Consider the following 57,627-nt stretch of genomic DNA (forward strand, 5'->3'; position numbering starts at 1 on the left):
CGTTCCGTTCTCAACTTTCAAGGGGGTCAACATGTGCCGGAATGGCAGGCGATTCCAGCGAATCAGGCTACTTTAACATTCCAAAACATTCCGGCTTTTAGGGGGTCAACATGCTCCGGAATATCCAACAAGTCCATAGTTTAAAAAAACAGACTGAAAGTCAGGCAACGCTCAATCCCCTATGATGAAATTTTCGTTGCCATTTTGGTTTGGATTCCGGTGATGTTCTAAGTATTCATTGACCATTTCGTCAGTAATATTACCCGTGCTCCAACAACCAAAACCAATGGCCCAAAAATGACGGCCCCAATAACGCTTCTTCAATTCTGGAAATTCAAGTTGGAGTTTACCAGAGCTGCGGCCTTTTAGAAGTTTGACAATAGTGCTTATATCCTGTGAGGGACGATATTCAACATGCATATGAACGTGGTCCTTAGATACAACTCCTTTCAATATTTGTATGCCTTCGGCCTCACATATTTGTATCAGAAGACTACGGCAACGAATTTTAATATCTCCTTGCAAAACTGCATAGCGATATTTAGTTGCCCAAACTATATGAACAGATAACCGAGAAACTGTATGACCATTAACTCTTTGAAAATCCATGGCTCAAAGTAACCATTTTTAGAAGCTAAAGCGAAATGCAATAAATTGCATAGTTTTAACTATCCCTGTGACCAATAAAAAATGTTGGCCGAAGTCTCATACGTCATAATCAGCAACGTCAAGCTCATTTGTTTGGAACCGCATCTTGAATCAGCGATACTAAAATTTAGGTAACTTTCTCAGAGATCATATTTTATGATGCCACTCTTTTCAGAAAGTTTAAGAATATCATTTGCCCATTGTCTTGCTTGAATAAGATTGCTAATTTCATTCACATACTGACGTTTTATCTCAATCAACGCTCTTTTACACGACCACCCCGTAAAACTTTTGGGGTCTTCTATCTTTAAAATACTATTTTGATCCGGAAGCTTAGCAAGCGCTTTTTTCAGAGCTTTATGTATGGGGTTATTCACGTCTGCTACTGGGAGTACATTATACCCCGCGCTATAGTAATTAATCAGCTTAGATACCTGGTAACCAGCAACAAGACAATCAAGAGCTTTATGCCTTAGACCGCCGTATGCAGAATCATCAGCTAAATACAAGTTCGGGATGACAAGTCTAGCTCGATCAATAAACGAAGATTGGCTTGTTAGCAAGGAACTATATTTCTTCCAATACTCATCGGGTCCGTATTTAACATGATCCGTTTCACACAACGCTGCTGCGTCTGACAATGTAAAAATAACTTCATTGGAAAAATTAATTATTGGCTCTCTAAACTCCTTCCATGTTAGGGCAGTCTGAATCTTCTTGGTCTTTCTTTCTATTAACAGCCCAAGTGTAAATATTAGCATTGTTAACAGAACACCTATCAGATCAGCGTGATCATCGAGAAAGTTGAAAAAAGCCATTTAACAGTAAGTTTAAGAATTTCCGTAACTTTTCAAGGTTCTCAAATTTACAAATTACTTGCATTATTAGTTTGGCAACTTATTTAACGGATAAAGTTTAAGACAAGGCATATTGAAACGGCTTTTCAATAAAGTGTCCAAAATCGCGGCTCAATTTGCGCAGGAATTAATTCTTGAAAAGCTCGCCAATTTCGACGCCATACTCACTGGAGAGGCAAATCTTAATACCGATTAAAAAATGACTTCTTTTTAGATGAATTGTATGTACGGAGAATGTCTCTATTTTAAAAGACATGCCCCAATCAGAGTACATTTCCGATTTCTGGCAACCAAAAGCAATAATCACCCTATGTATGTTAAGCTAGCGTTTTCTTTCCCATCAGGAGCACCCTGATATTGTTTTGTAAAAAGCAAATGAATAGTCTGAGACGAACTAGTTAGTTTATAACAAGTTAACCCCCTGTTATCCACATTTCCTTGCCGGGTTAAAGATGGCTTTTGGACAATAAATGTAGAATATCCAATATTGATCTGTTGATCATGTACGGGTAAGAATGTTTCTTTTCCTGAAAACATAAATGCATTTTCGCTCGATGACAGATTTTTAACACTCATCATTACTTCAGTGTCTTTCTCATTCACCCAAACATCCATTTCTTTTTTCCATTCTTGTTCTATTTGCTCGCCATCCAGTGCTTTACATACAAATCTTGCATTTTCCCAATTTGCTTGAATGATATCATTAAACTTTAAACCAGAAAACGAAAGTGATTTAAACTTTTCGATTTTTTTTAATAAGATGAAATGCTCTTGATAGCCCTGCCAACTCTTATGTGAAACAGTGTCTTTATTCAAAGCCCCTTCAAAAATCGGCTTATTATCAACAAATAGTTTAAACCGATGACCACCAAATGCGTTACATAAAAACTGGAAATTTTCAATCTCTTCTTTGACAGATCCACAGATTTCTTCATGAACGCATGAATAATCCAAGAAAACCTTGCCGCTTGCCCCCATCGTACTTCGCTTACGATCAATTAAAATCTCAATTTTAGATCTCTTGATTGTGAAGGATACTTTTGTCTTATCTTTTTTGGAGTAGATGCTGAACTCAACTTGCTCGTAGGCTGTATCATCATCGAAACGAATATCTCCAATTATTGTTCTTGTAGGGCTTGGACTTATGAAAAGCTCGGAGATATCCTCCGGCACACGAATTCCTTCCAAAGAAACTGAAAAATTTTTGATCTGATCATTCTTAAGTATCAATTCATCAAATGAATCGCTATTGATGTATTTGCGAATAATTTTTGCAACTTCTAAATCAGTTTTAAACTCCAGCAAAACGTTTACTTCTGGCCCTGCAGGAATGATGGATACAGTCTTATTGGGACCCTTTACCCCTGTTAATTGTAAGTTCAGATTGTAATTGGCAATAAAGTCTTGCAGCGTCTCGGCGTTAATAAAGTCACTTTTGAAATCACTGTAGATATTTTCTTTGATATCTTTCGTTAATTCATCAAAAAATTCCTGTGCCCCACTGTCTACATAGGTAATATTTCTCCTGGCCAAAGCCACTTGATCCGGCATATTCCAACCAGGCGCTACCAAGAAACACTCATGTTTGTGATCACCTAAGGCTTTAAAGATTCTATCCAAAATAATGTTGATATTGTCATCACCAAGGCTGTAACCGATAAACACAACTGGCTTGGATATAATTCTCTCTTTAACGACTGTCCAGTAAAGCGACTGATCAAGATTTTCAACAAAAAAATTGTTGTAGTCATTTCTCGATAAAATGATCCTTTCCGGCCTTGTAACGCAGCCGTGCACTTTAAAAAGCTCAACCTGAAAATTATCTGTATAGGTTAAATCCTGGTCAGTAATCACCGGACTAATTCTGCGTTCATATGCAATTTCAAAAAGTCGATCGTAGTTAGTTGTTATTATTGTTTTGAAATGGGGGATTTTGGCAATGGTATCATGAATTGATGTATCCACAGGTTTTTTGCCAAAAACATCTATCACAAGCTTATTAAGCGTCCTTTTTGTACCGGATTGTGAAACCAAAGCTTCAGAGACATCCAACAAGGAAGATTCTGCATTAAGCCGGTAATCTTCGGGTCGATTAATTTGCGTTAAAATGTTATTTTTAAAAGCACTGGCACTGGGGTAACCAGCGTAGCATGACATACCCGAACCCACAAATAACGCAACCCTTTCCGTACGTATCAATTTAAACAGCCTTTCCTTAGACATTCGATATATTTATGATCTATTTTTTAATAAATTAGGGAATTCTAAAACAATAATTCTAATTAAATTGCAATCGATAAGCTTAGTCCTTAGTTTCGCCTTATTTCTTCTTCAACTTTCCATTCTAATGAAGTAGAACAGCAGTTACTTTAAAACTAATAGTTCCGTAGCTTACCTGTGGATATATTCTACTTGATCCGAAAATTTCCGAAGCCTGAAGGTTGCCATCTATTAAATTAAAAAGAATTTCACCCTAGCTCAGGGATGGCGCTGCATTCTTCACCAATAATTTAATTAGAACGTTTAGGCTTGCTAATATTCGCAGGATTTTGGTGGGAACCAAATTTTGCAAACAGAGGCCGAATCGGACTCGGTATGCTACATAAAAAGAAATGTAAAGAATATCTAGCCACATTACCTATGCCGGGTCATCCATGCGTGGTGTTTCTTCGCCTTCTCCCTTGTGGGCGGCATAAACGTTAAGCTGACAAAACCTTTTTCGGCTAAGTATTTGGCGTAGACAGCTGCATCTTTTTCTTTTACTCCAGCTGCCAAATATGCAACTTAAAGTAGCAGATAAAGGATTTTATCAATCTTGCTTTCGGCCCGGTGATAAAGACTAGCAGCAACTTTAATATTGTTAGACTGAAAGCTAGCTCGTTTTGCTATCTCAGAACTTTTCTGTGTCATTATTGAATTGTAATGATTTTACACAAAATTCCGGCTGAGGGCATCGCTAGCCTTATACATTTCCACTGAATGCCTATAAATTTCTCGGAAATAGTAGGAATAAGATTCAGTCTTCATTGTAATCGCTCGATTGTTGGTTTGCTGGATTGCTGCACCAAGTTCATTTTTACTCGATGACCTACAAAAAACGGGAGTCAGGCAAATGCCTGGCTCCCCGAGAATGTTCGTCAGAAATGTAAGAATGTCATTCCAGGATAATTCTGATCTTGTCAATTTTCAGTCAGAATCTTTTTGTGGCACAACGTGCAGGTAATAAGTACCACGCGGTAAATCCTTCACTTGCATTTCAATAGTGTTACCATTTTTGAACGTTCCTTGCTCAAAAACATCTTTTACTGATATGCTTTTTATGGGTGCCATTGACTGCTCACCATAAAGAATAACTTGCTCAGGCAAAGCTGTTGTCGTCTTGACATCACCAAATGTGATATTTAGATAATCTTTGGCCGGATTCGGATAGACATTGTAAGCTGCCATAAAACAGTTTTTGGTGCAAATAGTCAGCCCAGTATTAGTCGTTCCACAAGAATTAGATGCAACAACGCTGATACCGGAGCAGGCTATACTATTGTTTGAAAACGTTGCGCTCGAACCTGAACCACTCAGGCTTCCGGTTGACCCGGGTTGCAGCGTCCATGTGTAGGAATTCATTGGATCATGACCGACAATGTCGATATAATTTGAGCTACCTACACAAACCTGACCGTTCTGAAAAGGTTGACCATTAACAGTAAAACTGATAGTAGGTTTTCCGACATTGATTGTTTTCGTTAATTGAAAACCGGGGCAACCACTAAAATATGAAATGGTCGCGGTAATTGTCACCTGACCATCTCCTACCCGACTTGCGGCACCAGTCGATGCGTTAATAGTCAGCACACCAGTGTTGCTGCTTGACCATTCTACTGTTGATCCGCTCGGTATGTTCGTCACCGAATATGAACCTGACGGACAGATCTGCGCAGGACCAGTTATAAATGCGCTTGGCAATGCAGACATTACGGCTGCGTACGCATTAACGCGGCCATAACCGAAAGTGTTATCGAAGCCGGCTGAGCCCATATCTGTTGCAGTCTGCTGTAGTTTAGTTCGGACCTGCGCTTCCGTTAATGCAGGATTGACAGACAGCATCAATGCTGCAACACCCGCAACCTGCGGGCAAGCTGCTGATGTACCTCCAAATCTGTTTGTGTAATTCCCGGTTTCATGGCCATTGGTATTCATTCTGTCAGTCGTGGTAAGATTACCTAGCAAACTTACGTCACCTGAGGGTGCAACCAGGTCCATTTCCGAGCCTCTGGAGCTATAATTCCATATGGCACCTTGATTAGTTATTGCACCAACAGCGATATTGTTTGGTATATTGGCAGGAAAACTAACACCCGACCAAGCTAGATTACTATTGCCTGATGCAAATACTAAAACTGCCCCTTTTGTACCACCTCTGCCGGTAGTCCTTGCGGAATTGTAGGCGGCTGTGATGTTACTCTCTGAATAGCCCTGAATCGGAACGCCCCAAGAATTGCTCAATATGTCGGCATTACCCCCGTTTGAGGCCACCGCCCAAGTAATTGCTGCGCCGATTTCTGATCCGGTAAACCCATTACCCGTCACAGGATTTCTCAGGATATTTACGGAGATGAGGTAAACATTGGGTGCGACTCCTTTTACGCCCACGTTGTTATCATGCGAAGCACCGATAATGCCAGCACAGGCAACTCCATGCCCATCGGAAGCAACCTATGGCGCCCCTCCTGTATTAAGAGAACCGGCAGTAAGTCCTCCTAAGAAACGGCCATTGTTCCATTCGTCATGTCCATCTATGCCCTCATCAAGGACGGCAACCCTAATATAACAGCCCTTTGTTATCCCCCAGGCATCTTCTGCCTTAATGTCGATACCCGCTGTCCCCCCAAGCTGTCCTGTATTTTTTAAATAATATTGATCAGTATAAAGAGGGTCATTAAAGGTAATGGTCTTTGTCAATAGATCAGGGCTTGCCCATTCTACGAGTTCCGATTCATGTATTTTGTTAGCGATCTCCAAAGTCTTTGAAGGCTCCGGAACCTTCATCAGATAAGGACCATATTCTAGCTTTTTGATCAACGTTAGTCCATATTTTTTAACAATTTCATCAATTCGGGTACTTCCATTAGGCTGAATTGTTATTTCGCCCGTTAGAAATATGGGGATAGCCTGTTTTCCAATATTCATAGAGGGAATAATTTGTTTCTTAGCCTCATCCGAAAGAGAGGCAACAGATAACGCATTGGTAAAGTCGATCCTGTTTATCTTATTATGAGCCCGGCTTACCTCTTTGACATCACTTTCCTTGAATCCAAACTTGGACGCAGTAGCTCTTATGTCTGCAGTACCTTCATATGGTACCGAGACAATTTGATAGTTAAGATCCACCGGAATTTTTTTGTCAATGCTCCAATAATATGATGATTGACCCATAACAGAACCCTGGATCATTACGATGATCCAGATGGAGAGCAAATTGTGTTTCATAAATATTTAGCGTTTAGTTAATGAATTTTCACAGGATTGTTTTGAAGCCACATCGCACACAATGATTTTCACAGGGCTAAAAATGGCTTGACAAACAGTAGGTTTATGCTTCGTCTCAGCCGCCTGGTCGTAATGCGATTCAATGTAAAATTCTGTGTCAGCGTATTGAACGGATTCTGGCAAATCCAAAACTGCGGCAAAATAATAAGTAGTATCCGAAGTCTGGGACTTGTAAGCTGTCGCTAATTCAGTTGGCGACAGAAATTGTATCAAGTGAAGTGGCTTGTCGGCAGGACAATAGTTGGAGATGAATTTAGCTCGAAGACAGGTTGAATCATCAGTACTTTGAACAGCGTCGTCCGTGCATGAGAGTATTGCTCCCATTGCAAAAAATGCTACCAGTGTCGTAAACAGCTCCATAATCATTCAGGTTTGAGAAATGGATATAACAATGAAATTTGTAGACACATAAAAAAGTAAAATCGTTGTAACTATTACAATATTTTTTTTAATTAATTTTATTTGTAGATCACAGAACAAATACTTGCATACTCCATAAGTTGCAATTGTTGTCTGACACAAAGCTAAGACCATCTAGCGCTGATGATCAAAACCAGCATTTTTTCGGCATATTCAGTCAATTCGGAATTTATCAACCAAAACAAAACACTGGCAATGCTCTTCACCGTCAAGTTTTTTTGGTGACAATCAATCCAGGTATTATACAAAATAGTAGCATTTTGATTCAAAATAGTGTTATTTATACTTTGTTACTTTGAGACACTATGTTTATTTAAGATAATCCTCCATGAAAGAACAATATGACCATGATGACCATTCCTGGGCACTCGACCTGCAAGACCGAATCCGACATATATCACAGGTCGATCGGGGACGGAAGGGATATTTTTGTACAGGGTGTCGCCAGAGAATGATTGCAAAAAAAGGCGAGATTAACAAACCTCACTTTGCTCATGACCCACAGGATAAATCTAAATCAGGCAAGTGCACTTATTCGGAAGAAACTTTCAGGCATAAACTTGGCAAGGAAATACTGCAACGACTAAAACAGATAAAGGTGCCTTCACTGAGGAAATATCCAAGTGAAGGACAAAATGGGTCCGTAAACATTATTCGGGATTCCTGGGTGGTGGAAGCTGATACGGTGGCAATTGAAATGCCCTTTTTTGAAAATGAGAATGGGCAAATTATTTGGGGAAAGAATCCTGAATGGAAGACTGATACGGCTAAGCATTTGATGATCCAGCCCGATATTACATTTTTTGACTCAGCAGGCAAACCGATCCTTTTGATCGAATTAGTAGCAACACATAAGATTAACGATGATAAACACCAAAGGATTAGGAATCTAGGCCTTGACACAATTCAGGTCAGCCTGCCTAACGGACCATCCGAAGAAATAGAAGAGACATTTACTAAAACAACCCGAACAAAATGGGTTTACAACTATGAGCGCGAAAGCACCGAGTACCAATATGTTCCCCTTAGAGCTAGCGAGGAAGTATCATTTGGCGATGAATTCGAAGAGCGACTTGTCAAATTTGAAAGGACATTCGAATGCAAAATATTCGAAATTAATGAAGCTATACGCAGATTTAGAAGACATTTGGAATCTGAACAATTTACAAGCGCTAGAGAATCAATCAACATTAAAATACGACGCACTGAGAGAAATACAACAGCAGCTCGAAAGCAATGGCGAGAACTACAGGCAAGAATTGAAGGAGAGGTATCAGAAGGATTTGAATCAGAGAGAGTCAGACTTGACGAAATTGAATCAAATTTTATCCTCGCAGATAGTCGATTTAGAGCAAAATACGCTGATCTGGAAGAACGATATAAACGCAAAGATCGGGAACTTAAAATTGAAGAAAGGACATATCGATCAACAAGCCAGCACGAAATTGACGAGCTTGAAGAAAGAATACGAGAATCGGGAGCAGATCCAGAGCCTTTATCAGACCGAATTGCAAAACTCCGCGCAGATGAAGGAAAATTTGAGCAGTCAATTAGAACCGAAGAGGGTAATATTGAAAGCCAAACAGAAGTCACTATCGGAAAAATCGCAACAACTGATGGAGAAATCCAGCGAATTGAACAACAGATGGCAGGATTTCCAGATGAGTCTGACGAGCTTGAGACAAAAGTCAGAAAAGAAATTGAAACAAGAGAAAACGGATTTCGAGAAGAGCTTGGCAGAGCTGAAAGTAACCTTAGAGGAGACATTGACCGCCTCGGAGAGATCTCAGCTGGAGCAATTAAAAACAGAGATTTTAAGCGAACACCCCGCCTCAACAGACAGATTAAGGAACTTGTTGAAGCAGGGGGATTATTGGACACTATCCCTGTTGCTGCCAAACTATACGAACGACTGCAAGCTGCTAGAAAAGAACTTAATACGGGATCTTACAAGACTTGGATTTAATCTGAAAGATTTCTTACAGAAAATGGCAGAGCGAGTTTCTAATTTCCCTACTAATCAACAATCCTCGAATTCCTAGTTTCATAGAAATGCCGACCAACTCATTACAATTAAACAATCAACCAGAAGCCAAGATTTACAAAATATCTAAATAATTACTATGGTCAGCAAGCGATCAAATGTTGTATAGGCAAAAGTAGTATATATAAAGTACCTAACGAATTCGACATTAAGCAATTTTACATGTGCTAACACTTGATGGTAATAATTTCTGACCACCTGGTAGTGTACCTGGGAGACAATCTTTCCTGCTTCATTTTCCAGACTCTGTCCAGATCCTGAGAGGCCAGTTTTACTTTTTGCTGTCCTAGTGCTTTGTTTAGTTTGTCCATGACTGCCATCAGTTGAGCATGGCGTGGGTCAGAGTTTTCGAAAATCATCCGCTGGGCTTGGGCTGCGGGTGTTATTTCCATTGCCAATACCCCCGCTTTTTTGTAGCCAAACCCGGTTTTGTAAATCCGGTTGAGTGCGTCGACCGCGAAGTGGGCGAGCTCGATACCGCTATTAGTCGGAAACGGTAGTTCGACGGTAATCATCCGGTTGTATTGTGGCTGATCCGGTCGGAAGTTGTTGGTGTGGATGAATACCTGAATCACGTTGCAATATGAATCTTGCTGCCGGAGCCGTTCGGCGCAGATGGTTGCAAAGGTGATCACCCGTTCTTTAACCTTTTCAAAATCGGTGTAGTTTTCGTTAAAGCTCCGGGTTACTGCTATGTTTTTCTTTGGCTTTGCTTCTTCCAGGTCCAGTGTGCGGATGCCTGCCAGTTCTCGTTTTAGTCGCAGGCCGACGATGCTCATATGCTTTTTCACCCACTGGTCCGGGAGCTGTGTAAATTCCAGTACCGTCTTGATTCCCATGCCTTTCAAGCGTTTGAAGTGTTGCGGACCGATACCCCAAACGTCGTCAATCGTAAATGTGGCTATTTCTTTTTCAAGTCCTTCGACAGAATCAATAACGTAAACACCTCCCGTTTCCGGACGTTTCTTGGCAATCTTGTTGGCAAGTTTTGCCAATGCTTTTGTAGGTGCAAAACCTACGGAAATTGGTATTCCGGTTCCCTGGCTTACGGCCTTCCGCATTTTCATTCCAATCTCATGCAAACTGAAATAGTCAAAACCATCGAATCGCAGGAATGATTCATCTATTGAATAAACTTCAATGTCTGGCGTGAAGGCGCTTAAAATACTCATTACACGAGAGCTCATATCGCCATATAAGGCGTAATTAGATGAAAATACGTGCACTTTTTGTTGTTTAAACAGCCCATCAAAGGCGAATGCAGGAACGCCCATTTTGATTCCCAGGGCCTTGGCTTCGTTGCTACGCGCAATAACGCAGCCGTCATTGTTGGACAGCACCACAATCGGTTTCCCAACCAGATCTGGCCGGAAAAGTCGTTCGCATGAAGCGTAAAAGTTATTGCAGTCGACCAGGGCGAACATCAGAAGGATTTTATTACATGTACAACAATGCCCCATACCTGGAAGTCGCTCTCGTCTGTCACCCAGATTGCCGGGTATTTTGGATTTTCAGCAACAAGCCAGCATCCCTTTTTCTCGAAACGTATGCGCTTGACGGTGAATGCACCATTGAGAAATGCGACAATGATTCTGCCTTCGGTAGCATCCAGACTCTTGTCGATCACGACGATATCGCCGTGACAGATGTTGACATCTTTCATAGAATCGCCGTCGATCCGGGCAAGAAACGTCGAAGACGGGTTCTTGATCAGCTCCTTGTTCAGATCAATGGTCAGGTCAATAAAATCGGCTGCCGGTGATGGAAAGCCGGCTGTCAGACCAGGCATCACGGGAAGATCCAGTGATGTGGTGACCTCGGCCGGAAAGACTTCAACAAACCCTGATCCAGTTAGTGAAAACATCATATCAACTCAAAGTCATAATCCCTATGAAATCTGAATAAATGTAATCTTCTATGGCATCCAGTTGGCCGGGTTGAAGCTTATTTTGCTCAATTCTGGCAATTTGAATTTTCGCTGCTTGAATAGCCGTTAACAGGAATTCCCGTTCGTGACGTACTTTGCGATCTCTATCAAGGATCTGGATTCTGATTTTGAGCTGACCGGAACCAATCAGCTTTGAGTTTTTCCAAAACCGGACAGGCAGAATCAATGACTGTTCCGATGTAGAAAACTCGAAAACGAAGATGGGAATACTGCAAAAAATGTCCATTCTAAAAGTCATCCTGGCAAATGAATCCCGGTCGATGTCGTTGTCCAGAAAATTTACGACAAGTCCCTCTTGCTCTTCGATAATATTTGATTCATCAATAGTTTTCATAATTTTTGTTGATTAATGTTGAAAATTATCCTCACTTACATAATACACTGACGTTTAGAACCTAAAAACAAAATGATACTTTAAGTATCATTAAAATGATTCAATAGATACCAATGTTACCGTTTTTTTTTGCGTTTGCCAATATCGGATTCAAAAATATTTTCCGAAGCAGTCGGACGTATATTCACTTGATTGACGGCAAATTGTATTGATTTACGGCCAGAAATTCTGCTAGCATGGTTTTCGTTACAGAATTCTTAAATTCATGTTTGATAGAAAAAATTCGAAAAATTATGTGTTATCACGTCTCGAATGAATTTGACGCGAGCGATATCGCCCGCGAATTTCGGCTTCCGGAAACAAAGCTCGAGTTGTTCAAGAAAAAATACGATTTCAACGGCTTCGAGAAACCATATCTGCCGGTTATTAGCATGGAGAATCCTCGAGAACTTACCGCATACCGGTGGCGACTTGTGCCTGGATGGGTGAAAGATGAAAAAGACTGGAAGGCCAATACATTGAACGCGAGAAACGACGAACTTTTTGACAAAACTTCATACCGGCAATATTGGGGAAACCGGTGCCTGGTAATATGTACTGGATTTTTCGAACCTCATTATCCGGTAATCGGCGGCAAGGAACATGAGTCCTGGTATATCAAACCGAAGGATAAAAAGTTTTTTGCGCTCGGTGCGATTTACAATGTTTTTCAGGGCATCCCTACTTTTGCGATTGTAACCAAGGACGCAACTCCGCTAATGGCGAAAGTGCATAACGATGGCGAGCGGCAACCGTTGATACTAACAGGAAATGCGGCGTTATCCTGGTTGATTCCTAATCTGACGCGTAGCGAAGTAGAAGGCATAATGAATTTTGATTATCCAGACGAAAAACTGGAAGCCTATCGCACCGTCGACGGAATTTACAATGCAAAGGAGGATACAAACGTTCCTGGGGCAATATTGCCATACGAGCGTCCTGCTTTCGATTATAAGGACCTTTTTGGATTGGATTAAAATTAGAGAAAGAACTGTGTGATCTTATGGCAGAGTCGGCCAGTCTCAATTTACCGCACGCAGCCTGGATTGGTCTGCGAGTGCCACGGCTGCATCGGTGTCAAACGCCAAAAAATTCAGTGAATTGCTATCGGTCCACCTGGAATCATTTGATTCGACACTGGATCAAATGCAAATCCAATGAGACCGCCGGATGATACTCGATAGGTCCAGCCGGGAGGGCTTCAAACAATGTTCCATCCCGGAACATTGTTACTTCAAAGGGTATTTTATATCAGCCAAAACAGGAAGGTATTTCTCAACCTCCAAGTTCGTTTCAGATGGATGAACTGCCGTAGGATTTTCATTACTTTGCAGATAATTGGACAGCATTTTTGCGTGCCTGTACTCGCAAAAAAAGGCAGTTGGCAAACAACCATCCTTCCACCGGTCAGGCTAGCCATAAGATTTCACTGGAAGTTACTTTACATTCGGTATTCATTAACAAGGCTTTTGTTTTCAATACCCTGTAAAACAGAACTTTGTTATCATATTTCGATTTCTAAGATAAATAAATTATTAGAAAGGGCAGCACCCTGTTAAATGGTGTTATTTTTCGGCACCGTAAGATGCAGACAACGAAAGATTACCAGCAAAAATCATAGCAAGGCATTTAATGATTAATAGCAAACTTGATAATTTTTTTTGAGCTAAACCGATTGCTGGACTCATAGTAGGGATGGCTTTAGATCATCCGGATTAGGCGGGTTTCAACAAATGTAAATCAGACAAAACAATTGCAACTACTTCCAAAATGGTTTTACAACATTTCAACTTCGACGACAAAGACATAAAAAAAAAGTTTAAAGTATCCCCAGGTCCTATCAGCAGCTGGAAATATTATTATGAGTCTTACAGCTATGCCTTGAATAAAATCTTTGAAACCGGACTAACGATGTCTTACGCTTTTAATCCGAGAGGGCGTGCCATTATGTTTTTGCTCAGACACAACTTAGAACTATGTCTAAAATATAATCTGCAAGAAAATGGCCTTGAAATTTATAATATTCATGATTTCACTGAACTAGTCAAGGGATTGGAAACGCCACCTCAGCTATTGAAAATTATTAAACTGGTTGATTTTGACCCAGATGGATCATCATATCGATACTATTTGAACAACGACACGGGAGGTCCCTTTTTCGATGATGGAATTACTATTAACGTTGCCAGGATTCTGGAGCTTCATAATCTGATGGTGTCTAACCAGGAAGAAAATTTCAATGTACAGCCGATAGCCCCAATCTTTGATTACTATAATCGAAGAAATGACTGGAATTTAACCCTACATATGGGTGAATGCAAGGGATTGGGGCAAATTAGGACGCATTATGACGATACCGTTGCTTTGCTGATTAATGGTGTCATGGAAGGAAGATACAGCACAAACTTACTGTATTTACCGTTGATGTTCATGCTCAGGCATTCCCTGGAATTGGCATTGAAATTCTGTATTATCGAAGCCAGCATTATGTCGCCATTAATCAGCGCCGATGATATCGGCAATGAACATTCTTTATCCAGGCTTTTTCGTATTTATACGGAATTTTTAAAGAAACTTGATACCTCTACTCTACAAGATGATGTCGCAACAAAACTTGAAGAATATCTGGACCAATATGGCAAGCTTAATGGGATAATTCATGAACTGGACAGTAATTCCAGGCAGTTTAGGTTTCCCGTAAACGTAAAAGGTAAACCAGTAAGTTTCAGCACCGAAAAATTAAAATTAACCGACGTCTTACAGTTATACGCGTTCACAGACCCTTTACTGAATTTCACGAACCTGGTATTACGTGATTGTAATGTGATCTAAAAATCTGGTTCCGCTACGTCATAAGACATTAGATGACGTGGTTAGTTGTTTTCGAAAGTCAATCTTTAAGGTAATTCTATCAATGAAAAAAATAGAGGCCAGATTCGATTTCAATTTTTGTCATGTTTTTCCTCTTTTCAATTTCAGCTAAATCCTCGGAGGGATAGATTGAGGATAAGCGGTTTATGACTTCTCCATCTTCGGTTACTGATCCAATCCAAATGCTATATGTCACTCCATTTAATTCAAAAAAAGTTGAGTATTGGTATCTCTATTAATTTGAATGTCTGCTATTTTCCCACTTTCCCTTATCTTATCAAATGTTTCTTTCAGGGTGCTATGAACATTTCCTAAAAGAAATTGCTGACTAAAATTGGATTTGCCGATTAAGCCTGGTCTGACGCTTGGGGCGATGTGCCTTCCCAAATGAACGAAACTTTCATAATCGTAGATTATCGTATTTTGACCAATGGTAAATTGATGTTCATTTGTATCCCGGACGACCTCTAGGCCACGTAAATAGATATATTTATACAGCAAGGTGAGTTGTTTACGGTATGCTTCCCTTAGAAAATAACCCATTCCATTGTCTTGAACAGCATCCATTTCCTCCTCTATGATGCTTTCTGCTTCAATGCAGGTCCTTTGTAGTAATTGATCTCTGTGATTTCTGAGCTTTAAGATATCCTTCCACTCAATCGCTACTTCATTCAGAAACACAACATTTTCCTCATTTTCCCAAGCTGTAAACTTCTTCTCACGCAAATGGCGATGTAGCCGATGTCCATTGATATCATTTGAATACTCGCAATTTAGAAGCAAGTATATGAAACGGGAATCCCGAAGAGCAGGATGTGCTAAATCTGCTATTCTTTCCTCCCAATGGCTATCCTGGTTTTTGAAATGTTCAGCGTTAGCAAGTATGGAATCATAAACCCAGTGTTTTTCGTCGGGAGTCAGATCTGGAACACTCATCCTCAATCTATTACTTAACCGGTCAAGAATCTCTATCTTGGTTTCAACATCAGCTTCACTATCACCAAGTCCATCAAGATATTCTTTGGTATAGTAGTCTTTTCTTTTTGCCATCAATCTTGCTATATTACGAAATGTCTTCAGCTGAAAATTTATTCCAATCTAAGATCTCATCCGTAAAACGTAAACAATTTACGGCCCCACGGCTCTTCACAAAATAAAAAAGGATTAGCAGATCATGGTTTTTTTTGAATTGAGACACAATTAACTCTGTCAATACACTTGATCAAATATGGATGTTCAATCTGAAATATAATATCGTCAGCGAATAAGAATATCGTTAATTCCTCTCCGCGTCAAGGATTGAAAGGACTAATTCGTGGACCATTGTGCAAGGGTTCCGCAGATGATAGGCAGGATTCGTTTGAGCAAAATGAGCTTGCAAAACTTTTGATCTTTCAATTGCCACATCTCGTCTCTCCTTTAATAAAGGCAATACACTAGTTAAGAAGTCGTAGCGCTTTTTAAAATTATTCTTATAGTAAAAATCTGGGTGGCCTGTAATACGTGCCAAATCTTCATGTTGATTAGGAATTGCTTTAAAAACCTCCGTAAGCCTTTCGTAAACAAAGTCCCTGTGAAATGCCTGATCGTTTACCACTTCCTCAAAATGAAGTAAAATCCAAAGCTCGAAACAATCATTGCTCCATGCGACCCTGATGCCCGCATCTTCTGCAAGACTTATTGCATTATCAAATTGCAGATCGTTTACCTTTTTTATTTGGGTTAAATCTGTGTGCTCGAGATCCCGATCATAGACACACCAAATTTTTTCATCGATTGAATCTAAAACTTTATGCCTTTTTCCGTCAAAATGCATCAATCCGTCTTCGGTACACTTTTGTATGGCATTTTCTAGATTCAATTTTTTACTGCGTTGATTTGGGATCTCATTGATTTTCACACGATCACTTCCAAACGATCGAAAATACAATGGCTCACTAACTTCGTCTTCACAAAATATTATAAAAGTAATTAACTGATCTTCAACTCTTTGATCACTGATTCTTATATCCCAAGGATCGACTTCCATTTGCTGAACTTAATTAGTAATATCTTTATCCGACAAATAATTACCTAACTGAGGTAGAGCGCCATAAAAGCCTCCCAGGTATTGACGCGCAAAATCAGCATTATTCCTTATACCCCGCAAGTCTGCCAACGAATAGAGCCTGGTCTCATCGTAAACTGTTTTTTCAGTAAAATAAAATTGATCCCGACGCATATAGTCCGGACTCATTAGACTTGTATCATGACTGGTAAACAAAAGCTGGGCATTGAGCTTATTCACGGCGACATCTTGAAAAAGACAAATTAATCTTCTTAATAATGATGGGTGAAAATTACTGTCAATTTCATCTGACACAAACATACCGCCGGTTTGGAATCGTTCATATAAATCACCAATGTAGGAATAAAACTTTTGCGTCCCTTCTGACTCATCTGAATCCAGATCCATTTGAATACTTCCAGATTGCTCTCCTTTTTGATCATATACACTTTTCTGTAGCCTCACACGGTTTATTGTTAGGTTCTTCATTACCTCAACATCTTCTAAAGATACATCGGTGTATGTCAAACCAGCCTCTCTCAGCCAGCCCAATACAACTTCCTTATTGCCATTATTAATAAGCCTGTCAGTTGTCTCCCTATTTCTGCCTCTGGTAATAAATCGCAAAGACCTTTGAGGTCGTGATGCCTTAGAAGGCTCTATTAGGATTTTGTCACTAATGAAATCTCTGATTTTTTTTGACGTAGGGCCATCGTATGAAGTACAAAAAGTCAAAAATAAAGTATCCTTTCTCAATTTATCTTTCGGAAGGCCATCACCTTCTTTGAAAAATTCTTGATTGATTTCGATTTCGTTTCCCCTCCGTTTAAAATAAAAAGTTTCATTTTTTTGCGCTGGGCCAAATAACCATTCCGTTTGAATAGCGGATCTGCTATCTAAAGTGAACCCGTAACGAAACTTCTTATCATCAAGAGACAAAACCATCTGAAAATAGCCAGAATTATTTTCTTTTTCTGAGGCTAGTTTGTATGGATTTATTCCGAACAATAAAACGTCATCAGACTCCAAAGATCCATCAACCATATCTTGAAAAAAGCTAAGGCCTTTTATAAGATTGGATTTCCCACTGGCATTGGCACCATAAATACCAACTATTTTCAAGAATTTATTTCGATCATCTTGAACTATAAGATTTTTACTATCGACCTCGGAGGTCAGTCCCGTCGCTCGAAAACTTAAAGTCTGCTGAACGTGGAATGATCGAAAGTTTGCTAAGCTGAATTCTATTACCATGATGTATATTCGTATCAGACCAAAGTTAGAGTCAATTTTTCACAAATCTGTCATTTATCTACGAATTTTGAAATTTTACTTTGTTTGACGGTACTACAAAGTGAAGGTTAAGGTGCTTTTAGTACATTTGATATTTTTATTGAAGTGAGAGAAAAAATCGGTGTTCAGTAAGCTATCCTGAGAAATACCCGCAACATGCTCTCTGAGGGCTTTTCAACGACCACCATTTGTAAAGTTCTGGAAGTATCCCCAGAGTTTGTAGCTCATGTCCAAAAGGAATTTAGCAAATAAGCTTCATAAGCCAAAAATGCCTGATCACAAGCACCTTATATATGTATATCAAAATCGGGAATATTTTAGGTCCAACAGAAGTTCATGAGCCATACCACAATCGGATGAGCTCAGAAAAAAGGACCAGAACTCCGTCTGATCCCTTAAGTATTACCACACACACTAATTCGCCTTGAAGGCGATGTGATTGTAAGGTAGACGAATATCCATGGATTCGTCACTTCTCTATGGTATTAAGGGTTGCCGTTTGGAGATTATGAACAGCCAGGAAGCCAGGCAAAATACTGCTTACCGGCAATCTGAATGACAAAATTCAAACTATATTACTTATAAAATTCCCGAGTTTAGTACCGTAGCGTATTTCCTTAATTATGGACTACCCTACCCAATCCTCTCAAATTTCTCAGATCAATGCCCTCCTTGCGATTAGGAAAGAGGATTACACTTTGACGGATACCTGTCACCGTTAAATAAGTTTTCCCTCCAAAATAGTTAGTTTGTACAATACAGGTAACTGTATTGGAGCACCCGATTCTATCTAAATACCTGCCATGCTTGATACTACTTATTTTGATGCTTACGAAAGCGGAACGTTCCGTAATTTCTGCGGACCGTCGCAGTTTCACAAACCGTTCTCTTAATCCGGAATCGGTGTGTTGTTCATTAGAAATTTGTCAGACATCAAACGTTCGACCGATCTACTAAACGAAAATCAATGATCAGGCCTTTTTATCAGTGCCAATCCATGAAGCGTGCTTCATTAATGCTGATTTTCGCTAAGTTTGCATCTTAAATGCTGTATAATAATTATCATACGGAGTTTACATTATCTTGACAAAATAAAAATGCTTGCTCAAAAATCTTCTGATATCATTGATCCAAGGCGTCTTTCACGGCTGATCAATAATGCTGCCCTCAAGGCAGTGATAACAGGAGACAAGTCAGGCGCGTACATTAAAAGAATGAAAAAAATGCTTTCATGGGATAGCATGGAGGCAGATAGGCCAAAGACAGTCAATGATTTGATTCATTACGCTTATCAACATCTTTTAAAAGAATATCGCTACGAATATCTCTACAAATCTGCACTGCTCAATGAGTTTGTTTTGAGGAATTACTCACTAGCGGACACCATTTTATTGAATGAGTTTAGAATTGGGAAGTCCAAGGCTGACACCGTTCTGGTAAATGGCACAAATAAGGTCTTTGAAATAAAAACAGAACTGGACTCCGCTGATCGGCTAAATTCGCAAGTTGCTGATTATTACAAGGCGTTCTCTGAGGTATACATTGTTACCCATATTAGTCTGATTGAGAAGTATAACCAAATTGTGCAGTCTGAGGTCGGCTTACTAGCGTTTTCTAACGAAGGTGGTATATCAGTCATCCGTAGCGCAAGAGTCAATAATTCAATGCTCGACTGTGCAGTAATGTTCAAATCTCTTCGTAAAAGCGAATATCTGGAAATGACCCGGCTCATCTGTGGATACATTCCAAACACAACTCCCGTCAAGCTTTTCACTGAGTGCCTGGAGATAGTCGGTCAGTTTGAAACTGAGTTTGTTCAAAAAAAATATTTAGAGGTTATCAAGAAAAGAATTAATAAAGAAACCAACGATTTAATAGTATCCGGTGCTTTGCCAGAATACATAAAATTTTCATGTTATCACCTCAATCTGAATTCAAATTCCTACCTTACTTTGATTAAAAGATTGAATAGTAAACTCTAAATAATTCTCCATGTATTTCCCCTTTCTGCGTGGCAAACAATTTGAACTATTAGCACTACGGGAATTAGCGGCATTACCACTAGACCCGGAAAAAATATCACCCATTATAGAACCGGTAAAAAGAGATCTAAAAAGTATATTGACTGCTGCGAAAACGCTAACCAGGCAGAAAATTGAAATTCAGCTAATTGTAAATCCTGAGCATGGAGATCTCAAAACAGCAAAGGGAGATGTACTTGACTTTATCGACAATTTACCAGCCCATGGTGTTACAAACGTAGTGCCAACCTTTATAATCAATAGTGAAAAAGATTTCGTTTTCTTCAAATCTACGATTGTTGAAAGAGGTTATGATCAATCAGGATACAGCGTCGTACAGCTCAATACCATTACATCGACCAACGAACTGTCAACCCTTATCGGAAAAACAGCGGCAAAAAATGTCTTTATCCAGATCAATCATATTTTCGGTTTGAAAAGAAAGTACAACAAGGAAATTTTATCCTACCTCAACGATCCTTTTGTAAAACAGAAAAAAAACGCCGACTATGAACAGTATCCGGACGAAAATTTCTCAAACGATTATTTCTATTTCAGTGAGGAGGGTTATAAGGGTTTTGCGGATTATCTGACAATTGGTGGAGAATATATCGAAGGAGGTATGTTGCCTTACGCAGTCGCTATTCATTTGACTTATAAAGATCCCGATAGCGAAGATATCAGAATATGCCACTTTCTGTCCGACAGTAATGACGGTATAGAAGATACCGCCGGTAAATTTTATGAAGCGCTGACAAAGCTGGTGAAATTTGTAAACAATCGTGATTTAGACTCCCTCGCAATTCGGCAATTCAAAGATTATTATGAGCGGCAAGCTTTTCCCGGTCTGGGAATTATCAAAAAGCTGTCAATCATGCATCACATCGAATTGGTACAATCCCTTCTTTGATTTACATGAACTGCAGCGCGAACTGTTTTTCCGATCATGCTATTAAAGCATTCATTACTTCGATGGCAACGGCCACTGGACTTTGTCAATTCTCGAATGCATCAGCCGTATCTGTCATTGATATTAAACTTCTTGCGGACAAATTTGATAATCTGCTATCTACCTATTCAGTTGTTTCCGGTTTTGACCCCGCTGAACCACATGGAGAGCAGGTGATGATCTTTGATCACATATTGTCCTATTGGCCAAATCTATTTGACAATCAGGTACTTCCTGTCGGCCAGTGTCAATTACTATTACAAAGCATTGCCAAAGAATCAGCAAACTACGACCGCAGGTTGTTCGAAGAGCCTGTTTATTTTAACCCGCAATACAATACAGACGCTCAGGAGCTGGGCTTGAAATGGGATGTATTTACAACTGAGATAAAAAGCAAAAACAGGTTCTTTCTTACAGAAATGATCGATACAGACACGCTGAGATCGGTTTTTGAAAGGCTGAATAAAACCTATTCAACTGGCACTGTCTTCTACCGGGGTCGAATATCAGATACGCCTCTTTCCATTGACAAAATGGGCAAGCCGCCCAAAGAAAAGACAAGTGCCGGGAGAGCTAATCCTGTTGGAATACCGTATTTATATATGTCCAATGATCAGGAGACAACTCTTTACGAAACACGAATAAGTTTACATGAGACGATTACACTGGGCGATTTCATTACTACTGCTCCTCTCAGTGTTGTAAGTTTGAAAAATGTAAATGAATACGGTCCATTCGATATTGAAACAAAGGGATTTAGTATTGAAGAATTTATCCGGGTAAAATCTTATTTACTGAAGCTAGGTTCCGAGCTATCCAAACCAGTCAGAAAACAGGACAGTGATCTTGATTATCTCCCCACGCAATTTCTTTGTGAGTTCATCAAATCCATTGGATTTGACGCAGTGGAGTATAGAAGCGCAATGAATCCATCCGGCTTTAACCTTGCAGTTTTCAATGATCACAAGCTCAGCTGCACCAGTACTCAATTCTACTCTGTAAGCGAGCTTCATTACGTTTGGGAGCAAACAGGGTTGGTTACCAGTATGAGTTAATCTAATGGTTCTTCGGAGCTGGACCCCTTTGTATGTTCCCAGCCAATAAGCCCATATTTTGTAGGGCAACGATTCCGTTTTCGACACTTGATCCCGGTATTTGGAAGCAAATAAAACGATAAGAGAATCCTATCTTGCCCGATATATCCCGCGATAACTCCAATAAGCTCACTCAGTTCACTTAAAAATTTCAGAAATCCTGCTATCTTGGGCCCCATGGGCAAAATCACCTCCATACACGACTCCTTCCGAATCGTCGGACAGAATCCGAGCCATTATGGCTGATAGGAACATTGCAATTGAATATTTCCAAAGTTACCTGCCGCCATTTATAGCCGGACAACTGGATTTTTCCACACTTACGCAGCTGCCAGACGTTTATGTATCTGCAGAATTGCAGAAAACGATGTCAGACATTGTATATTCTTGCCAAAGGAAGGATCGAAAGGGAAAAATAAAAGTATCGCTGTTGATTAAGCATAAGAGTTACACCGATAAGTACACTCCTGTTCAAATAGGCAGCTACATTTTTTCTGGATTGCAGAAACAAATTGAGGCTAAGGAAAAGCAGCTTTCACTTATCATTCCAGTACTATTATATCATGGAAAGGAAAAATGGGAATACCATACTCTGGGCGATCTTTTCAAAAATTTAGAACCTGAATGGAAGCAGTTTCTCCCAGAATTCGACTTCGTCTATAATAATCTTGGTAACTTATCGGACGAGCAGGTGGAATTATTGCACAATAAATTTCTTGTCGCGTCGCTGCTAGCTTTAAAACATACATTTGATAAAGAGTGGCTGGAAGTCAATCTTTTGAGGCTACTGTCTATTCCAGAACATGTTCCCGAGAACTTGCTAAGTAAGTTCATTGTTTATATATTTGAAAGTAGCGGATTCAAGGAAGAGCAAATCATAATGACAATTGAGACATTACCGTTAGAATTAAAGAATACTGTCATGAGCACATTAGACATTTTTGTTGAAAAGGGAAAAAAGATCGGTCGTCAGGAGGGGGTTAACGAAACACTTTTTAAAAACACGCAGAACATGCTTCTGAAAGGCTTTGCTGTCGATACTATTTGTGATATACTGGAAGTGACACCCGATTATGTCGCCCGTGTTCAAAATGAGATGAGCAAGTAAGATTATTTGCTAAATTCCGTTACATATAATTTTTACGGTACTGCAACCTTGCCTAATCCCACCCCTAAATTTCAATTCTTCACAAGAAAAGTAATATCGAAAAACTTTTAAGCTTCCTGGCTGAACAAGATTTCTGCTCAGCCGGTACTATACTCTCACCGTTAAATAAGTTTTCCCTCCCAAATAGTTAATTTGTACTACTCAGGTTACTATATTTAGATTACCCGATTCTATCTAAATATTTTCCATGCTTGATACTACTTATTTTGACGCTTACGACAGCGGCACGTTCCGTAATTTCTGTGCACCAGCGCAGCTTCACAAAGACCTAAATACCCTCTATGGCCTGATCGTAGGCATACAAGCAGATGGGCACATCAACGAAACAGAAATTGAGCTTCTGCATTCCTGGGTGAATTCCATCGGTACGTTAAAATCCAAAGCACCTTATTTCAAACTGGTTGCAAAAATCAATGAAATTCTGGAAGACGGCATCGTGACTGTCGAAGAAGCAGAGGATCTGATCTGGCTTTGCCGGAGCTATCTCGACTATAATACCAATCCTTACTATGACGTGATCACCTCCGCTACACAACAGCTCGGAGGATTTTTGGCCGGAATATCTGCTGACAATACCATTAACGCAGGTGAGCTAAACGCTCTGCGTAACTGGTCCTCAGAAAACGAATCATTATTCAATACCTGGCCGTTTGATGCCCTGCTTCCTGCTATCGACAGAATTAGTGCTGATAGACAGCTTCCGGCAGACGAGCACGGTGAACTGCTTTCATTTTGCCGTTCTGTTTCTGCGATTAAACCAGTTGGGCAGACAAAAACTGAAACCGTTGCCAAGCTGCCCATGCAGGCAGTTTCCATTCTCATCCAGGACTCAACCTTTTGTTTTACCGGAGAATCTCCGAACTACACCCGCAAGGAGCTGGCTAAAATCGTGGAGATGTACGGTGGTGTTGCAGCGGCGTCCGTTACTACACAACTTCATTACCTCGTTATTTGCGATGTCCCCAATCCAGCCTGGGCATTTCAGATGTATGGGCGTAAGGTTGAGAAAGCAATGAACATGAAAAAGAAAGGTTCAGGGCCGGAAGTAGTTTTTGAACAGGATTTGCTTGATGTGCTTAAAACTTTCGGGTATTCGTAATCTTGACATATAGATTAGTATGTATTTCTGGAGGCATAGGCCGTTATTCATTAATAACCATTTTTTGCCATACGAATAGGACTCAGTTTTTCTTCCTTATCAAGGAATGGTCTGTGCACAAAGTCAAAAGTTGGGAAATCGGATTATTTAAACGCTAAAAAGTAGAACAAAATTTCAATGCATATTTCTGCTCTATCAATTCGAAATTTTAGAAATTTTAAGAATGCCAAATTTTTATTCAACAGTGGCATAAATACTGTTATTGGCGAAAATGGTTCAGGGAAGTCTAATTTATTCTTTGCACTTCGTTTATTACTAGACGATAGTTTGCCACGAAACCTCCGGCTTTCAGAAGGAGATTTCAATCGAGGAATAAGTTTGAATTGGCGTGGACATTGGATAATAATTTCACTAGAATTTGAAAATTTAGATTCTAGCGAAGAAGCCAAAGCGCTTGCTATCCAAATCAGTGGCCGTATAGACACTCAAAATAAGGGCAGTTATGCACTTTTTTTCCGCCCAAAGTTCTTAATTCGAAAAGAGTTGTATGATTACTCGATGACGCCAGATAAGAATGGAGCGGGATTAAAGCTGATTCTTGAAAAAATCACTGTTAAAGAATATGAGACTGTTTTTTTGTGTAGGGGTGGTGGCGATTTTTGTGAAGATGCTGTATATCAAAGGTACATAGGTAATTTTGAGGCAATCGAATTTCCTGATCCTGAGGACAAGGAGGAATTAGTTTTTGGTACTTGGTTGTCGAATGAAATTAATATTCATAACGAGATATCTTGCACTTTTATAAAGGCATTGCGGGATGTGGAAGCCGATCTTCGATCGTATAATAATAACCCTCTGGTGAGTTTATTAAGAGGGAAGGAAAAGACGGTTAATGTAGAAAAACAGGAAGAAATAATCGGTAGTATTAATGAACTGAATACTCAAATAAGTGAACTTGATGAAGTCAAGGAAGTGAAAATGGGTGTTGATCGCAGCATTAAGGAAGCAGTTGGTACTACTTATGCTCCTAATATTAATATTAAATCTGAGCTTCCTAATGAAATGGAACGTCTTTTCCAGTCACTAAAATTATGGGTTGGTGATCCAGATGAGGCCGGATACGAGGGCCGAATTGGGGAATTAAGTCTAGGAGGAGCAAATCTTATTTATCTATCTCTAAAACTGCTCGAGTACGAAAAAGTTAAAAATGATAAGATAGCAAATTTGCTTCTTGTAGAAGAGCCGGAAGCGCATATTCACACGCATATTCAGAAAACACTATTTGAAAGCCTTCGAGAAAATAAAACTCAAGTGATAATTAGTACGCATTCGACACACATCTCGTCTGTCAGCAAAATAAGCAGTGTTAACATACTAGCTCGCGGACAGCAGGAAGCAGAGATATATCATCCATTTAAGAACTTAAATAAAGATTCCATTGGGCGTATTGAACGTTACCTTGATGCCGTTCGAAGCAATCTACTTTTTGCGAAAGGCGTACTATTGGTGGAGGGAGATGCTGAGCAAATCCTTATTCCCGAACTATTCAAACAAGTTATTGGGCTTTCTTTGGACGAAATAGGAGTGAGTCTTGTAAATATTGGCAGCACTGGATTTAAAAACGTTGCGCGACTTTTTCACGAAGATAGAATAAGAAAATATTGCGCAATCATAACGGATCGGGATTCATCCGTTATTTCTCTGCCAGAAGACTCTGACTTAGACACCAAATATCAGAAGAGCTGCCGGGCGTCACAAAAAAGCGGCGACGAGAGAATGGTTGCTCTCGAGAAGCTTTGCGATGATAGTTGGTTTCTCGAAGCTTTTTACGCTGATTATACTTTCGAGGTTGATCTACTTCTTTGTGACAATAGCCTAGAATTTACAAATTGCCTCAATAGAATTTATAAAAATCCTTCAAATGTCTCAAAATCAAAGGAGAAGCTTGAAAATAAGACGCCCGAAGTGGCAGGCGTAGAAGTTTTACGTCTGGCTAATAAATATGGAAAGGGCTGGCTTGCTCTTTTAGTAGCTGAACAGGTAACGTGTAACACCTATATTCCAGAATATATTTTGGATGCGATTGCATTCGCCTCTTCTCATATCAACGAAGCTTCAAAAGCTAAGGCGGTCAAACATAGGTTGCAGTGTATGAGAAGTGATGTATCAATGTTGTATACGGAAGAAGCAAAAAAATTTGAAGACAAAGATAAATCGATTGAGACTTTGCTAGAAGAGTTTTGTGAGATTTTTGAAGATGATCAGCTAACACTATTTTTGAAATGTCTATGATTCTTTCCAAGTTGAGTTCCGAACAAAGGACAGCCGTTACGCAAGACGGACATGTGCTGTTAACAGCTTGTCCGGGAAGTGGAAAAACACGCGTTATAATTCACAAACTTGCATACGAGATTGAACGCATTGACCATTTAAGGCGCAAACGTGTCGCAGCTGTAACTTTTACAATTAGGGCATCCGAGGAGATTTTTCGAAGATTAAATTCGATGGGTATTAATAGTAAAAAAGTTTGGTCCGGTACGTTGCACTCATTTTGTCTAGAGTGGATCGTAAAACCATATGCCGGGTATTTGCCCGAACTTAGGAATGGTTTTTCGATTGCAGATGAAAGCTATTGCTTAGACCTTTTGAGTTCGTTGAAGACGAAGTATAATCTTAAAGAAATAGATTCGATTAACCTGCGTTTTGGCCGAGATGGTAATTTCATAGAAAACAAGGCGCAAGAAAAGAAGGTACTCTCAGAATATCATGAAATACTTCGGAAATCAAAACAAATTGATTTTGAACTTTTGCTTTTCTACGCATATAAGATATTATCTTCCTTTCCAAGAATACAAAAAACTTTATCAGATATTTTCAGACTGATTTGTGTTGATGAGTTTCAGGATACACAAGATTTGTTGTACGCGATCATCTCCCAGATTGTTAAGGTTGGGAAGGGCAATACGGCTTTGTTTCTGGTGGGAGATACAGATCAAGCTATTTATGCGTCTCTGGGAGGAGTTGCGAAGACGATTGAAGAAATTCGTTTTGAAATTGGCAATCAACATATTACGCCGTTGACCTTGACCGGTAATTATAGAACATGCCAAAGAATTATTGACTTTTATCGACACTTCCAAACTCAACCAATTGATATAATTGCGGTTGGTAAAAACGCAAAGCTAGAAGGATCTATTACATTTAATAATTCAATTAATGAGCGCGACCTTGTAACTGAAATTGCTAGGTTAATAGAATTAAGTATCGAAAAAGGCATTTCGGAAAGCGAAATTTGTTTGTTAGTTCCTCAGTGGTGGTTGGTTACAAAAATTAGCAGACAATTAAGAATTAAACTTCCAGATATAAATTTTGATGCTTCCGGCCTATCTCCAATGTCGAAAAACAGAGACAATATTTGGTATAAACTATCTAGGTTGCTGCTAACAACACCCAGTCCTAAGCTATATACATTAAGAAGGAGATGGGCAAACGAGTTAATTAATGACTTTGTAACTGAAAGCAAAGGTGAATTTGACGAAAATTACCGCAATATCAGAAATTTGCTAAAACTAATTAATTCAATCCGTTCAGCTGAAACGGAAGGTATTGATTATTTACATGATTGTTTTAGTAAGTTTTTAGATGTGGTTGACCTTGACTATGTAACTTTCCCTAGCCTTATAGAAAGTCATGATCAGTTTTTCGAAAGTATCCGACGACGTTTGACGGACACTGAATTCAATATTCCTAGCGACATTGAATCTTTCAAAAGTTTCTATCGAGAGATGACTGGAGTAGTTATAAACACTTGTGTCGGAATTAAAGGGGAAGAATTCGAAACCGTTATAGCCTATGGATTACTACGGGGATATGTTCCTCATTGGAATGAAATATTTGCGGGTAATGAATCAGATGCATCCAAGAAGCTACTTTATGTAGTATGCTCCCGAGCTAAGACAAACTTACACCTTATAAGCGAAATTGGAAGGAAGACGCAGAAAGGAAAACCCCTTGTCACCAATACTGAATTACAACTTGTAAATTTTGATTATGATGAGATTTAATGATCCCAATATACGCTTCATAATCGTATTCTCATCGTACTATTTTTCTAATATCCTTCAAATTTTTTTTAATCAACATTTGGTGCACACCTCCTAAATAATTCTTCAAAAAGACTTATAATCAAATCTCTTTGAGTATCAACAGCTTCTTGAATATTTGACGCTATACTATCGTAGTCCGCGAAAAGTTCATTAATATTTTCAAGTCCTGCTACTTTCTTGGCAAATTCAAGAAATTTGTTGACATAGGCATACTCATAATTTAATATTATCGTATTTTTTGCAAGACAATCAAGCTTCTCAATTTGATTGTCTGAGAATCTCATTTTTTTGAAATAGTCCAGCTCATTAAATAGGTCTGGATCAATTTTGAAGCCCCTGATATCATTGTCTCTGAAAATTTCAATCTGATCCCAGCTGTTATTTGTCTGCTGTGGGTAGAATATCAAATGATCTATTGGTGATTTGTAGGTATTGGAGGTAATAATTTGAATATCTTCAAATTCCACGATTTCAGAAAACCAGTTCACATAGTATTCGTGCTTTTCTTGTGGTACAATGACAAATGCAATGTCGTTCTGAGTAAAATGCAAATCGGATCCAATCCTCCATTCCTTTTCCCATCTCATATCGTATCCCTTTTTGTAGACCTCTAATAAATGTGGGGAGTTAAACACCATCCGTTTTTTCATTTCGGTATCCGAATCATTAAGATAAAATACCGGGCGTATGCCCCGATCTTGTAAGAAATCATGGAAAAAGCAAATGCCAAATTCAGATCCTCGTGCAACAAAATGTCTTTTAAGCTCTTTATGACCACAAAAGGTAAAGCTGACGGATTTTATTTCATTGCACTCGCTCGGGAGGAGAGTTGCCAATTTATTGACAAAATAACTTTTGGGATTGGAATAGATAATTTTCTCTTCAAAAATGTTTTTGAACCTGGCCTCAGCACCCATGTTTTTGTAATGCTCTTTTATGCGGCCTTCCGAGAATTTTTTTTCATAACCGCAGGTTGGATCGCTTATTATATTATAGAACAGGTCACATTTTATTGGTTTGATCCTAGCAATAACTTCTTCAAAATTTTCAGGTTTAGGTTTTAGCAAATGCGTCGTATCGAAATGTAAGTTGTAGGAATCTACTGTAATCATGTCATTTTATATTTTTGTTTCATTTGTGCTGATACAGCTAATTAATTGAGAAGAAGTCATCACGGAATTTCTTTGAATTATCATAACGATTAGCCTCTAAATTAATTAACTCGGAATTCGCCTTACTAATAAGCTATTGGGATCAGTCAACGTTCGCTCAAAGAGAAGTACAAGATAATCTTCAATTTCTTTTGCCCTAACCTGGGGAGAAATAGGAGCCGCCACAGTTTCACCCAAGTCGTTTACTATCATTATTGGTTCAGGCTGGAACAGATGATTAACAAATGATGAAGCACTTTTGAATACACGCACATATACTCTGGCGTACAAGTCCAAAAGTCTATCTTCATCAACCTCTATCAAATTTTTCTTAAATATATCATTAAAGATTTCTAGAGAATTTTTTATTCTAATGGAATGATGTGGATGCGAGCCTTTCGTTAAGTGGAATGGTCTGGTCAGATTGTTTGACAGAACGTGAAATAGCACTGATATCCCCAGAAGCGTAAATGCTGTTAATTCAGCCATTCTGTGAGGTGTTCTTAATTCATCATCCAGGCCATTGTCAAAATAATTTAACATGTACAGGCATATCATTCTCGTTGCGAATTGATCCGCATCGAGTTCTCTCATGTGGGACCGTTCGTCATAGGGATTAACATGATTATTGGAGGTATTGTCGCTGTTGGAAACATCCAGGTCGACATCTCCTTCTGCCTGAATTACATGGCCTAATTCATGAAAGTACAAATAGGTTGATGCGATTGAAAATAGAAATTGTTTGGCTCTAACCTTAGTAATCTGGTCAATGACAAGGCCATTTTTTCTGGAAAAATCATTCAACGGCTCAGAAATTTCGTTGCAGAAACTATGCATTGCTTCAAAAAGTGCATGACTTATGATCACATAGGCCTGACCTGAACTTCTTTGAATTCCTCCGAACGCGTCTATTTTATCATATGTCGAAAAATAGAAAATTACGTCAGAACGCAAATAACCCATGTTTCGAGTAGTCTTAGCAAGCGTTTGCGCTGTCAGAAAAAAATCATTATAAGCCTCAAAGAGCTCACCTCGAAAATTGCCGTAATTGAATATTTTATTGACAACTCTGTTTTTCTCATCTTTTTCAGGATGTATGGTTTCGCCAATTTGTTCAAAAAGTTCGCAATATTCGTCCATCTATTATTTTATTAAATTCATATCACGCACATTTTTCGGGATGCGAATTCCGAAATTTTCCCTTCGCAAGCTAAAAAGCTCCAATCCTTAAATTACTAACTGCCTTAAATTACCTACTTCTCATTACTTTTCTTAGCCGATGCTATTAAATTCTTTTTATCAAAATTCTCCTGAGCCTCTTTTAATACAATTTTCATAATTGATTCAGAATCAATATTTAACAGGTTGGATAGTTTTATAATATCAGAAACTACAAATTTTTCCGGGGAACTGCATTTACTCATAAACCCTCCGTAGTTAATACCGAGTGCTTTAACTAGTGCCGTTGGATGTAAAGAAGTCATATCTCTCATACTTTTTATTCTACCTGTCTCAAACATCGACGCTATCGAAAGTAGAGCTTTTGATAACTTTTCGGTACTATTTTTTCCTTCTTTATCTGCCATGAATTATAGATTATATTCCAAAGCTTGAAAGGAGCCAAATCAAAAGGAATTAAAATTTGCAAAATGATAATAGAAATTTGCAAAATGTAAATTATCTAGTTACTTTTGATCTTATAAGGTGCTGAACTTAGCATATTAATGTTCGAAACGAAAATTACTTTTTTTAGTACAAATAGTACAGTATTTTTGTAGGTATAGGCTTCTGCCATGCTTACACTTATGAGTCTCGATTTAGAAACCTAAGAAATTTCATTGGAACGAGACGAAAGGTGGGAAGCGCTACGCATTGCGTGGCGCCCGCTTATTCGTTCCAAGGCTTCTCAGGGCCTCTAAATCGGTAAGTTGGGTTGTCACGCATTTTTTCTTCACAAGGCGATCCTATTTTCCTAGACTCCAAGTAACAATTACCAATGTTCCATGCTTCAATATTGAAGCCTAACTATTGTTACGCGTATGAGTAAATCTTTCATTTATCGTCTGATCATCCGTAAACCGGAGTAAGGCAAGCCTAGGTTTGGTTTACGGTTACTTGTAATCTTTTATTCTCTGTCTTTCGACATTGATGCGGGATCTCTGTGTCTACCGCCAGCTACATCAGTGTTGGAAGTTTCCATCGAGGTAAAAAAACAATAACGGCTATATATGATTTGCCGTGCATCATTTGAAGAAACACTCCTTACTAATCAATTTCAAAAAAGCGGGCAACCCACTCCATTAAAATTTATTTCATCAAAACTTACCAGACAATGATTGAATTTGTAAAAAACAGAGAAATATACATGGGCGAGGAATACAAATCATGGAGTGAAACGCTTAGTATAGCACATGAAGAGTGCATCCTTTCCCCTTCCGAAACAATGCATGCTTTTTGGGATAAATATCCACTTTTGGAATGCACCATTTTACTTTTCCAACTCTCCATTGCCGCAAAGGGGCAAACGGTTCCGCTCCAGTCTGGTACTGAGAAATTGCAGGAGTTTTATGATGATTTGAGTAAGGCTTTGATCGCTTTCTATTTCTATTCCAGAGCAGAACCTTCACCCTCGGTAAACATAACCAGAAAAGACTGAGACTTGCATGTATAACCTTGTTGCACGAGCTATCTGATACTATGAACACTTGCCATAACTTCGTTTTCCAGCTTATAATCCGTAAACCCGAATAAAGTAAAGCCTTACGGCTTATGCTGGGATGAGGTACGATGATTTGGTCATGACCAAATTACAAAATACGCTACCTATCCAAAAAAGGCCGTATTTATTCTTCCTTCCATTATTAACTTCAAAATCTTCGTTGCAATGAACTCACGTTTTTGCTCTTCAGGCAAAGTACTGCCCTGTCTGTTCTATTTTTCGCTCCTCTACCTGCTGCTCTGGTGCTGGGAGCCTCTGCGTGCACAAACCATTTCGCAGCTGAGTCCCCTGAAGATCGGCGATACCGTACCTGACTTCACCATTACGAATGTTCTGCATCACGATTCAGACCAGCTAAAACGATCTGATTTTAAGGGAAAACTGCTCATTCTGGATTTCTGGGCAACCTGGTGCAGCCCGTGCGTGGCGGCGATCCCGCTTATGGATTCGCTGCAACGTCAGTTTCAGGGACGGGTTCAGTTTCTGCCCGTTGCCTACCAGTTGGATCAGGAGATAACGCGGTTCAGAGACCGGCTCGCCCGACAAAAGGGATGGCGTATAGAGACACCGGAAGTGGTTGGCGACACCCAGCTCAGTACATTATTCCCGCACAATGTCTACCCCCACTATGTCTGGATTGATGAAGCGGGAATCGTCCGCGCGATTACCAACGGCGATGAGGTTACGGCTGCCAACATTGCCAGGATCCTGGAAACCGGGAGTACCGGCCTTGCCCTCAAAAATGATCAGGACCGGCCCGTTTATGACAATACCACCACGCCCCTGGCAGAGTTTCTGGCACGGAACACCGATAAATATGCTGAAACCTACCATTCCGTTTCTACCCCTTACATCGAAGGCCTACCTGGAGGCTACCACATTGATAATCCAGGAGAAGAGCATATGCCGTACCGGATCACGTTCACAAACATTTCTCCTTTATGGCTGTTCAAAATTGCCTTTGGAGAAGCCAGGCAATTTTTCGGCGATGGTTTTTTTGCCGTAGAAGTTCATGACCCTGGTAAAGTAGAATGTCATGCGAGCGGCAGTGAAGCCAGCGACTGGTTTCGGCAAAATGCCGTCTGCTATGAACTGGTGGTGCCTTACAAGTTAAAAGAAAATGTCTGGGAAATCTTTCGCCAGGATCTGCAAAGACTTTTCCCACAATATGAAGCCATGGTGGAGAAACGAAACAAAAATGCCCTGGTTTTGATCCGGACATCGGCTGCCGACAAACTCAAAGCAAAAAGCGGCGCGTTTTCCGAAACCCAGGACGGCCTCAGCCTGCGCATCCGCAGCGGAACACTGAGCGGGTTTGTGACAAATCTGAATGTGTTCAATATGTCCTCCTCACCACTTCCCCTGGTAGACCGAACCGGATACACCGGCAACATTGACCTGGATATTGAAGCCAATATGTCGGACATCCGCTCACTGAACTCGGCCCTGGCGCGCTATGACATTCAGTTTATCAAAAAACAGATTGATCTGGACATGCTGGTGATTCGAGACAAGCTCACTCCTGCCCAAAGCCATTGAACAACTCATCTCCTGTTACTAATCATCATACTATGAAACCATTTTTATTTATCGCTATGCTCCTATCAAGCCTGATTGCCCACGGGCAACATCGCTTTACAGGTAAAGTTGTCTCCGCTACCGACAGCACTGCCCTGCCGGGTGCGGTGGTCAAACTTAAAGACCAATCCAGTGGTGTCACCACTGACGAAAACGGCCATTTCGCTTTAAACGTTGTTGATAAAAACCAGCTCGTCATATCTTACATAGGCTTTGTGACCCTCCAATACAGCGTGAACCTATCTGCTTCGGGCCTGATAGTGATCGCGCTTTCAGAAGATGCAAACCAACTGGCACAGGTAACCGTATCGACCGGTTATCAGAAAATTCCCAGAGAAAGAGCGACGGGGTCTTTTGCGAACGTGGACCTGACTTTAATATCACGGCGTGTGAGCACCTCGGTCATGGACCGCTTGGAAGATACCGTTCCCGGACTGATCTTCAACAAAGGCAAAGGAGCGGCCCAAGGTCTGGTAATCCGGGGACAGAGCACGATCAACTCCGGTACTTCACCCCTGATCGTAATCGACAATTTTCCATACGAAGGTGACCCTTCCACGATCAATCCCAACGATGTAGAATCGATTACCGTGTTGAAAGATGCCGCCGCGGCTTCCATCTGGGGATCGAGGGCAGGAAACGGCGTGATAGTGATTACCACCAAGAAAGGAAGCTTTAAGCAGGCTCCCAAGATAACTTTTAATTCCAACGTGACCACGGGCAAAAGACCTGATCTGTACTACCAACCCATCATGAGCTCATCGGACTTTATTGAAAATGAAAAAGCGATGTTTGCCAAAGGCAGATACATAAATGCTGAGAACAGCTACAACAAACTCCCGCTTACACCTGTCATTGAGCTATTGATAGCCAGCCGGGACGGGTCCATTTCACCACAGGAAGCAGACAATCAGATTGAGCAGCTAAAACAGTATGATGTTAGAAGGGATTATCAAAAGTATTTCTACCAGCCCGCTGTCAATCAGCAATATGCCTTTCAGCTTCAGGGGGGATCTGACCACAACCGCTATTTTGCCTCGGCAGGTTACGACCACAACCGTAATAGCGAAATAGGGAATGGTTTCAGTCGCTACACACTCAGCATGTCAAACACCTACAGCATGCTCAGCAATAAACTCGACCTGAGTACAAGCCTGTATTATACCGAAAGCAGAACCAACCAGAATAATCCGGGCCTGCCAACCTATACTACTTTTCGTAACAGCAGGGGCGCAGCCCTTTATCCGTATGCGAGACTGGCCGATGACCAGGGCAACCCGCTTTCGGTGATTAACCAATACCGCCCATCTTTTCTTGAAAGCACCTCCGGGCAGGGACTACCCGACTGGCAATACAGGCCGCTGGAAGAACTCAAGCTTGCCGATAATGTCACCCGCAATACTGATTACCGTGTCAATGCAGGAATGCATTACAAAGTAAAACCTTTTCTGACGGCCGAACTCCTATACCAATACAGTCGCAATACCACCCAGAACAGGAATTTGAGAAGCGGGCAATCCTATTATACACGGAATGAAATAAATCAATTGACGATCGTCAGTGCGGATGGATCACTGACCACACCGATTCCCGCTGGAGGCATTCTCGACAAAAGTGATGGCGGATTTTACGCACAGAATCTGCGCGCACAACTGGATTTTCATCAGTCGTGGCATCAGAAGCACGATCTGAACGCGATCATTGGCAGCGAAATCCGCGACTTTCAACAAACTCTAAGCACATCAAGGCTGTATGGATATGACGACGAGCATGCTACCAGCAAGCCGGTGGACTATGTCAGCCCGTTCACTTCCTTTGTAAACCCGTACCTGACTAATCTGAGGATTACCAATAAGGATGCCCAGAACGTATTGACTGACCGTTATCTCTCCTACTATGCCAATGCGGCATATACTTTATCAGGCAAGTACATATTGTCCGCAAGCGGCCGACTGGATCAGAGCAATCTTTTCGGAGTAAAGGCCAATCAGCGGGGTGTACCGTTGTATTCAGCAGGTGCGGCTTGGAATCTGCACCAGGAAAAGTTTTATAAAATCAGCTGGTTGCCTTATCTTAAATTGCGCGCCACTTTTGGTTTCAGTGGGAACAGCAACAAAAATGTTTCGGCCTATACCACGGCGTCGTATTCGGCTGCGGATTTTTATACGCGTCTGCCTTACGCCACAGTCAGTAACCCTCCGAATCCGGACCTGCGCTGGGAGCGTGTCAAAACCATCAACGCTGGTCTTGATTTTGAAACGCGCAACCGGATTTTCTCCGGGAGTATCGAATACTATCATAAAAAAGGAATCGATCTGATCGGAACCCTGCCCTTTCCGGGGTCGTCCGGCATCAAGACTTTTACCGGAAACTATGCCGGCACGAAAACCTCGGGCCTTGAGCTCAGCCTGAACAGCAAAAATGTACAGGGTGTTTTTCAATGGAACACAAACTTCCTGCTGAGTGTGGTGAAGGACCGTGTAACCCGTTACGACGCTCGTTTTTCTCCGACGGACTATCTTACGGCTGCGGACGGTCTGGGCATTGTTCCCATGAAACAGCGACCACTTTTTTCAGTGTACAGCCTCCGCTGGGCAGGACTTGACCCGGCAAATGGTGATCCGCAAGGCTATCTGAACGGAGAAATCAGCAAAGATTATATCGGAATCATTACAACCGCGAAGCCAGCCGATCTGATCTACAACGGTCCGGCCAGACCACCGGTCTTTGGTGCTTTAAGAAATACATTTTCGTGGAAAGGATTCTCGTTGTCGGTCAGTATCAGTTACCGTCTGGGCTATTATTTCAGGAGAAAATCGATCGACTATGTGTACGGGCTCAACTATGGCCAAAACGGACACGGCGACTATGCATCCCGCTGGCAGAAACCAGGCGATGAAATGTTCACCACTGTTCCTTCCGCGCCACTATCCGATATAGATGGCCGGGATTCTTTCTACGAACAGTCTGAGGTACTGGTCCATAAGGCGGACAATATCCGTTTGCAGGATCTGAATTTAAGTTACGATTTTACCAGATCCCTTTTCAAAAAATTGCCAGTAGGCAACTTACGTATCTACCTGTATGCCAATAATATAGGCATTTTATGGAAATCATATAAGGGCGGACTTGATCCCGACTATGCCACTTCGAATTTCCCTCCGGTACGAACTGTTGCTGCTGGCGTCCAAATTTCATTTTAATCTGCAATCTGATGAGAACATTTTTTTTCATTGCCTACCTACTGATCACCAGCCTTCTTGTAACAAGTTGTGGTGACAACTTTCTGGATGAAAGACCGGAGAAATCCCTGTTGGTACCAACAACCTTACCTGAATTGCAGGCACTGCTGGATAATGCCAGTGACGTTATGAATCAGGGGCCGGTATTAAATCAGTTTTCCGACGGCGATTTCACCATCTCCGATGCCGATCTTGATATTCAACCGGTACAGATCCGTAATGCCTATCTATGGGAAAAACAGATTTTTAACCAGGAGCCGTCCTCAGACTGGGACCTGCCTTATCAGCAAATTTTATATACCAATATCGTATTGGAGGGGATCGAAAAACTCCCGGCTTCTGAGCCTGAAAAACTACGGCAGCAACTTAGGGGGGCAGCGCTGTTTTTCAGGGCTATGGCTTTTTATAATCTTGCCCAGCAATTCTGCGCACCATTTGAACAGGCAACTGCAGACAATCTGGCCGGAATCCCACTTAGACTCACTTCTAATGTAACAGACGTGTCTGTACGCGGGACCGTGAGGCAGACCTATCAGCAGATCTTGCGTGATTTGCTAACGGCTAAAGACCTGCTTCCAGCCAAAGCAACAGTCGTCACCAGACCCAGTGCCGCAGCTGCCCAGGCTCTTTTGGCCCGTGTATACCTAATCATGCAGGACTACAATAATGCACTTGCTTATGCATTGGCTTCCCTTGAAAATAACGCCCGTCTTCTGGATTATAATACCCTGGCCGACTCATTGGCAAACCCGTTTCCACTTCCCTATATCTCATCAGGAAATCCGGAAATTATTTTCTTCTCGGCACTCAATACTTCTCTGAATTCGGATCCGGCTTATTATGCTGATTCGGTTTTGTACGATTCATATGAGGAAGGGGATCAGAGAAAAACTTGTTTTTTCACTGATCAAGGAAATTACAAGGGTAGCTACACCGGTGGCAGCTTTTGCTTTGGAGGACTTGCAAGCGATGAGCTTTACCTGATTAAAGCAGAGACGCTGGCAAGAACCGGGCAAATACCGCAAGCCATGCAGGTGCTAAATCAGCTTCGCCGTATGCGATACGCTCCAAAAAGTTTTAACCCACTTAGCACTGAAACGGAAGCCGGCGCCTTACGTGCGATTCTGTCCGAAAGAAGGAAACAACTGATAGCACGTGGACTCCGCTGGACAGATCTGCGCAGGCTAAATCCGGATAGCCGGTTCGCAATGAAGCTTCAGAGGACTTATCAGGCAAGAGCGCTCGAACTAAAACCGGGTGATAACAAATATACTTTTCCTATTCCTGAAGATGAGATTGCTTACAGTGGAATTCCGCAAAATCCCAGATGACAAAAAAGGTGCAAAAGCTGTTTTTTTCCTGCCTGTGATTTACAGTATTGAGCTTAAACACAAATCCAGATTATTCCTACCCCTTAAATTTTCCTTTTCATTCTTAAACACAACTTACCTTTCAACAGACTATGCAGAAAACATTACACGTGGCCTGGCGGTCAATAAAAAAACCCAAACTATTAAAGATGCGTCAAATAAGTTCATGCACATTCCCGATTAATGCCTGACTTAGCGTTTTAGAGAATAAAAAAGTCCGCCGGGCAGAAAGACTACCCGGCGGACTTTAAGAATTAAATCAGCGATATTTTAAGGCTTCGCGCCTGTCACGATATTGGTAACCGCTCCCGTTGGTGTCGCCCTATATCCTTTGCAAGCGCGCGAGCTTGCAGCTCCACAGGTAGCATCAGCAGGAGAAGCAATCGGCTGCCAGTCCGGCGCACCAGTTGTACTGGCGTTGTTATTAAATACATTCGGATCGACAAACGCTACTTCATTAGCGATAGCCAGACCTCCGCCCAACATAAGGGCCGAAGCAAAAAGAAGATTAATTTTTAACTTTTTCATTTTGATAAAAAGTAAATTTTTGATGAAAGGTAAATCAACGCCTACTCTGTTTTCAGGTTTTCAGCACGGCAACCCAGGACGGGTAAGTCTCGTAGTCCCTGGCGGATTTAGGGCAGTCAACCAGACTGTGCCTGATTCCGGCTAATGATTCATTTTACAGCATGGACATTTCTGTCTGCCTTGATGATATAAATGCCAACCATAGCGATCATTAGAAAAAGAAAGTTAAAAAGGAAATGTGTTTTGAAATCCAGATTCCTCAAAACACCACCGCAGCTGCATGGAACCCGGCTAAAAACATTTAATAGCACAAGCCCCATGTACGCCGTGAATAGTGCCATCAGAACTGCTGACGCATACAAGCCCGCCTTTTGTGTCATGGGAATAAGCAGGAGTACCGTAGTAATAAGTTCGCTGATCGGTATTAGCCACAACAACGGTGCAATTGACCAACCAGGCAATGCCTGGTTGGTCAATTGCCTTAGAAATTCTTCCATATCCAATAGTTTACTGACAGCGGTATAAAAGAACAGCATCACCAGTAACGCTGTGATGATTGCAATGGCCTTGCTTTTTTTTTCGGATGTAAGAAATATCATGACTATGTGGTTTATCTGATACCAGGATTTGAGGATTTCGCAATGCTTCCGCATTTACAAGCCTGTTATTTCAACTTCAGATGAAAACGTTAAGTAAATCCCTCATGCAGAAGGAAGTCAAATCACTATACCTTTCTCCAAATGATACAACCGCTTCAGTTATCAAAAATTTACATCAGTGCGTATAAACGATTGCATCATCTATAATAATTCAATCCAAAATACGGCTATCGTTTCTAACGCTTAGGTATATATGTTATGTTCTGCAAAATAAATCTGCCATCTCCAAAGGCTACTGTTCTCATATTACCAAGACAAAGTTGGATAGAATTTTCCACCCAAAGAATGTAGATTTCTCAGATTATTAACCTATCATTTTTCTTTTACCTATTTTTTATTTATTCGAATTTTAAAGGTATGTTCCCCGTATATTTATTCACTTTGGCTTTTTCTCTTTGCTGCGTCACTGGGTGGATAACCAAAATGCGATTTAAACCTCCTGCTAAAATTAAATGGGCTGGTATATCCGAGCGTTTCAGCAACATCTGTGACAGACATACTATGCTGTGTTAGAAGCCGGTATGCCTCATTCATACGAACTGTGACTATATATTCACGTAGAGAGACGCCGAACAAATCGCCGAAGACCTGCCCCAGCCTTTCGGGTGTAAGACTGAAAATATCGGCTACTTCCTTTATAGTAACGGTTCCCTCTAATGTTTGGGAATCAACATATCCTCTTACTTCCTGAACAAGATCCCTTGTTGTTTTAGTGGGAACGCTATCTTGATCCTCTTTCCAATGCTGGCAAAGCCCGACGAGTTCAAGTAATAATCCCTCCGCTTTGTGGTCTGTTATTTTACCGTCAGGAACAATTTGTTTAAGCTTGAACATGATACGATTGATCTGTCGATTGACCTTTCCACCTCCATATGCCGTAATTTCGTGATCGCGGGATTTATTGAAAAGTTGAAGCAGCACCGTATATTCTCCTGCGAGTTTCTCTGTGAGCTCCTGTCTCAAATAAAAAAAGAAATATACATGAGATCCCGGCACCAATCTTAATTCATATCTTTCAGGTTGTGCACCTAAAATAGAAAACTCTCCGTTTCTGATTTGAAAAGTCTGCTGCTTCGATTTGCATTGGAAGTAACCTTTTAAGACATAAAAAAAAATTGTATTAGTATTTTTTACCGCTAGTTCTGCGGCGAGCGTTTTCTTGACATCCAGAACAAGTATCTGAACGATAAAATTTTCTCCTACCCATTGTTGGTGCCTCATGCAACCTCCAGTCCATCTTGTAACCTTAACTGGCAACTTCGGCAACAAGTATCTGTTCATCTCCGGTAATTCATGTTCCGTGCTGGCACCTGCCAATAGGTCTGGTGGCAATGCGATTATAACGTCCGTTTCCATCTCACATCATTTTTAATCAGTAAGTCTGAATATGCTTTATAGCCTTTTCCAAAAAAAAGATAACTTTCTGTTTGTCTTTATCCTCTACCGAATATGCTCGTTTCCTTACACTTTCCCATGAAAGGTTTTTATGCTTCTCGGATGCCAAAAAAGGAACAATCGTTTTAAAAGCAGCTTGTAAGGATCGCATCTGCAAAATGCCCGCATCACAGATAGCACGTAACAGGATAGCGATTTGATCAGAACTTAATCCAAGATGTATTTTAAGCCCTTCATTCTCGTTTGCCTTCGCTCCGTCATTCCTGCTTTCAAAATGATTTACCTGGAAATGCAATTTCCTTTCCAGATAACCCACCTCTTCGGAAAACCAGTTGCCAACAACGTCTTTGATATCAGCGTAGCGCGGATTCAATCTCACATCCGGCTTTTTGTACATCTGATTAAATTCCTTCCATGAGAGCCTGAGTTGGTCGAGCTTTTCCTGAATACGGGCACATGCATTAACTTTCCCTGCTATCTTCTCAGTAAAATACCGCAGGTAGGCCTTTTTATTAAAATTCCGGTAAATTAAAAGCTCGTTAAGCGCGTTGTAAACTTTGGTGTCTGCCTTGACTTCGACAATCTGTTCAAGTTCTGCGACCATCTCCTTTTTATAAATAATTTCGCGGAATGTTATCGGCCGATCATTGTTGGGAAAGTTGTAAAGGGTGTCAAAAACGATTGAAGTAAGGATTTTGTCTCCCGTCCTTCTGAAAAGCTTGCTCTTTAGCCCGTTTAATCTCTTTCGAAGCTCTTCTGCCGTAACAAGCAGGTAAGTCACCGGCACCCGCTCATCAAGACCAAGAAATTGACCATAATAAATTTCAATAAATGACAATAATTCTTCAAGGTTTCTGATCACAGCCTGGCATGCAAGTTTCAGTTCTGGAGATTCGCTAAGAGCCAGGTTACAATTTTCGTTCGCTTTATCCAACAGAATAGTAAGATCTGAATGATAACGTCTTACGAGTAGTTTAAGCTCAGGATAACTCGTAATTCCCAAAAATTTACCTTTTAAGCGAGATCGAAGTCTGTCAATCTCTTCTGCTGTCGTCTTTAAAACCGAATCAAACTGCTGATCAGTTATGGCGCTAACTTGCGTTTTTGAGGGATTGAGGGTGACGTTGACCAGCAGATCTAGCCACTCAAGTGAATACGTTCTTTGCATAGCTACATTGAGTAAAGTGAGTAATGAAATTTGTCTGTACGATATCCTAAGTTGCATTTTCAATTCCATCATAGGCAAGACTTCTCTGCAAATATTAAATGCCAAAAGTTGGTATCCATTTCCTGCAAGATTCCAGGAATTCTTAGAAGAGTACCTTTCTTGGTTTATTAAATATTTAAGCTTTAAAAACACAAAACTATGTCAGCAGAATTTCAAAAACTGCGACTTACTACTTTTTTATATAGCTAAATCAGCCATGCCGGTAGCCATGGAAAGAATCATTTCACATAATACTCTTAATAAATGTAGCTTAGGGTCCCAAAAGTGGTGCAATAAGGAATAGCTTATACCTTGCCCCGTTGGGAAAGACTCAGTGCGTATGCATTACTTGGGCAAATTGAAATTGATAACAATCTTGCCGAGAATGTAATTAGGCCCCTTGCGATAGGTTATGTATAGTTGAGCGTTATGTAAAGTTGAACTGAAATAAAGCCCATAGAATCAAACAAACTCATATTGACTGGATTTTTACTTTACATAATATTATCAGTATTGTTGATATGAGTGCGGGATAGATATTTCAAAAACAACGCAAAAAGGAAAGAAATGCTAATATTCCGGATGTAATCGGTCTATGGATGATTGCCTTTGTCTATTACTCGTGGCCGGGATGAATAATATTATGAAAAGTAATTTCACACAAATATCATGCTGAGCACCGTAAAACGTTGATTTTGGGGTATGACTTTACATAATCGTCAGCTATGCATAACCAATTTCAGGTAAAGCTTTACATAAAATTGGAAGAAAGGCATTTTTATTTGCTGGCTCTCACCAAGCAGCGGAAATGACAGCAGCAATGTATTCATTTATGGCCACTTGCAAGAAAATGGTGTTGATGAGCAAGAATGGCTCAAAGATGTCTTCGAAAGGATCCAGTCACACAAACAAAAAGACCTATACCAACTACTTCCAAATACCTGGTTGGAATACCGGAATCAGAACGGTTAACTTACCTGTCAGAAAGCCCATCTACACAATATGGGTTCGTCGGTTGGATACGAAAAATCAGTTATCCATGCACTAGGTGTGTTTCGACTCAGACCGTATTTTTTGCACATGCTCTCTGACCAATTAATCCCGAATTTACTTCATGGACAATCTTCCTTTTTTCCCTCTCGCTTAAACACTCGTAAGGTTTTCGATTTTTGACCGTAACTTTCTTCCCATTTATATTCATCCGTTTCTGCTTTAGTGCAAAGCTATATTAGGGCAATACAGTCGGCTTGTTATTTCTTCTTGTGCGCAAACTTTTCGCAGTAAATTTTTATACAAATTTTTCTCAATCCAGCATATTAAAACCAAGAAAAACAACTTCGTAAGAAATTTGTCACAGATTTGTATCAAATGAGTAAATTTCTTATTTTTACACAAGATATAAATTGATATCAAAACTCATCATATCGAGTCAAACTATTGGGCTACCTAATCGGTTACCAATTTGATAAAAAGAAAGAATTAAACGATTTAAGGGTGTTTTCAGTCATAAAAAATGATCCCAGCGGGATCACTGAAAGCGCCTCAAACGGCGCTTTTTTTATACATAATGATTTAATAATCAGTCATTTTTAGGATCAAGTCCAAAACTTGTGGAGTGTATAGGATTTTTCTAGGTTTGTGTTTTTAATCAAACCTATTTGTTTTGGAGAGTTTCTTGCCTATTATCCAGTTTCTGTTACCCGAATTCATTTTAGAAAATTTTACACTTACTTCTGTAGATAAAGACGGAGATACATTTCATGTTCGTATCGAAGAGAAGAATACTGCTGATACTGATCCTCAAAAGAAGGATTTGCTCTCCAAAGGATTCTTTCCAACAATTACCGTCCAAGATTTCCCAATTCGTGGTCATAAGGTTTTTCTTCATATCAAGCGCCGCAGGTGGCTCAACACTAAAACGGGAAAAGTAGTATACAGGGACTGGACAGAAGTAGCACAAGGAACGCGGATGACCAGTGAGTTTTCCGCTTTTTTAAAAGAAGTCAATCGATATCAGCCCGAATAGCGCATGGGCAATCGGAAAGTTCTACGGAGTAAACGGTAAGGATTTGCTACGCCAATATCGAGATTTTCAGAGCGGATTTAAGAACTGGGATCAGAAAGTACATGCAAAAAAGTGGTTGCTCTTTCCTGAAAACATAGGCTCTCAGCTATCTATTGATGAAACTAGCCTTTCCCGAGGCGAGCTGTACACAATTCTTACAAACAAAGCTGCCAAGGGTGGTCGTGGCAGTATAGTTGCCATCGTGGCCGGTACAAAAGCCGAAGCGATTATTGAAATTATCCGTAAAATTCCCGAATCCCAGCGCAAAAAAGTTACAGAAATCACCCTGGACATGGCTGGCAGCATGTCAATGATTGCCAAACGATGTTTTCCAAGAGCTACACGTGTTACGGATCGTTTCCACGTACAACAATTAGCCACAGAAGCCTTACAGGAAATACGCATAAAGTACCGCTGGGAAGCTTTAGACGAAGAAAACGATGCCATTGAGCAAGCCAAAGCATCCCAGGCAGTATATGAACCCCAGGTTCTATCCAACGGAGATACGGTTAAACAATTAATGGCACCTAGCAGATATGCACTTTATAAAAAGCCTAATACATGGACCCCAAGCCAAAAAGAAAGAGCAGAGCTGGTCTTTGAACGCTTCCCTGATCTTAAAAAAGCATATGATCTGGCACAAGAACTCAGCAACATCTTTACTAACACAACTGAAAAGATTTATGGGTTAACCAGACTAGCCAAATGGCATGAGAAGGTCAGACAATCAGGTTTTAAGTCATTTAATACCGTCGCAAGATCGATAGAGAACCATTATAAAACCATTGTAAACTATTTTGATAACCGAAGCACCAATGCTTCGGCAGAATCCTTCAACGCAAAAATCAAGGCATTTAGATCTCAGTTCAGAGGCGTCCAGAACGTTGAATTCTTCCTTTATCGCCTAACTCAGTTATATGCTTAATCTAAGTTGCTCCACAAGTTTTGGTCTTGATCCCAAAATAGTGGTCAAATTTAAAATTTCAGTAATCCTTTAAATTTAGTAACGACTCATATCTTGTTTACGCTTGCGCATTGAACCTCTCCTAATTTTGACAAAGCAGATTATGCTCCAATCTTACTATTGATTCCGTCAAGTTTGCACCTATCACAATTTAATATGAAGGCTGAGACGCCATTTATTCAGACAGGTCATTTTTTAAGCGGAAAGAGCAATATGCCTTCTCAAACCTTCTAAATTCTTTATATCTCAGCCTATGCCAGTGAAAATCGGCACGCAGCCAGGGTGCTCGATTTTTGAAAATTGACGATTTCAACCGATGTCGAATCATTTTTTGCAGTGTTTTCTGCGGAAAAAATCTATTTTTTCAAGTGCTGGCCTCAAGGCTTTCACGGTAACTTAAAAATCAAATCATTGGCTACCTTCTCACTTAAAAACGTGATTAAAAGCTCTTTCTCAGTCAAGGCCACGGCCTTTGACAGCAGTTCTATCTGTATACTGGTCGGATTTCGCTCTCCATTTCAACTATACTTACCATTGCAGTGTCAGCACCAATAGCAGCTGGTAATTCTCCCAGCAAAGGTCCTTTGGTGTGTCCCGCTTTTCTCAGTACTTCCTCAGGCGTTTTCAATTATTCAAATTTATCCCTGTCGGACTTTGCTGAAAGTAAGCAGAAGTAACCATAAGTACCATTGCATAGTGTTAAATTTCGATATTGGTATAACTATGCAGCGGCCACAGGCTTCCATCAGCGTTGTATTTCTAGGCGCCACGGAAACTGCAAGATTGGCTCCTTATTGAGAAGTAATTTATGGACGAATTTTAGGAAAATTTGAAGGCAAAACCTAACGCATTTAAATAGAACCGCGAATAAGATTTCAGACTACAAACAAATTGCAGAAAGTTAAACGAGACTTTGAAATGTTGTTTGTAATTGTAATCTTCTTTCAAAATTTATTTCATAGAATTAATAAAGTAACACATCCGGAATCATATGGAAGATTTTTCTTGGGTCGTTAAGAATTCTTGCATGTTAATTTTTAGGAAAAAGATCGTCTTGATATTCAGATATCAGTTGACCGATCGACTTTAGTTTACTGTTATTTATCAGTAATTCCATGTCATACATCTTATAGATTATTGAGGTTTTTGTAACATTGAAAAAATAAGCCATCTTTTTTGTCAACTCCATAAAGTCCTGTCTGTTATGAAATTGATCGTCCAAATAATACTTCCCTCTGCGCAATTGAAGACTGTCTTGAGTTTTCCACAGTCTGGCTAAAAATTGCGGCTTAGGCAGCAGCAGCGACGATGCAAAATAATTTGCTTGCCATTCGATCCAGTTTTTCGGATTTTTCAAATCATGACTATTTTTACGAAAATTATATTCCGAATCAGAAAATTGATCATAAGAATTCTGCCCGATTTGCAGCTTTTGATGTAAATGAAAATGTCCGTACTCATGTGCCAAAATGAATAGGTGTCTACCAGAACCAACCACTAACTTATTTATTCCGATCGTACTGGCTTTAATGTCGCACCATCCTAGCAAACTGTCGTTATCTACAAAATCAACTAGCTTAACTTCTTCTCGTTCTCTTAGAAAGTTTTCTAACTGTTTCACAGATAATGGATAGGCTTCTGAAATGATTTTCGGGTTGATACTCTCCAGTATCTGCATTGCATGGTTTTCTATATCTTCCTTAGTCAATTTATCGATGTTGTAAAGGACGGATTTAGAATCATTATTTTCCCGAAAAATCTCTACTATTTCTTTATCTATAAGCCTTTCGATAAGCCTTTCTCCCTCACCCAGAATCTCACTATTTGAAGTTGCAATGATAAATGGCAAAGAGTCCTGCCTGCCCGTTTTCCAGTTCTTTGAAGTTTTATGGAGCGTTATATTATAGTCTTGAGCTGATTCCCCCTGAATGACCATCATGCCAACTGACTCAGCAATATTAAATGCCCCCTCCTGCAATGGGGAATTTGAAATAAATATTCCTTTTACGTTCACGCCGCCAACTTGCTGAATCTTACCATAAAATTCTTCAATATCATCGACAGGAACGCGTTTATTGTAACTTTTGCATTCAATAATATATATTAACGAATATCGTGTAGCTCCAGGTGGCCACACTTCTATTGTAATATCGAAAAAAATATCCTTTCGTCTTAATGACGAATAATATCCTTTGTCTTTCTTCGTAAATATCTTTAAGTGTTTACTTAGGTGACCAAGCTGTTCTTTTTGGATTTTTAATAATCTCTAAAGACTTCGACTCAAAAATATCTCCAATCAAAGTAGTGTTGTATCCTGCTTTCAAAATTTTATAGATTCAAATTTGATATAGGCAACCGATCTGTGTTTTGTTCTTCAAACTTAAAATTGCCTTAACGTTTCCGCAGAAGTCCAATTTTCAGCCAGTTAAATTTTAGTTGAAAGATAATAATAAAATCTTCAGTTGTAAATCCTGGCAGCACTTTACTGCCTTTAACCTCCTTTAACGGACCAATCCGCAAAAGTGTATCTCAGGATGTTTTGACACCTGTTTATGGGCTTTGTTCTCCAGGCTTTTGTCTACGATCTCGAACTAGCGGTAAAGAAGCTTATTGAGTTTATTAAAAATGAAGATTTGTAATTGGAATTATCAAAGTCATATCGTTTAAAAGAATGGCCTAAATCAATCAAATTACTGAAAAAAAATAAAAACATGTTGAAAGATGATGTGACCGAATTGTTACTGGCCGTATATCCATTGCTGACTACTTTCAGTCCGAATGATGAAGACGTTCAAGAAAAGGATAAATGGGATGAATTAAGAAAACTAACAATTTCCAAAGCACGCAGAATGAGAGTTCATAATCCCAATTCCTATGTAAAATAAGCGGATGACATTGAAGGCAGCGCATAACATTGGGTTTTATGCAATTTGGGCTCGACATTGTAACATCAGCTATTTGCAAATCCCAGCTTCAGTTCCAGCAGAAGAACATCTATCAGCTGTTTTTATTAACTTCATCCACATATTTTCAATCAGCAGCTGTTCCGGGCAGACGGAATACTGATTCCCAATCTGCATAAAGCCCTGGCCGTTATGCGATATTTAGTAGAATCTCATGGAACCTAAAAAAATCATAGCCAATGTTCTGGTCGCCCTCGCTGTCATTACAGCCTTTTACGGCATCGTCAAGGATAAGGATGATTTGTGGAACAAGCTATTTCCTGGTGGGCAATTAATAAATGTTTATTCTGTTTCAACTTTACTAATTGTCACCAATTTTATAAACAATAATTGCTGCAATAAAAATTAAACCTTCCGTGAAGAACATCACGGTTCCAGATTGAGAAAATTTCATAGCGATATGTTTGATAACTTCAAAGATTTCATAATCTAAATTTACAATAAAAATCCATTTGATAATTCAATATCAAGGCCTTACGTTTAATATCTTCGTGATTTCGATTAAGAAATCAACCAAAAAAGATTAAAAATTGAAATAATTCAATTCCTAAATCAGCCAAACTGGTTTTATCGGACGGATACGTTTGACCATGCTCTTATAATCAGGGTGGACACCACGGCCCGTGTGCATTCCCATGCATCACAACCGAATGGACGAAACCACTAACGGGTTCTTCTTCGAACCCAATGACCTCTTCTCAGTGAGCATAACACCAATATCTTTTTTCTTTTCCGGCCCCTGGTCAGCAACTGCATAACTCTTACCGGCTCCGGCAGCAATTGTTCCCAAACCCATCAAAGTGGCTGCTTTTAAAAAGCCTCTTCGCATTTTAGGATCTATGTTTTTATTTTCTGTCTGGTTTTCCATTTTTAATTTTATTTTTTTTAAACAAGTTTGTTTGAATATGATCCCGGCTGCCTATTCAAACTCAGACTGCTCTTAAAAGCTTGTCCAGCGTAACAGGGTAATCCCGGACCCTGATTCCGGTTGCATTATAAACCGCATTGGCCACGGCGGCTGCAACGCCAACAATACCCAGCTCGCCAATCCCCTTCGCTTTCATGGGTGACATCGTTGGGTCAATATCTTCGAGCAAGATTACTTCCTGGTGCGGGATGTCCGCATGAACGGGCACTTCATAACCTGCAAGGTCATGATTTACAAAAAAACCTACCCGCTTGTCAACCACCATTTCCTCCATTAGGGCCGCTCCAACACCCATCGTCATCGCGCCAATTACCTGGCTGCGCGCGGCCTTCGGGTTCAGTATCCGCCCTGCGTGACATACTGCCAGCATCCTTCTTACACGGATCTCAAATGTAAAAGCATTCACGCCCACCTCAACAAAATGTGCCCCGAAAGTATCCTGTGCAAATTGTTTGGAAAGTTCGCCGTAGGTCATCTCATCTTCCACTACAAGCTCCCCATCTTTGGCAGCCTCACTTAATGCCGCACTTTTATCACCCAGAATAATGCGGCCGTCCGAAAACTGCGCTTTTTCAGCATCGAAATCAAGCTTATTAGCCACCGCTTCGCGCAGTTTCATGCATGCAGCATATACGCCGGAAGTGGAAGACGCAGCGCCCAATTGCCCGCCAGACCCTGATGACTCCGGGAAGGACGAATCGCCAAGCTTCACCTTAACCTGATCGATCCCGACGCCCATCATCTCTGCGGCTGTCTGTGCGATGATGGTGTAGGTGCCCGTACCGAGATCGGTCATGTCTGTTTCAACGGTGATCTTGCCACTATTGTCAAGGCGTACACGTGCTGCTGACTTAACAATAGGCGCTCCACGCATGGCAGATGCTACGCCCATGCCGATGAGCCAGTCCCCTTCCTTGATTGCACCTGGTTTGGCATTCCGTTTCTCCCAACCAAATTTATCAGCTCCCGTCTGCAGGCATTCCACTAATTTACGTGTGGAAAACATGCGTCCTGGTTTCTCGGGATCTTCCTGAGTATCATTTTTAATCCGGAAACCGACTGGATCCATTTGCAGCTTTTCAGCCATTTCATCCATTGCTATTTCCAGTGCCATCATACCCGATGCCTCTCCTGGTGCGCGCATGGCACTGCCTTCAACCAGGTGCAAAACAGCCAGCCGCAGCTTGGTGAGCCTGTTGGCACCAGCATATAACAGCCGGGTTGATGCAATAGTTGATTCGGTCATGCCGCCTGGCAGATTCCCTGACCAGCTTTCATGGCCTATCGCCGTGATGGTTCCATCCGACTTTGCCCCGATCCGGATCCGCTGGATGGTTTTGGGACGGTGGATTGTGTTGTTGAACATCAGGGGACGCTGCAATGTCAGCTTCACTGGCCTGCCAACTGCACGAGACGCCAGACTGGCCGCTACCAGATCCGAAAGTACCGTACCTTTTCCCCCAAATCCCCCGCCGATGTAAGCTGAGATGAGCCGCACATTTTCTTTGGGTATACCCAGAATAAACGCAAGGTCGCGGACTCCCCAGTTGAGCTGTTGTATGGTACACCAGCAGGTCAGCTTATCACCATCCCATTTCGCAATGGTTGCATGAGGCTCCATCATCGCATGCGCCTGATCGGGCGTGGAGTAAGATTGATCTAATTTTACCTGGGCCGTCTCAAATGCACCTTCGAAATCGCCTGTACGCGTTTCAGCCGGGGGAGTGTATGGACCTGGCGAAGGAGGCCCGGCGCTGTCTTTTGAAGCTTCCAGATCATAACTGCCTGATTGTTTTTTGTATTCAACCTTCAAGAGCGCGGCCGCCGACCTTGCCTGTTCGAAGGTTTCCGCTACAACAATGGCAACTGCCTGATGGTAATGATCGACCTGCGGCCCGGCCAGAAAACGGCTGACGTAAAACTTACCGGTCTGCAACGGTCCGGCATTAGCAGCGGTCACAATCGATAACACGCCTGGCGCAGCGTTGGCCGCGGTCTGGTCAATTCGCGTAATCGTCCCGCGCGCAATAGCGGCACCTAAAATATATCCGTAAGCAGGATTCTTAACCTCCTCATTGTATTCATAGGCATATTTGGCCGTGCCGGTTGTTTTCAAAGGGCCTTCAACGCGGTCGGTCGGCTTGCCAACGACTTTTAACTGATCGATTGGGTTTTGCCCAGCTGGTTTGTCGAATTTCATATCAGTTTTTCCCTTCTTTTAAGACTAGTGCAATGGTACGCTCTACCAGGCTGAGCTTATATTCATTATCCTTGGTCGGCCTGGCACCTTCCATCAGTTTTGCAGTAAATGCCTTAGCACCCGATGGTAACAGACTTTCTGCACCCGGGACACGCCACGGCTTTGGAGCAACACCCCCAACGGCAATCCTTCCACTTCCATCTTTAAATAAAATGGCGGCAACCGACACCAGTGCAAATGCGTATGAAGCCCGGTCACGGACTTTGTGGTAGATATGCGTGCCACCGACCGGGGCAGGCAACACGACGGCAGTAATCAGCTCATTCTTTTCCAGATTGGTTTCCAGATGTGGCGTTTTCCCCGGCAAACGATAAAATTGCGAAATGGGAATCTGCCGGGTTTTGCCAGCTGGATTGATGGTTTCAACCACTGCGTCCAGGGCCGTCATGGCCACGGCCATATCGCCGGGATAAGTCGCGATGCAGGCGTCACTGCTTCCGATGACAGCAAGTTGTTTGCTGAAACCTGCAATTGCGGCACATCCGCTGCCGGGTACCCGTTTATTGCATTGCTGGTTGGTATCATAAAAATAGGGGCACCGCGTGCGCTGTAAAAGATTGCCCGCCGTGGTTGCCTTATTGCGAAGCTGCCCGGAGGCACCCGCAAGCAGCGCCCTGGATAAAATGCCGTAGTCTTTACGGATATGCGGGTCTGCCGCAAGGTCGGTATTACGGACCAGCGCTCCTATCCTTACACCGCCATTAGCGGTCTTTTCAATTTTGTCCAGTCCTATCCGGCCAATGTCGATCAGGTGGACTGGCGTCTCGATCTGTAATTTCATCAGATCAAGCAGGTTTGTACCGCCTGCCAAAAATTTAGCACCGGGCTTAGCGGCAACTGCTGCGGCCGCCTCGGCCGGCGTGGTAACGCGCTCGTATGTGAATGATTTCATTAGATACAGTTCAGGTGTGAAAAGATTTACCGCAAATGGCTATGTCAGCCTTTTACGCCAGCAACCTCCGCGGCAGCTTCGGCAATGTTGGAATACGCACCACAACGGCAGATATTCCCGCTCATTCTTTCCCGGAATTCCGTGTTGGTAAAAGCCATCTGCGCATTCAGATCAGCACTGGCATGACTTGGAATTCCTGCTTTTATTTCTTCAAGCACGGCAACGGCCGAACAAATTTGTCCCGGCGTGCAATAGCCGCACTGGTATCCGTCGTGTTTTATAAATGCGGACTGCATGGGATGAAGATTATCAGGTGTTCCTAATCCCTCGATTGTGGTGATCGCATCGTCTTCGTGTTGCAATGCCAGTGACAAGCAGGAATTGATGCGCTTTCCATTGACAAGCACTGTGCAGGCACCGCATTGCCCGTGATCACAACCTTTTTTAGTTCCGGTCAAAAACAACTTCTCTCTGAGCGCGTCCAGTAAGGTTGTTCTGGTATCCATTTCCAGAGTAATTGCTTTACCGTTCACACGGAAAGAAACCCCGGCCAATTCAACCGGCTGTATCGCCGCCGGTGCAGTTGCTGCTTCCAATCCAGTGACTTTTGTGATGGCCATAGCCGTAACTGCCATGGCAGTCCCTGCCAGCATTTCACGCCGCGAGATGTGGCCTGTTCTATCTTCATTTTCCATAGTTCCGCCTTTTACCTAAAACTTGTTGAATTACCTTAACTACCTCCAATATAAGCAATTCAGGTTATGCTATGAGAAATTTAAGCACAAAATCCTGATTATCCTGCACTATTTTAATATCCGCAATATAAACTAACCTGATCGGCGAGAATGTAGGATATCAAACAATTGATTATGAATATCAAACTACCCAAATGGCACTCTTACAATTCCTGAGCCGTCGGGCGAAAGATCACTTCATTGATATCTACATCGTCCGGCTGACTGATTGCAAAAGCAACAACACGCGCAAAACTTTCCGGACTGATTCCGACTGATCCTACATAATCCTGGTTCGCTTTCTGGATATCGGCTTCTGTGATATGGTCGAGCAATTCTGTTTTAACAGCACCAGGGCAGACAATGGTTGTACGGATGTTATAAGGCTTCACTTCCATGCGTAATCCTTCGGTCAATGCCCGCACAGCAAACTTGGTAGCGGAATAAACCGCAGAACCGCCGAATATTTTATGTCCTGCCACCGAAGATGTGTTGATAATCTGGCCTGACTTTTGTTCTTTCATATAAGGCAGCACAGCAGCAATACCATAGAGCACGCCCTTTATATTCACATCGATCATGGTGTCCCACTCCTCGACATTGAGGCGGTCCATAGGTGATAACGGCATGACACCAGCGTTATTAAGTATGACGTCAACCCTACCAAAATGCTTAACTGCTGAGTCGACGAATTGCTTTACCTCATCCCTTTTGGTCACGTCCACTTCTATTGCAAGAGATTTTCCACCATTATCATTGATTTCCTTTGAAAGCTTTTCAATTTTATCAGCCCTTCTGGCGCCGAGCACAACAGATGCTCCTAAGTTTGCCAGATACTTTGCGGCTGCTTCGCCCATGCCACTGCTCGCTCCGGTAATTACAACTACTTTTCCTTTGATATTTTCCATGATTATTAATAATCTGATTTTACTTTTTGTTAATTTAATCTCGCTCCAAATGAGCACAACTAGAATTCTAACGCGTTAGCGTTCAACTTGTTTTTGGATTTCGGCCGGGTAGCGTGCACCCAAAATCTCAATCCGAGAAACCGCTGTATTGATTTCGCTTAAATCATTTGCACTCAACTGAACATTGACGGCGCCCAGATTTTCTTCGAGGCGGTGGAGTTTTGTAGTTCCCGGAATGGGGACGATCCACGGTTTTTGTGCCAGCAGCCAGGCCAATGCAATTTGCGCAGCAGTTACTTGGTTTTGGGTTGCAATCTGACCCAGCAAATCCACCAGGTTTTGGTTTACTTTCCTGTTTTCCTCTGTAAAACGAGGGACTTTATTTCTAAAATCACTTTTGTCAAACGTCGTGTCGGCATTGATTTTACCAGTAAGAAAACCCTTCCCCAACGGGCTGAAAGGCACAAAGCCAATCCCCAGCTCGTCCAATGTGGGCAAGATTTCGGCCTCTGGTTCTTTCCACCAAAGCGAATATTCACTTTGCAAAGCGGCAACCGGCTGCACAGCATGTGCCCTGCGAATGGTCGCAACGCCCGCCTCCGAAAGGCCAAAATGTTTCACTTTTCCTTCACTGATTAAATCCTTTACGGCTCCGGCAACATCTTCAATCGGTAAATTGGGGTCCACCCGATGCTGGTAAAACAGGTCGATTACATCCGTACGCAAACGTTTCAATGATGCTTCGGCGACGGCGCGGATGTTTTCCGGACGACTATCAAGACCCATGGCTGGCATCCCACCCGCAAAACCGAACTTGGTCGCGATCACCACATCCTTGCGAAATGGCTCCAAAGCCTCACCTAGCAATTCTTCATTCGCAAAGGGTCCATATGCCTCGGCTGTGTCAAAAAAAGTAACGCCTAGCTCCACGGCTCTGCGGATCAGTTTAATGGCTTCCTGCTTTTCAGTTGCAGGCCCGTAACCAAAGCTCAGCCCCATGCATCCCAGGCCAACCGCAGAAACTTCCAGCCCGCTATTTCCTAATTTTCGCTTTTCCATATTTTCAATTACCTAATCTATCGTTCAAATCGCCAGCCATTCGGAAGACTGGCACATCATCTCAGCCTTCAAGCTCCGATTATTGTATGACAAAGTTCCGGCCATTTTCGCGATCACTTTGTATATATATTCCTGATATTTATACCAATGTTCCGGATTCATGTTCTGTAAATAGTGATGCGCTGTTGAAATCTGTAATTTGGTATCGATTAATAAAATAGACTATGGAAAATCAGATCCGCTTTGACTCGGTAAGTGAATACAATGCATTCAACCAGCACGAAACGCTGCATCCTTTGGTGACTGTTGTTGACCTGTCAAAAGCAGACATGCGCCGGAACCAAAACATGTATTTGGGGCTGTACTTTGTCATGCTTAAAGGAGTACCATGCGGCGACTTGCGCTATGGCAAGCAGTATTATGATTATCAGGAAGGCACGCTCGTTTTCTTTGCGCCTGGCCAGGTGGTGAATGTTGAAAATTACGACGAATTATACAAGCCAAATGGTTACGCGCTGGTTTTTCATCCGGATCTTCTGCACGGTACTTCACTGAATCAGCACATCCATGAATACAGCTTTTTTAGCTATCAGAGCCACGAATCTTTGCATATCTCCGAGCGGGAAAGACAAATTGTTCTGGATTGTCTTTCCAAAATAAAATACGAACTTGAACACGCTATCGACAAGCACAGCAGGAAGTTAATCGTTTCGAATATAGAGCTGTTTTTAGATTACTGCACGCGCTTTTACGACCGGCAATTCCTTACCCGCGATACCGTGCACAAAGGTATCCTAGAACGGTTTGAAACGCTTTTAACAAACTACTTTTTGTCAGAAAAACCCGGTTTGATCGGACTACCTTCGGTAGCGTATTTCGCCGATGAGCTGAACCTTTCAACAAAGTATTTTGGGGACCTGGTCAGAAAAGAAACCGGACAAACCGCTCAGGATTATATTCAGGCAAAAATAATTGATGTAGCCAAAGAAAGAATTTTTGACCAGACCAAAACAGTAAGCGAGATCGCCTTTGAAATGGGATTTAAATATCCACAGCATTTTTCAAGGTTATTCAAACAACGTGTCGGGCAAACGCCTAATGCATTTCGGGCGATTAGTAATTTGAATTGAGAATGGATCTGATCACATACTATGACCTTACATTGATCGTATGATTTAAGACAAATCCATTTGCCACACTTCCTGATATTTGCGCCATTTGATTGGCAACACCGTCATTGAAAACCATGTCCCTTTCGTTGGTGGTATCTTGCAGCCCATGAGTTGCATAAACACCCTGCCTGTAAACAGTGTCACAAATTTCCTTGGGAAAAGCAATTTGGGTAACGAGTAAGGAAGTGCCCGAGCTGCTGTAAATATGAACGTGAATATGCGGTGCCCGGCCCGGATACCAGCCAGGGAAAATGCTTGTCCAGGCTACCAGACCCGAGGAGTCAGTTGTTTGACGCCCTCTTAAAAAATGCAAATCCGTTAAGCTGACAGATTGTGAGCTATTTCCACCGTATTCGGAATAATAACCGTCCTTATCGCATTGCCAGATATCCACCAGAACGCCAGGCAAAATTTCGCAATTCGCATTCACATGTATAAGCCAAGAATTCACGACATTGAGATACTAGAAATCAGGTTGTCAAACAGCTTCCAGAATTTGTGACCGTGTTTCCAATGTCGACTGAGGAGGAAAAGCGACTGTTTGTTATTCTCAAAAAGCGTATATTGATGCAATGTATAATAGGAATTAGAGGATTGAAGAGGCGGAGTTAGAGTATTTGGGTAGTCGCGTGGCGTTGTTGTGGGATTTGACGGAGAGGATTTGTAGGGACCGGATTGAGCAGCTTGCCGATGACAAATCAATTTTTTTGAACTGTTAAATGCTTTTCAGATATTCACATTTGGATTTTAGAGGAATGTGTCCTTGGATAGCATCCATTAGATACATTCATCGACACCTTAGAATTGTTTATAAAAATTTTGTAATAAAAAATGGACTTAAACCCTGACGAGCTATTGCCAGATGAGCTACTGTTTTCTTCCAGACTAAATGGGAGTTCAGTCAAAGGATCATATAGCACATTTCAATTCGTACTACGATTAAGAGATGACGTACGCAGTTCTCTCCAAAAAGGAGAATTTAATGAAGAAGCCATCCGAGCAAATTCGACGTCTATACATGAGAACATCCATTGGTGGCAGCATATAGGTTCTAATCTTGGATTCCTATTCAGCTTAGCCGGTCCAGCGTTCGCTACGGCATGTTTTGATGAACTGAATGCTTTGGTAAAAAATGGCTTGAATTATAAGTCGCTAAAAAAATTTGATAAAATATATGTCGAAAAATACAACAAGGCAGACATTGAAGAATTAAACTTCATATTAAATAGACAATATCACGAATAGATTTGTAAGGGCATAAAAAAAAGCCGCCCATGTTTTTAAGTTTGTAGCTGTGAAACAAATAAACGAAAAAGCCCGGGCGACCTGCGACAAATTTAGAGCACTTACC

At 41.2% G+C, this 57,627-nt stretch carries 49 protein-coding genes and 1 pseudogene; 20 read left to right on the forward strand and 30 right to left on the reverse strand.

Annotated features, from left to right (window positions below; genetic code table 11):
• Nucleotides 1-171 precede the first annotated feature (171 nt).
• From tnpA to FZF08_RS29795, 7 genes and pseudogenes are all read right to left on the reverse strand, one after another.
• The gene (gene tnpA / locus FZF08_RS29770; RefSeq protein WP_159477927.1) at nt 172-609 is read right to left on the reverse strand and encodes an IS200/IS605 family transposase; all 438 of its coding nucleotides are present in this window, start codon (nt 607-609) and stop codon (nt 172-174) included.
• Nucleotides 610-788: 179 nt separating this feature from the next.
• Nucleotides 789-1,466, reverse strand: coding sequence for a hypothetical protein (locus FZF08_RS29775; RefSeq protein ID WP_159477930.1), 678 nt, complete (start codon nt 1,464-1,466; stop codon nt 789-791).
• 342 nt (nt 1,467-1,808) lie between these two features.
• A complete protein-coding gene (locus FZF08_RS29780) occupies nt 1,809-3,728 on the reverse strand; it encodes an SIR2 family protein (protein ID WP_159477933.1) in 1,920 nt (639 codons plus the stop codon).
• A gap of 963 nt (nt 3,729-4,691) precedes the next feature.
• The gene (locus FZF08_RS32230; RefSeq protein WP_310590625.1) at nt 4,692-5,537 is read right to left on the reverse strand and encodes a T9SS type A sorting domain-containing protein; all 846 of its coding nucleotides are present in this window, start codon (nt 5,535-5,537) and stop codon (nt 4,692-4,694) included.
• Nucleotides 5,511-6,197 (reverse strand): annotated as a pseudogene (locus FZF08_RS32165) (S8 family serine peptidase); the annotation flags it as partial. The gene FZF08_RS32230 and the pseudogene FZF08_RS32165, both read right to left, overlap by 27 nt.
• Before the next feature lie 18 nt (nt 6,198-6,215).
• A complete protein-coding gene (locus FZF08_RS29790) occupies nt 6,216-6,989 on the reverse strand; it encodes a hypothetical protein (protein WP_159477936.1) in 774 nt (257 codons plus the stop codon).
• A gap of 6 nt (nt 6,990-6,995) precedes the next feature.
• Nucleotides 6,996-7,409: a hypothetical protein gene (locus FZF08_RS29795; protein WP_159477939.1), complete on the reverse strand. Its 414-nt coding sequence runs from the start codon at nt 7,407-7,409 to the stop codon at nt 6,996-6,998.
• Between the two features lie 388 nt (nt 7,410-7,797).
• On the opposite strand from FZF08_RS29795, the gene FZF08_RS29800 reads away from it, so the two are divergent.
• On the forward strand, nt 7,798-9,435 hold the full coding sequence (locus FZF08_RS29800) for a competence protein CoiA family protein (protein WP_159477942.1): 1,638 nt from the start codon (nt 7,798-7,800) through the stop codon (nt 9,433-9,435).
• A 245-nt stretch (nt 9,436-9,680) separates the two neighbouring features.
• Here the strand turns inward: FZF08_RS29800 and FZF08_RS29805 are convergent, their stop codons facing one another.
• The 3 genes from FZF08_RS29805 to FZF08_RS29815 are packed head-to-tail and all read right to left on the reverse strand — an operon-like array spanning nt 9,681 to nt 11,795.
• Nucleotides 9,681-10,973 carry a Y-family DNA polymerase gene (locus FZF08_RS29805; protein ID WP_229216754.1) on the reverse strand — a complete coding sequence of 431 codons (1,293 nt, stop codon included), beginning with the start codon at nt 10,971-10,973 and terminating at the stop codon, nt 9,681-9,683.
• Complete coding sequence (locus FZF08_RS29810) at nt 10,937-11,380, reverse strand: LexA family transcriptional regulator (RefSeq protein WP_159477945.1); 444 nt, start codon at nt 11,378-11,380, stop codon at nt 10,937-10,939. The genes FZF08_RS29805 and FZF08_RS29810 overlap by 37 nt, the downstream gene beginning before the upstream one ends.
• Before the next feature lies 1 nt (nt 11,381).
• Nucleotides 11,382-11,795, reverse strand: a complete 414-nt coding sequence (locus FZF08_RS29815; protein WP_159477948.1) for a hypothetical protein — start codon at nt 11,793-11,795, stop codon at nt 11,382-11,384.
• A 293-nt stretch (nt 11,796-12,088) separates the two neighbouring features.
• On the opposite strand from FZF08_RS29815, the gene FZF08_RS29820 reads away from it, so the two are divergent.
• Nucleotides 12,089-12,811: an SOS response-associated peptidase gene (locus FZF08_RS29820; protein ID WP_159477951.1), complete on the forward strand. Its 723-nt coding sequence runs from the start codon at nt 12,089-12,091 to the stop codon at nt 12,809-12,811.
• 793 nt (nt 12,812-13,604) lie between these two features.
• Entirely contained in the window at nt 13,605-14,666 is a 1,062-nt protein-coding gene (locus tag FZF08_RS29825; protein ID WP_159477954.1) for a hypothetical protein, read from the forward strand.
• 240 nt (nt 14,667-14,906) lie between these two features.
• On the opposite strand, the gene FZF08_RS29830 is transcribed toward FZF08_RS29825, so the two are convergent.
• The 3 genes from FZF08_RS29830 to FZF08_RS29840 form a co-directional block, all read right to left on the reverse strand.
• Nucleotides 14,907-15,758 carry a hypothetical protein gene (locus tag FZF08_RS29830; RefSeq protein WP_159477957.1) on the reverse strand — a complete coding sequence of 284 codons (852 nt, stop codon included), beginning with the start codon at nt 15,756-15,758 and terminating at the stop codon, nt 14,907-14,909.
• A 223-nt stretch (nt 15,759-15,981) separates the two neighbouring features.
• A complete protein-coding gene (locus FZF08_RS29835; RefSeq protein ID WP_159477960.1) occupies nt 15,982-16,734 on the reverse strand; it encodes an RloB family protein in 753 nt (250 codons plus the stop codon).
• A 9-nt stretch (nt 16,735-16,743) separates the two neighbouring features.
• Nucleotides 16,744-18,006 carry an ATP/GTP-binding protein gene (locus tag FZF08_RS29840; protein WP_159477963.1) on the reverse strand — a complete coding sequence of 421 codons (1,263 nt, stop codon included), beginning with the start codon at nt 18,004-18,006 and terminating at the stop codon, nt 16,744-16,746.
• 1,136 nt (nt 18,007-19,142) lie between these two features.
• On the opposite strand from FZF08_RS29840, the gene FZF08_RS29845 reads away from it, so the two are divergent.
• From FZF08_RS29845 to FZF08_RS29875, 7 genes are all read left to right on the forward strand, one after another.
• Entirely contained in the window at nt 19,143-20,027 is an 885-nt protein-coding gene (locus FZF08_RS29845) for a sce7726 family protein (RefSeq protein ID WP_159477966.1), read from the forward strand.
• Nucleotides 20,028-20,037: 10 nt separating this feature from the next.
• Entirely contained in the window at nt 20,038-20,976 is a 939-nt protein-coding gene (locus tag FZF08_RS29850) for a sce7725 family protein (RefSeq protein ID WP_159477969.1), read from the forward strand.
• Between the two features lie 62 nt (nt 20,977-21,038).
• A complete protein-coding gene (locus FZF08_RS29855) occupies nt 21,039-22,070 on the forward strand; it encodes an RES family NAD+ phosphorylase (RefSeq protein WP_159477972.1) in 1,032 nt (343 codons plus the stop codon).
• 277 nt (nt 22,071-22,347) lie between these two features.
• Complete coding sequence (locus tag FZF08_RS29860; RefSeq protein WP_159477975.1) at nt 22,348-23,217, forward strand: Rpn family recombination-promoting nuclease/putative transposase; 870 nt, start codon at nt 22,348-22,350, stop codon at nt 23,215-23,217.
• A 247-nt stretch (nt 23,218-23,464) separates the two neighbouring features.
• Nucleotides 23,465-24,376 carry a BRCT domain-containing protein gene (locus FZF08_RS29865; protein ID WP_159477977.1) on the forward strand — a complete coding sequence of 304 codons (912 nt, stop codon included), beginning with the start codon at nt 23,465-23,467 and terminating at the stop codon, nt 24,374-24,376.
• Nucleotides 24,377-24,553: 177 nt separating this feature from the next.
• Nucleotides 24,554-26,668, forward strand: coding sequence for an ATP-dependent endonuclease (locus tag FZF08_RS29870; RefSeq protein WP_159477979.1), 2,115 nt, complete (start codon nt 24,554-24,556; stop codon nt 26,666-26,668).
• Nucleotides 26,659-28,440 carry a UvrD-helicase domain-containing protein gene (locus tag FZF08_RS29875; RefSeq protein WP_200837199.1) on the forward strand — a complete coding sequence of 594 codons (1,782 nt, stop codon included), beginning with the start codon at nt 26,659-26,661 and terminating at the stop codon, nt 28,438-28,440. Before FZF08_RS29870 ends, FZF08_RS29875 begins: the two co-directional genes overlap by 10 nt.
• Nucleotides 28,441-28,508: 68 nt before the next feature.
• On the opposite strand, the gene FZF08_RS29880 is transcribed toward FZF08_RS29875, so the two are convergent.
• The 3 genes from FZF08_RS29880 to FZF08_RS29890 all read right to left on the reverse strand — a co-directional run bounded on the left by FZF08_RS29880 (nt 28,509) and on the right by FZF08_RS29890 (nt 31,219).
• Entirely contained in the window at nt 28,509-29,594 is a 1,086-nt protein-coding gene (locus FZF08_RS29880; protein ID WP_159477982.1) for a hypothetical protein, read from the reverse strand.
• A 105-nt stretch (nt 29,595-29,699) separates the two neighbouring features.
• The gene (locus FZF08_RS29885; protein ID WP_159477985.1) at nt 29,700-30,773 is read right to left on the reverse strand and encodes a hypothetical protein; all 1,074 of its coding nucleotides are present in this window, start codon (nt 30,771-30,773) and stop codon (nt 29,700-29,702) included.
• Between the two features lie 113 nt (nt 30,774-30,886).
• Nucleotides 30,887-31,219, reverse strand: coding sequence for a hypothetical protein (locus FZF08_RS29890; protein ID WP_159477988.1), 333 nt, complete (start codon nt 31,217-31,219; stop codon nt 30,887-30,889).
• Between the two features lie 746 nt (nt 31,220-31,965).
• Between FZF08_RS29890 and FZF08_RS29895 the strand changes: the two genes are divergently transcribed.
• From FZF08_RS29895 to FZF08_RS29910, 4 genes are all read left to right on the forward strand, one after another.
• Entirely contained in the window at nt 31,966-32,289 is a 324-nt protein-coding gene (locus FZF08_RS29895) for a hypothetical protein (RefSeq protein ID WP_159477991.1), read from the forward strand.
• 228 nt (nt 32,290-32,517) lie between these two features.
• Nucleotides 32,518-33,891, forward strand: a complete 1,374-nt coding sequence (locus FZF08_RS29900; protein WP_159477994.1) for a TlpA disulfide reductase family protein — start codon at nt 32,518-32,520, stop codon at nt 33,889-33,891.
• A 32-nt stretch (nt 33,892-33,923) separates the two neighbouring features.
• Nucleotides 33,924-37,133, forward strand: coding sequence for a SusC/RagA family TonB-linked outer membrane protein (locus FZF08_RS29905; protein ID WP_159477997.1), 3,210 nt, complete (start codon nt 33,924-33,926; stop codon nt 37,131-37,133).
• Nucleotides 37,134-37,144: 11 nt separating this feature from the next.
• Nucleotides 37,145-38,503 carry a RagB/SusD family nutrient uptake outer membrane protein gene (locus FZF08_RS29910; protein ID WP_159478000.1) on the forward strand — a complete coding sequence of 453 codons (1,359 nt, stop codon included), beginning with the start codon at nt 37,145-37,147 and terminating at the stop codon, nt 38,501-38,503.
• Nucleotides 38,504-38,812: 309 nt separating this feature from the next.
• Here the strand turns inward: FZF08_RS29910 and FZF08_RS29915 are convergent, their stop codons facing one another.
• The 4 genes from FZF08_RS29915 to FZF08_RS29930 all read right to left on the reverse strand — a co-directional run bounded on the left by FZF08_RS29915 (nt 38,813) and on the right by FZF08_RS29930 (nt 42,292).
• On the reverse strand, nt 38,813-39,070 hold the full coding sequence (locus FZF08_RS29915; RefSeq protein WP_159478003.1) for a hypothetical protein: 258 nt from the start codon (nt 39,068-39,070) through the stop codon (nt 38,813-38,815).
• A 149-nt stretch (nt 39,071-39,219) separates the two neighbouring features.
• Nucleotides 39,220-39,669: a MauE/DoxX family redox-associated membrane protein gene (locus tag FZF08_RS29920; RefSeq protein ID WP_159478006.1), complete on the reverse strand. Its 450-nt coding sequence runs from the start codon at nt 39,667-39,669 to the stop codon at nt 39,220-39,222.
• Between the two features lie 432 nt (nt 39,670-40,101).
• The gene (locus FZF08_RS29925; RefSeq protein WP_159478009.1) at nt 40,102-41,085 is read right to left on the reverse strand and encodes an AraC family transcriptional regulator; all 984 of its coding nucleotides are present in this window, start codon (nt 41,083-41,085) and stop codon (nt 40,102-40,104) included.
• 16 nt (nt 41,086-41,101) lie between these two features.
• Nucleotides 41,102-42,292 carry a hypothetical protein gene (locus tag FZF08_RS29930; protein WP_159478012.1) on the reverse strand — a complete coding sequence of 397 codons (1,191 nt, stop codon included), beginning with the start codon at nt 42,290-42,292 and terminating at the stop codon, nt 41,102-41,104.
• A 351-nt stretch (nt 42,293-42,643) separates the two neighbouring features.
• Between FZF08_RS29930 and FZF08_RS29935 the strand changes: the two genes are divergently transcribed.
• From FZF08_RS29935 to FZF08_RS29950, 4 genes are all read left to right on the forward strand, one after another.
• Complete coding sequence (locus FZF08_RS29935; RefSeq protein ID WP_229216758.1) at nt 42,644-42,751, forward strand: transposase; 108 nt, start codon at nt 42,644-42,646, stop codon at nt 42,749-42,751.
• 420 nt (nt 42,752-43,171) lie between these two features.
• The gene (locus FZF08_RS32440; RefSeq protein ID WP_409012678.1) at nt 43,172-43,303 is read left to right on the forward strand and encodes a transposase domain-containing protein; all 132 of its coding nucleotides are present in this window, start codon (nt 43,172-43,174) and stop codon (nt 43,301-43,303) included.
• 691 nt (nt 43,304-43,994) lie between these two features.
• Nucleotides 43,995-44,357 carry a transposase gene (locus FZF08_RS29945; protein ID WP_159478015.1) on the forward strand — a complete coding sequence of 121 codons (363 nt, stop codon included), beginning with the start codon at nt 43,995-43,997 and terminating at the stop codon, nt 44,355-44,357.
• 43 nt (nt 44,358-44,400) lie between these two features.
• A complete protein-coding gene (locus FZF08_RS29950; RefSeq protein WP_255463778.1) occupies nt 44,401-45,321 on the forward strand; it encodes a transposase in 921 nt (306 codons plus the stop codon).
• A gap of 523 nt (nt 45,322-45,844) precedes the next feature.
• Here FZF08_RS29950 and FZF08_RS29955 read toward each other — a convergent pair.
• Together FZF08_RS29955 and FZF08_RS29960 are read right to left on the reverse strand one after the other, a co-directional pair.
• Nucleotides 45,845-45,988 (reverse strand): hypothetical protein, encoded by a 144-nt coding sequence (locus tag FZF08_RS29955; RefSeq protein ID WP_159478018.1) that lies wholly within the window; start codon nt 45,986-45,988, stop codon nt 45,845-45,847.
• 402 nt (nt 45,989-46,390) lie between these two features.
• Nucleotides 46,391-47,614, reverse strand: coding sequence for an ImmA/IrrE family metallo-endopeptidase (locus tag FZF08_RS29960; RefSeq protein WP_310590626.1), 1,224 nt, complete (start codon nt 47,612-47,614; stop codon nt 46,391-46,393).
• Nucleotides 47,615-47,999: 385 nt separating this feature from the next.
• On the opposite strand from FZF08_RS29960, the gene FZF08_RS29965 reads away from it, so the two are divergent.
• Nucleotides 48,000-48,245, forward strand: coding sequence for a hypothetical protein (locus tag FZF08_RS29965; protein WP_159478024.1), 246 nt, complete (start codon nt 48,000-48,002; stop codon nt 48,243-48,245).
• Between the two features lie 718 nt (nt 48,246-48,963).
• On the opposite strand, the gene FZF08_RS29970 is transcribed toward FZF08_RS29965, so the two are convergent.
• The 7 genes from FZF08_RS29970 to FZF08_RS30000 all read right to left on the reverse strand — a co-directional run bounded on the left by FZF08_RS29970 (nt 48,964) and on the right by FZF08_RS30000 (nt 55,266).
• Complete coding sequence (locus FZF08_RS29970) at nt 48,964-49,191, reverse strand: hypothetical protein (protein WP_159478027.1); 228 nt, start codon at nt 49,189-49,191, stop codon at nt 48,964-48,966.
• 61 nt (nt 49,192-49,252) lie between these two features.
• A complete protein-coding gene (gene paoC / locus FZF08_RS29975; protein ID WP_159478030.1) occupies nt 49,253-51,451 on the reverse strand; it encodes an aldehyde oxidoreductase molybdenum-binding subunit PaoC in 2,199 nt (732 codons plus the stop codon).
• A gap of 1 nt (nt 51,452) precedes the next feature.
• The gene (locus tag FZF08_RS29980; protein ID WP_159478033.1) at nt 51,453-52,403 is read right to left on the reverse strand and encodes a xanthine dehydrogenase family protein subunit M; all 951 of its coding nucleotides are present in this window, start codon (nt 52,401-52,403) and stop codon (nt 51,453-51,455) included.
• 44 nt (nt 52,404-52,447) lie between these two features.
• Entirely contained in the window at nt 52,448-53,098 is a 651-nt protein-coding gene (gene paoA, locus FZF08_RS29985; RefSeq protein WP_159478036.1) for an aldehyde dehydrogenase iron-sulfur subunit PaoA, read from the reverse strand.
• Between the two features lie 203 nt (nt 53,099-53,301).
• Nucleotides 53,302-54,045 (reverse strand): SDR family oxidoreductase, encoded by a 744-nt coding sequence (locus tag FZF08_RS29990; RefSeq protein WP_200837200.1) that lies wholly within the window; start codon nt 54,043-54,045, stop codon nt 53,302-53,304.
• A 75-nt stretch (nt 54,046-54,120) separates the two neighbouring features.
• Nucleotides 54,121-55,104, reverse strand: a complete 984-nt coding sequence (locus FZF08_RS29995; protein WP_159478039.1) for an aldo/keto reductase — start codon at nt 55,102-55,104, stop codon at nt 54,121-54,123.
• A 24-nt stretch (nt 55,105-55,128) separates the two neighbouring features.
• On the reverse strand, nt 55,129-55,266 hold the full coding sequence (locus FZF08_RS30000) for a hypothetical protein (protein WP_159478042.1): 138 nt from the start codon (nt 55,264-55,266) through the stop codon (nt 55,129-55,131).
• A 62-nt stretch (nt 55,267-55,328) separates the two neighbouring features.
• On the opposite strand from FZF08_RS30000, the gene FZF08_RS30005 reads away from it, so the two are divergent.
• Nucleotides 55,329-56,234, forward strand: a complete 906-nt coding sequence (locus tag FZF08_RS30005) for an AraC family transcriptional regulator (RefSeq protein ID WP_159478045.1) — start codon at nt 55,329-55,331, stop codon at nt 56,232-56,234.
• Nucleotides 56,235-56,253: 19 nt separating this feature from the next.
• Here the strand turns inward: FZF08_RS30005 and FZF08_RS30010 are convergent, their stop codons facing one another.
• A complete protein-coding gene (locus tag FZF08_RS30010; RefSeq protein WP_159478048.1) occupies nt 56,254-56,727 on the reverse strand; it encodes a hypothetical protein in 474 nt (157 codons plus the stop codon).
• Nucleotides 56,728-57,627 lie beyond the last annotated feature (900 nt).

Source organism: Dyadobacter sp. 3J3, from assembly GCF_009801115.1.
Lineage (GTDB): Bacteria > Bacteroidota > Bacteroidia > Cytophagales > Spirosomataceae > Dyadobacter.

What these genes read in the sequence shown, in the direction of transcription:
- tnpA (WP_159477927.1), bottom strand. Translation starts at nt 609, where the DNA reads ATGGATTTTCAAAGAGTTAATGGTCATACAGTTTCTCGGTTATCTGTT.
- FZF08_RS29775 (WP_159477930.1), bottom strand. Translation starts at nt 1,466, where the DNA reads ATGGCTTTTTTCAACTTTCTCGATGATCACGCTGATCTGATAGGTGTT.
- FZF08_RS29780 (WP_159477933.1), bottom strand. Translation starts at nt 3,728, where the DNA reads ATGTCTAAGGAAAGGCTGTTTAAATTGATACGTACGGAAAGGGTTGCG.
- FZF08_RS32230 (WP_310590625.1), bottom strand. Translation starts at nt 5,537, where the DNA reads ATGGGCTCAGCCGGCTTCGATAACACTTTCGGTTATGGCCGCGTTAAT.
- FZF08_RS29790 (WP_159477936.1), bottom strand. Translation starts at nt 6,989, where the DNA reads ATGAAACACAATTTGCTCTCCATCTGGATCATCGTAATGATCCAGGGT.
- FZF08_RS29795 (WP_159477939.1), bottom strand. Translation starts at nt 7,409, where the DNA reads ATGGAGCTGTTTACGACACTGGTAGCATTTTTTGCAATGGGAGCAATA.
- FZF08_RS29800 (WP_159477942.1), top strand. Translation starts at nt 7,798, where the DNA reads ATGAAAGAACAATATGACCATGATGACCATTCCTGGGCACTCGACCTG.
- FZF08_RS29805 (WP_229216754.1), bottom strand. Translation starts at nt 10,973, where the DNA reads ATGGGGCATTGTTGTACATGTAATAAAATCCTTCTGATGTTCGCCCTG.
- FZF08_RS29810 (WP_159477945.1), bottom strand. Translation starts at nt 11,380, where the DNA reads ATGATGTTTTCACTAACTGGATCAGGGTTTGTTGAAGTCTTTCCGGCC.
- FZF08_RS29815 (WP_159477948.1), bottom strand. Translation starts at nt 11,795, where the DNA reads ATGAAAACTATTGATGAATCAAATATTATCGAAGAGCAAGAGGGACTT.
- FZF08_RS29820 (WP_159477951.1), top strand. Translation starts at nt 12,089, where the DNA reads ATGTGTTATCACGTCTCGAATGAATTTGACGCGAGCGATATCGCCCGC.
- FZF08_RS29825 (WP_159477954.1), top strand. Translation starts at nt 13,605, where the DNA reads ATGGTTTTACAACATTTCAACTTCGACGACAAAGACATAAAAAAAAAG.
- FZF08_RS29835 (WP_159477960.1), bottom strand. Translation starts at nt 16,734, where the DNA reads ATGGAAGTCGATCCTTGGGATATAAGAATCAGTGATCAAAGAGTTGAA.
- FZF08_RS29840 (WP_159477963.1), bottom strand. Translation starts at nt 18,006, where the DNA reads ATGGTAATAGAATTCAGCTTAGCAAACTTTCGATCATTCCACGTTCAG.
- FZF08_RS29845 (WP_159477966.1), top strand. Translation starts at nt 19,143, where the DNA reads ATGCTTGCTCAAAAATCTTCTGATATCATTGATCCAAGGCGTCTTTCA.
- FZF08_RS29850 (WP_159477969.1), top strand. Translation starts at nt 20,038, where the DNA reads ATGTATTTCCCCTTTCTGCGTGGCAAACAATTTGAACTATTAGCACTA.
- FZF08_RS29855 (WP_159477972.1), top strand. Translation starts at nt 21,039, where the DNA reads ATGGCAACGGCCACTGGACTTTGTCAATTCTCGAATGCATCAGCCGTA.
- FZF08_RS29860 (WP_159477975.1), top strand. Translation starts at nt 22,348, where the DNA reads ATGGCTGATAGGAACATTGCAATTGAATATTTCCAAAGTTACCTGCCG.
- FZF08_RS29865 (WP_159477977.1), top strand. Translation starts at nt 23,465, where the DNA reads ATGCTTGATACTACTTATTTTGACGCTTACGACAGCGGCACGTTCCGT.
- FZF08_RS29870 (WP_159477979.1), top strand. Translation starts at nt 24,554, where the DNA reads ATGCATATTTCTGCTCTATCAATTCGAAATTTTAGAAATTTTAAGAAT.
- FZF08_RS29875 (WP_200837199.1), top strand. Translation starts at nt 26,659, where the DNA reads ATGTCTATGATTCTTTCCAAGTTGAGTTCCGAACAAAGGACAGCCGTT.
- FZF08_RS29880 (WP_159477982.1), bottom strand. Translation starts at nt 29,594, where the DNA reads ATGATTACAGTAGATTCCTACAACTTACATTTCGATACGACGCATTTG.
- FZF08_RS29885 (WP_159477985.1), bottom strand. Translation starts at nt 30,773, where the DNA reads ATGGACGAATATTGCGAACTTTTTGAACAAATTGGCGAAACCATACAT.
- FZF08_RS29890 (WP_159477988.1), bottom strand. Translation starts at nt 31,219, where the DNA reads ATGGCAGATAAAGAAGGAAAAAATAGTACCGAAAAGTTATCAAAAGCT.
- FZF08_RS29895 (WP_159477991.1), top strand. Translation starts at nt 31,966, where the DNA reads ATGATTGAATTTGTAAAAAACAGAGAAATATACATGGGCGAGGAATAC.
- FZF08_RS29900 (WP_159477994.1), top strand. Translation starts at nt 32,518, where the DNA reads ATGAACTCACGTTTTTGCTCTTCAGGCAAAGTACTGCCCTGTCTGTTC.
- FZF08_RS29905 (WP_159477997.1), top strand. Translation starts at nt 33,924, where the DNA reads ATGAAACCATTTTTATTTATCGCTATGCTCCTATCAAGCCTGATTGCC.
- FZF08_RS29910 (WP_159478000.1), top strand. Translation starts at nt 37,145, where the DNA reads ATGAGAACATTTTTTTTCATTGCCTACCTACTGATCACCAGCCTTCTT.
- FZF08_RS29915 (WP_159478003.1), bottom strand. Translation starts at nt 39,070, where the DNA reads ATGAAAAAGTTAAAAATTAATCTTCTTTTTGCTTCGGCCCTTATGTTG.
- FZF08_RS29920 (WP_159478006.1), bottom strand. Translation starts at nt 39,669, where the DNA reads ATGATATTTCTTACATCCGAAAAAAAAAGCAAGGCCATTGCAATCATC.
- FZF08_RS29925 (WP_159478009.1), bottom strand. Translation starts at nt 41,085, where the DNA reads ATGGAAACGGACGTTATAATCGCATTGCCACCAGACCTATTGGCAGGT.
- FZF08_RS29930 (WP_159478012.1), bottom strand. Translation starts at nt 42,292, where the DNA reads ATGCAAAGAACGTATTCACTTGAGTGGCTAGATCTGCTGGTCAACGTC.
- FZF08_RS29970 (WP_159478027.1), bottom strand. Translation starts at nt 49,191, where the DNA reads ATGGAAAACCAGACAGAAAATAAAAACATAGATCCTAAAATGCGAAGA.
- paoC (WP_159478030.1), bottom strand. Translation starts at nt 51,451, where the DNA reads ATGAAATTCGACAAACCAGCTGGGCAAAACCCAATCGATCAGTTAAAA.
- FZF08_RS29980 (WP_159478033.1), bottom strand. Translation starts at nt 52,403, where the DNA reads ATGAAATCATTCACATACGAGCGCGTTACCACGCCGGCCGAGGCGGCC.
- paoA (WP_159478036.1), bottom strand. Translation starts at nt 53,098, where the DNA reads ATGGAAAATGAAGATAGAACAGGCCACATCTCGCGGCGTGAAATGCTG.
- FZF08_RS29990 (WP_200837200.1), bottom strand. Translation starts at nt 54,045, where the DNA reads ATGGAAAATATCAAAGGAAAAGTAGTTGTAATTACCGGAGCGAGCAGT.
- FZF08_RS29995 (WP_159478039.1), bottom strand. Translation starts at nt 55,104, where the DNA reads ATGGAAAAGCGAAAATTAGGAAATAGCGGGCTGGAAGTTTCTGCGGTT.
- FZF08_RS30000 (WP_159478042.1), bottom strand. Translation starts at nt 55,266, where the DNA reads ATGAATCCGGAACATTGGTATAAATATCAGGAATATATATACAAAGTG.
- FZF08_RS30005 (WP_159478045.1), top strand. Translation starts at nt 55,329, where the DNA reads ATGGAAAATCAGATCCGCTTTGACTCGGTAAGTGAATACAATGCATTC.